Here is a 56,648-nt window from a genome sequence, read left to right as displayed (position 1 = left end):
CGTTTAGGCGATCGCATATCCCGTATGTTGCCGAACATGATATGGATGAAACCCTAAAACTATCTTGTCTTTAGGCACTCCTAATTCTACAAGTTCTGCGGTAATTCCCGTTTCTATACCATCTTGTTGAATCCAGATTTTGCCGTCGATAATTTCCACATGAACGATACAATCGTGAATTCTTTGAGGCCCTTGCCAGCCTTCGTGCATCAGTAAAAAATTGTTTTGTTCGCGGTCAACAATAACGCTGCTTTTAATTTCTCCGTATTGGTAGGGAATCTGGGCATAACTATCTAAGATTTTCTGAATAAATCCGCGATATTCATCTAGTCTATCCATCTGACAACTGTCTCCTTTAATGAATCAAAAACTATTAATTTAAATCTCTTTTTTTCTAACAAAACCTGCCCGATAGGTTCCGAAAAAATTTGTGCATAAACTTCTGCACGGATTGCCAGATATATTATCCGTTCAGGTTCCGAGCGCTCTAGAATATCTTCATAGACAATATACTGTCCAACAGCTTCTTCTAAGTCATGAACGGGTGAAGCACTTACGAAACTTTTTACTTCTACAGCAATTTTGCGACCTTGCTTTTCGGCAGCAAATAGTTTTTCTGCACCCAAATCGACGTTGAGAGTACGTTTGCCAATTTTTAAGGGTAGCGGATCGTTTGTTATCGTCCACCCGTCTTTTTCTAGAGCTGTTCTGACAGTATTGTGGTAGATGTCTTTTGCTGGCATATTTTAAGCTGAACCATCAAATCTCACCCTAATTATAGAATAACACAAGACTTTTGAAAGCTGATAGCTCATCAATTCAAACTATTTACTGCCGCGTGTATCTGTGCTTTACCCCAATCGGAAAATACTCCGCATCGCCCATCGCAGTTAATGTCACTACAGGTAACTGATATTCGGGCGGAACGTAATTAGCAAATTCGCTGTTTAGCCGCCGCAATTGCGCGAGAATTGAAGATGCGATCGCCTGCTTCATCTCCTCGTCGCCCTCCACCCCCGCTGCTAATTCCACAACCACCGATAAAAACCGATTTTGATCCGCATTTTCCTTGACTTGCAGCACAAATTTTCCCGTCACCCATTCCCGAATGGTGGGAACTTCTAAACCTACGGTGACATTTTCCGGGTAAATGTTGGCACCGAAGTAGGAAACGGTAAAGTGCGATCGCCCGAATACATAGACAAAGGGCAAGCAGCGAATTCCTCTGGGGAAATCAGAAACTTTCATACCTGCTGCTTGCTGCAAACGTGCCACAGGGTTAAATCCCCATTCAGCCAAAAAATTGAGCATTGCTTCGTAACAAATTAAACCGCCGTTATCCGAGATGTGATAGCGTATTAGCGGGATGCCATTGTCGCCCGAAAATAACAGCGTGCCGTCATTATTCACTTCAAAAAAGCGACTTTTCGGATCGTACTGCACCAGCGTTGGCAACCGCGATTCCCCGAATAAATTGCGTGCTGCTTCCGGCTTCTTTGCTAAAAAGCGACGGATGCAAATGCTCAGCGGTGTCTCGTTGCCCAAAACGCCTGCATCCGCAGTACCGTAAAGGCTCGCAGAGTTGTAATATAGATTGTCAGAATTAGTGCGATCGCTCACCAAACTCCGCCATTCTTCGCTAAACACTTCCCCGGCAAACACCATCTTAATTCGGTATTTTTGCCACTCCACACCCCCAGCAATTCCGCTATCAATCACATCCTTGATAAATGGCGGATATCCCAACAATACTACTTGCTCAAAATGCTCCCCAAGTTCCTGCACAACTCGGAATATTTCAGTCTTATTATTCCCGGGCGTCACAACTGTAACTGGATAGCCCTTACTCGCTAGATAGCGGCAGCAATTTGCCGTGTACATTCCGCCTACCCAAGTTCCCAACGCAAAGCAAATCACAGCTAAAGTTGAGCGATTGTCCGCGTAAAAACTGTCGTGAAATATTTGTTCAAAACGAGCAGCAATTTGCAACTCGTCACTGATAAAACGCGGCCAAAATGTCGGGTTTCCTGTCGAACCAGATGAAACAGCAATGAAATCGCAAGTTTCTAATTTCCCCTCGTAACACAACTGAGGTAGCGGGTGACAGCGTAAATAATTCTCTTTGGTAATTAGCGGCAATTTTTGAAAGTCTTCAAAGGTTTGAATTGAAGCGGGATTGATGTTAAGTGCAGCTAGGAAAGTCTGGTAAGCTGGTACTGTGGCCGCGACTTTTTGAAAAAGCGCGATCGCCCCGGATTCGGCAACTCGACTCTGCTGGTGTTGCAATCGTTCCTCAAGCGGCGCCCTCAAAAACTCTTCAAACCCCCCAATTGCTCGCTGACGCTGTTCTGGCTGCATGATTTGCTCCTTAAAATGCGTATTTTGCACCTCGATCGCTCAAGATTCAATTAGTAGCGCTAACGCCCGATCGCACATTGGGCTGGACACTAAAAATTTGAACACATTTTGAGATCCATCGAAAATATGGCGCAGTGGATAAACTTCAATAGCACGAAACCGCTGTTTTCACAATAACCACAGGGGATAGCCAAGCTGCCGATCGACTAATAAACACTGACACACTATGTCAAGATTAATTCAGCGATCGCCCAAAACTCCTAGTCTCAGTCAAGCGTGAAAATCCGACGCAGCAAGTTCCAATGAACAATCCCATCTACCCCGGCATAACTCTCAACAACCACTACCGCATCGTCCGCGAATTGGGACACGGAGGCTTCGGGCGCACCTACCTCGCTGAAGATGCCCACCGATTTAACGAACCCTGCGTTTTAAAAGAATTTGCGCCCCAAGTACATGGAAGTTACGCTTTACAAAAATCAGAGGAACTGTTCGAGCGGGAAGCAGGAGTGCTCTACAAGCTGCAACACAATCAAATCCCCCGCTTTCGCGAACTCTTCCGCGTCAGTATCAGCGATCGAGGCTACCTATTTCTCGTCCAAGACTACGTGCCCGGCCAAACCTACCGCTTTCTGCTCGACGCTCGCAAGCGTCAGGGTTTGCGGTTCATAGAAGCAGAAATCAATCAACTGCTGCTCCAGATTTTGCCAGTGCTCGAATACATTCACTCTTTGGGAGTGCTTCACCGCGACATCTCCCCCGACAACCTGATTCTGCGGCTGTCTGACGGAATGCCAGTGCTCATCGACTTCGGCGGAGTAAAACAAGTCGCCGCCACCGTAGAGTCTCTTTTCGCTGAGGCTAACGGCGCTCCCGGCCCCGCGACTCGCATCGGCAAGCTCGGCTATGCTCCCGTCGAACAGATGCAGATGGGAATCGTCTATCCCCACAGCGATTTGTACGCTCTGGCGGCCACGGTTTTGGTGTTGCTGACTGGGAAGGAACCGCATCAGTTGCTCGACAGCCAGACGCTGAATTGGAACTGGCGGGCGGAATGTTCTGTGTCTCCCAATTTGTCCCTGGTGCTCGATAAAATGCTTGCTCAACAGCCGAGCCAGCGTTACTCCTCAGCTCGCGAGGTAATGCTTGCTCTCTCCGGCAATCCGCCTTTACAGCCACCTTTGCCACCAGCCCCGGATTTTGGGATCACGCAGCCGCCGGATCTCTCGCCTATACCCGTGCCCGCCCCCACGCCAAAACTGCCGGGAACTCCGGTGCGAGTTGCTGCTATTGGCAATCAGCAAAAAATGCCTGCTTGGAAAATGGTTTTGTTCGTGGTGGCGGTGCTCTCAAGTATGGGGGGAGTTGGCTGGTTGGCGGGCAATTCTTTGTTAAATCTACAATCAAAAGTACAGAAAGTTCCCCAGCCTCCAAACCCGAAGCAGCAGCAAGAAGATGCTTTGCAAGATCGCTTTGTAAAGCTCAAAATTGACGATCGATTCTATAACGGTTACGTCAACCTTGTGGACGAGACTTTCTATGCCAAATACCCGGAATTGGGGGGACGATTGTTAAAAGAAGGCGAGGAAGATCGCCAGTGGCGCGAAAGGTGGCAGAAAATCGGCGACGAGTTGCTCGACAAGCTGGAAAATCTCAGCAGCGACGCTAGAGCGCGGTTGGGCAGTTACGACACCACAGATATAGATCGCTGGAAAACTGAGGTTAACAACCTGAATTTGAGCAGTCGGGCTCTCTACGATTTGGCTGATGCTAGGTTCTTTTATTGGTTTCCACAACAGCCGCGCGATCGCAATCTCATTGGTTTGCCGATCGGACAAATTTGGCAAGCAATTACCGCCGACGAACTCGAAGCCTTACAAGCTGGAGCAACTATCGAAAGCGTTGAATTTGACCGCCTCTCGAACAGCAAACGCCTCACAGGCAATCTCAAACCCGGAGAAGGGAAAGCTTACATTGCCAGGTTCGCTCAAAATCAAACTTTGCGCGTGAATTTGCAAGCACCGCGCAAATCTACTCTACTGTCAATTTATACTCCGGGGCGGACAAAGGGCGCGCGAGCTTTGCTGGAAGATGCAGAGGGGCTTAGTTGGTCTGGATTGCTGGATGATGCTGGTTATTATGAATTCGTGGTAGTTTCTCAAGCATCTGAGCCGATCGCTTACGAGTTGAACCTGACGGCGGAATAACTGCTATTGACGCTCTCTATCCACCCAGGCAATAATAAGGTAATACCAATCAGACAAGTTGTCGGGTTCAAACAAAGAATATGCTGAGATTCGCGATCGTAGCTTTAGTGACTTTTGGGTTAGTATTAGTGACTGCACTAGGTTTACATCCGGCCAATGCGACAGTCAGCACTCCCGAATTTTATGCTTGGAACTTTGCCTCTGTAGGCAGTAGCGAGCTGGTTTGTAAAAAGACCGTGGTAGTTCCGCAAGACCTGATAATTCCGTCATCATCCATGCACTCTGTCACTATCAATTCTGCAATTGTAGATGAAAAGTTTTGCGCGAATTCCACTAAGCCAGTGAATTAAGGTCGTGGATAATATGATTTCCGGTTATAGAACCATAATTAAGTTCTCCGTTAGTCGATTTGAGAGTTGAGATTTGAGATTCACTTCACAGATGAATCTGGCAGGTTGAACCTTAATCTAAAATTTTTATCTCTCCACGACTGTTGTCTGAAAGCAAGTATCCTTTTTTGGGCGCGCTCAGGACTCTGCCTCCTGATTCATCCATTGAGATAAGACTATACTTGTCAGTACAAATACAGACTAATTATGAACAATTAACCGGACATCATATAAGTGATTGCCGGAGTAATTTCCGGCATCCGCCCACTGAAACTGTTAGCTGAAAAATTTTTTATGAGAAATCTCGGCTATTTTGTAATAAAAGTTTATTCAAGGATTCGGGCGCAACAGTTTTCTGCTCTTAAAAAAGATCGAAATCTTCCCTATTTGGGCAGTTATTTGATTGTGACTTAAGAACCGAGGAGAAATATTCCGCCATTTGGCTAATCATTTATTGGCTAATTAGCTGAAGTATTAATTTGCTAGTTTGAGTATGCTAGAGTTAGTCAGGTTCAGATATATAGTGCCATCTGTTATCTAAGTATCATGCTCAAAATTTTGGTGATTGAAGACGACGAATTAATCCGGGAAACTCTTCTGCAACTCCTGGAATCTCACAGCTACCGGGTCATTGCGGCTGAAAACGGTCGAGCTGGGGTGCAGATGGCACTTTCGGAGATACCCGATTTAATTTTGTGCGATGTGCAGATGCCGGAACTCGACGGTTATGACGTGTTGCGGACTCTGCGGCAAAACTCGCTAGCTGCAACAATTCCATTTATTTTCCTCACGGCTCAAAGTGATAAAACCGATTTTCGTCGGGGGATGGATTTGGGGGCAGACGATTACCTGACAAAACCGTTTACCAAGGGTGAATTGCTGGGAGCCATTGCTTCTCGCGTCTTGAAACGGCAAACTATTACTCAACCGCTGACAGTCGCGCTTCACCAAGCAGAAGCCAGACTCAAAGATTTAGTTAACGACTCCACCAAGGTTACGACCCTCTCTCCTGAAAAGTTTGCTCTCGAAGCTTTGTTGCGCCACGCTTTGGCACAAGGTGAGTTTCAGGTATACTATCAGCCACAAGTGAATATTGCTACCGGCCAAGTTATCGGCGCCGAAGCTTTAGTGCGCTGGCAAAATCCCGATCGAGGTATAATTTCTCCGGTCGAATTTATTCCCTTAGCAGAAGAAACAGGTTTAATTATTCAGATTGGGGAGTGGGTACTGCTTTCAGCTTGCGCTCAAGCCGCTAGTTGGCTGGCAGCGGGGTTTTCGCCCTTTACAATATCAGTAAATTTGTCTGCGCGACAGTTGTCAGACCCGGAACTCAAGGCGCGAATCGTGCAAATATTGGAAACTACAGGTTTAGATCCTGTTAATTTAGAATTAGAAATGACCGAAAGCGCTTTGGTGGAAAATGCCACAGTAGCAGGCGCTACTTTAAACGAACTTAAAGCTCTAGGAATTCGGATTGCTATTGACGACTTCGGCACCGGTTACGCTACTTTAGGATATCTCAAGCAATTTGCTTTTGACAGTTTAAAGATCGATCGAATTTTCGTCCGTAATGCCAACGAAGATACTCAAAATGCTGCTATTACTACAGCGGTAATTTTACTGGGTCACAGTTTGAATATGACTGTAATTGCTGAGGGAGTGGAAACAGAAGCAGAACTAGATTTTTTGAAACAACATCAGTGTGATATCATGCAGGGCTATCTGTTCAGCCGCCCCGAACCAGCAGCGATAATTGAAAGTATGTTGGTTGCCGGCCCGAGTTTGTTGGCGCCGTCCCCAGCAGCAGGACCTGCTTGCGTTGTCCCTTTTGTACCTGTGTCCGAACCCGAAAAAGCTAAAAACCTTTCAATGTCGGGTCTAGGAATAGTGTAAGTGTCACCAAGATTTCTGTATAATAGGATAAAATTCTTTCTTTTACCTTCTATTTTCTGCATAAAAGTTGACGCTACCTCATAAAAAGTTGTAGCTTTTGATGATCGGCGAATCAAAGAAGGAGATTGTTCCCCATATTCCTCTACTGCTTCCCCTTTTATGCGCTCGGCGCCCCTAATTGGAATATTTGAGAAATTGTGGCGTCTTGAAATTGCGAGCCTTCATCAAGTGGCAGCAGGTAAACTCATTTAAGTTCCTACTTTGGGACTGGCAGTTTCAAGAACTGTCCAACTGGAATTGGTGCAAGCCTGTCATGGAAAGAATATTAGTGGTTGACGACGAAGCAGACTGTCAAACAGTCTTAGCAATGTACCTGGAAAGTCAAGGATATCGGGTGGAATGCGCTACTTCCGGGGTTGAGGCGCTCTCGATTTTTGAAAATGCCCCCCCAGATTTGGTAATTTCAGATGTCATGATGCCGGAAATGGACGGGTTTGAGTTTTGTCGCCGTTTGCGAACTACCCGTTTGGGACAGTTAGTCCCTTTTATATTTTTGTCGGGTCAAGGCGAGTTGGAGTCAAAAGTTGAAGGTCATTCGATCGGAGCTGACGATTATTTGGTAAAACCTTTTCAGTCTGAAGAAATCTTAGCTAAGGTAAAGGCGCAGTTAGAGCGCTCTCACCGCATTCACGCCGAGATTGTCCGACTGCTTCAAACTTCTAGCGGTAGGGCGGTGGAACCACAATTGGTGGCAGTATTGCCAGCACCTGCACCTTTGCCTTTAACACCAGCCGAGGAAAGAGTTTTTTGGGAGGTAATCCAGGGTTATACTAACAAACAAATTAGCGATCGGCTGTTTATTAGCCCCCGGACTGTGCAAGCTCATTTAGGCAGTATTTTCAGTAAATTACAGTTAGAAAATCGTGCCCAGCTTGTGAGATTTGCCCTAGAAAGAGGATACAAACCACCTCAAACTTAGCTCGAAGATCAACATAGGGTGCGCCAGCCAGTCAGTGGATTTTAGATTTTAGATTTTAGATTTTAGATTTACTCTAGAGATTCATCTGGGAGCTGGAACTTTAGTCTAAAATTTTGATTTTTCCACTACTTAAGTCGGGGGCTTCTATCCGTTTTTGGGCGGGATCAAAAAGCCCCCTAGCTGACAAAAAAATGGATGCTGGCGCACTCAGCAAGCAGATTATTGCACATTCAAAACACAATAAGGAAAATTATTTATAACGCAAACCCCTGGCCCCAAATTCGTACCTCGCAAGTTGGCACGTTCCAAATCAGCCTGCCGCACGTTATTCGCCGCATCAATATTTGTCCCGGTCAATTGAGCCCCAGGAAGCCTAGTATTTGACAAAATAGCATTCTGCAAATTAGTATCGCGCACATCCGCGAAAGACATATCCGCTCCGCTTAAATTTGCACGATGCAAATTCACTCTAAACAACAGCGAACGTCTCAAATCGGCATTCGACAAATTAGCTTGCAGCAGATAAGCTTCGCCCAGATTCGCATTAAAAAGTTTAGCACCGCGCAAATCCGCACTCGTCAGATTCGCTCGCCCCAAAAAAGCATTAGACAAATCTGCATTTCGCAGATTAGCCCCATTCAATTCAGCACCGTACATCTCGGCATTAACTAAGTTAGCATTTGCCAAATTAGCATCACTTAAATCCGCTTCTAGCAAATTAGCTTCATAGAGATTTGCTCCGCTTAAATCCGCTCCTCTTAAATTAGCTCTGTACAAGCTAGCCTTGAACAAATCAGCATTTCTCAAGTCACAGCCCTCGCACTCTTTACTTTCCAGCAATTGCCTAACATGATCTGGATTTTGAGCTTTAACGGGAGCTGGCAGCCCAAACAAAGCTAAACAGGCCGTTACAGTTGCCAAGAGTTTAAGTTTCACAAACAAACCTCACTGCTACTTCAAACAAATTATACTAGCAAACTGTAGACTTTAAACCGCTCTCCTTTATCCTTCTCTCTTTTCTCTTGCTCTGCATTCTCTGCGCCCTCTGCGGTAAATCTTCAAAAACATGATTCGCAGCCAAGGATTTATACCTGCTTCCAGCAAGGCGGGCTTTGCCCGCCCTACTTAACTTAATTAAGCTTCATCTAAAGCAGCAACACCAGGCAATTCCTTACCTTCGAGCAGCTCCAAACTAGCACCGCCACCAGTAGAAATGTGGCTCATTTGTTCACCTAAATTCAACTGCTCCACAGCCGCCACCGAGTCACCACCACCGATAATTGTGGTAGTACCAGTTTTAGTAAGTCCAGCCAAAGAATGAGCGATTCCTTCAGTTCCCACAGCAAACTTCTCCATCTCAAACACGCCCATCGGCCCGTTCCAGATTACAGTTTTGCAATCGGCCAAAGCATCTTGGAAAGTTTTCACAGAATCGGGGCCAATATCCAAACCCATCCAACCGTCGGGGATGCTTTCAACAGAGACAGTTTGAGTGTTAGCATCAGCAGCAAACTTGTCAGCAACTACCACATCAGTAGGTAACAGAAAAGTAACTCCCCGTTCCTTCGCCTTAGCTTCCAAAGACTTAGCCAATTCCAGCTTGTCCTCTTCCACCAAAGACTTGCCAACGCTCAAACCGCGAGCTTTGTAGAACGTGAAAACCATGCCACCGCCCAACAGCAGTTTGTCGCACTTTTCCAACAGTTTTTCAATGACTCCAATCTTGCTGGAAACCTTAGAACCGCCGATAATAGCCGCTAAAGGACGCTGAGGATTGTCGATCGCACTGCCGAGATATTGCAGTTCCTTCTCCATCAAAAACCCAGCCACAGAAGGACTCAGATACTTAGTAACGCCCTCTGTAGAAGCGTGAGCCCGGTGAGCCGTACCAAAAGCATCGTTGACATACAAATCGGCCACAGAAGCTAAATTCTTAGCAAATTCCGGGTCGTTTGCCTCTTCCTCTGGGTAGAAGCGCACATTTTCTAGCAAAACCACATCGCCATCTTGCATCGCGGCGACTGTAGCAGCGACTTCATCGCCGATGCAGTCATCAGTCTTTTTGACTTCTTTACCCAACAATTCCGACAGCCGTTTAGCAACCGGTGTCAAGCGCAACTTCTCCGTCACACCCTTGGGACGGCCGAAGTGGCTGCACAAAATGACCTTAGCACCCTTGGACGCTAAATCTTGAATTGTCGGCAGAGCCGCCCGGATGCGAGTATCATCGGTGATATTGCCGTTGTCGAGCGGCACGTTAAAGTCCGCCCGCACCAGTACCCGTTTGCCCGATAAGTCCGATGCCGATAAATTTGCTACAGTTTTTTTTGTCACAGGATTAACCTCCTAATATGTGTGTTTTTGTCGAATTCCGTTGAAATGGCGGCACTGGTCACTTGCACTTGGGCCTCGGACGCATTCAACCGCGTCCGTACAAAAAACGGAAGATGAAACAAACGGCACTGATTGGCTCAACGTAAACATTTTATCGGAGTCCGCGTCCCGGAGATGCGCAGTATGTTCAAGACTGTCTTATTTCCTGTAGATCAAAGCCGAGAAGCCCGCGAAGCTGCCGAAAAGGTGGTCAATATCGTGAAAACCTACGCCTCTCGCTTAGTTATTCTCTCGGTAGTCGAGCCCCCAGCCGAGGAGGCCGGCGCCCCGGCGCGAGAGGTGATGACTTCCCCCGAAGCCGTCGCCAAACTTCTTTCTGAGGCCCAATCGATGTTTTCCCAGCAGGGAATTGAAGCTGAAATCATCGAACGGGAAGGCAAACCTGCTTTCACGATTTGCGATGTGGCTGACGAAATTGGGGCCGATTTGATTGTGATGGGCTGTCGGGGGATGGGTTTAACCGATGAGGGGGCGTTTGACAGCGTTACCAATCGGGTGATCAATCTGTCTCCTTGTGCAGTTTTGATTGTGCCTTAAGGAAGGAAGAAGGAAGAAGGAAGAAGGAAGAAGGAAGACGGAAGAGGGAAGAAGGAAGAAGGAAGAGGGAAGAAGGAAGACGGAATAAGGAAGAAGCCAGAAAGAAAACTCTTTCTTTTTACTTAATTTCAGCAGTGTAAGTTAGATACCTAACAGCTTACTTTTTCATTTTCCCTTTTTCATTTTTTCTTTTCCCTCTTCCCTCTTGCCTCTTCCCTCTTCCCTCCTTACTTCTTGATTCCTTACTTCCTGATTGCCTCCCTAGTTCCTTCCTTTGTGATTCTCTCTTTCCTTAGACTCATCCTTCTTCCTTCTTCCTTCTTCCTTCTTCCTTCATATTATGAAAATTCACTGGTATCCCGGTCACATTGCCAAAGCTGAACGGGCATTAAAAGAACAGCTAAAGCGGGTAGATGTGGTGCTCGAAGTCCGAGATGCCCGCATTCCATTGGCTACTTATCACCCCCAAATGCCGAGCTGGGTGGGCGGCAAGGCGCGAGTCTTGGTCATCAACCGCATGGATATGATTACGCCTCGATCGCGCGAGGCGTGGGAAACATGGTTTGAGGCCCAGGGGGAAACTGCGTATTTTACCAATGCCGAGCACGGTCACGGAGTAGACGCTGTGGCGGATGCGGTGCAGAATGCTGGGGTGCAGCTAAATAAAAGAAGGTTCGATCGAGGTATGTTGCCCCGTCCAGTCCGCGCAGTGGTAATGGGATTTCCCAATGTGGGAAAATCTGCTTTAATTAATCGGCTGTTAGGGCGGAGAGTGGTAGATAGTGCCCGCAGAGCTGGAGTAACTAAATCGCTCCGATGGATTCGCATTTCTGACGAAATTGAATTATTAGACGCCCCCGGAGTGATCCCAACCCGAATTAACAATCAAGAAAATGCCCTAAAATTAGCTATTTGCGAAGATATTGGTGAAGCAGCTTACGACAATCAGGTAGTAGCAGCAGCGATGGTAGATTTGCTCCGGGGGCTGCAAGCGGCTGATGAGACTTTGATATCAATATCTGGTTTCAAATCCAGGTATAAATTAGATCCAGCTTCTAGTAATGGTGAAGATTATTTGCACGAGGTAGCAAAAGACAGGTATAAAGGAGATGTCGAACGAACGGCGCGGCAGATGTTAAACGATTTTAGAACTGGTGTTTTGGGTCAACTTACTTTGGAGTTGCCGCCGGCTTGATCGGATTCGTACCCTACAACTAATCAGAAACGGTATTCAATAGAGAGTTGCGGGCGCTGAGAATGTGAACTTCGTCTCCTATGTGTAATATTTTTTCTGCTGCGTGAGGTGCGACTCGCGTGTTAACTATCAGCCGACTAAAGTGATTTAAATGGCCTTTTCTTACCAAGTCAGGCATGATTTCCTTCTGCTTGGCTGTTAGTATATTTTTAAAATTGGGATCGCCTGGTTTCGCCCCATAATTTCGCGTAGATAGGATATATGGCTGACCCGGATTAATAGCTTCAAATATTACTGTCCCTATTTTAAACCTAACAATTTCATCGGCTTGTGAGAAAAGTTGGTCTTCCCAAAAAGCCGGGACATCTCCTATTTCAATATTAGCTCGCAAGCGATGGCGCATCTCGTTAACGCAAACTCTCGGAAACCAAGATGCAACTTCGGCAATTGTTTCGGTACTGATAATGCTTGGCCCTGGTGCAGCGGTATTGTCGGGAAAACCTGTCAGCAAGTTTTCAATTAACTTGACGGGGAAACCGAAGTAGTTGCTCAACCAAGATTCTATTCCCGGGCGTTCTCTATCTACATGAAAAAAAAATTCTTGTTCGGTGTCTTGTATTTTCAGGCCGGCAATTCTCTTTTTGATGTCAAAGGATAAGCGTAGAAAACAGACTCCGCTGTTGCGCTTAGTGTTAACAAATTCTCCGGCTGCATCGCAGATTGCAAAAGAGCGATCGCCTTCTAGAGCTCCGCTGGCTAGAATAGTTGCTTGACTGACTGCTATGCCGTCAAGGGACTTGACCGGATAGATATGAATGCTGGCGACGTAGGACATTTCGAGCCATTGATAAATAATTGTTGTTTTAGATACATTCTAGCATCCCCTGTCAGCAGAAGGATGACCGCAGTTGACTTTACTAAATAAAATATGAATAAAATAAAAATTTGTCACTTTTTTGAAGTTTAGATTGTGCCGGAGTGGCGTGTAAAGAAAAATCAAATAATTCGGGCCAAGCTTGCCGTAGATATTATGCTATAAAATAGAAAAAATTAAACAATTGAACCGAGTTATAAGCAATGACTGAAAGCGGAAATAGAGGCATGATTTCGAGACGTAATTTAATGTTGAAGGCGGGGGCAGGGATGCTGGCGGCAAGCTTGGCACCTGCGTTTTTACAAGCCAAAGCAGCCAAGGCAGAGACAATCTCTGAGTTTACTCCTAACAGTGCTCTTCAGAAATTGATGGAGGGGAATCAACGCTACATTGAGCAAAAACGGACATTTCCGGACCAAGCTCGATCGCGAATTGTAGAAGTAGCAGAGGGTCAACATCCGTTTGCAACCATCCTGGCTTGTTCTGATTCGCGCGTTGCTCCCGAAATTATTTTCGACCAAGGATTGGGGGATTTATTTGATATCCGAATAGCTGGCAATTTTCTCGACGATGTGGTTCTCGGAAATATAGAATATGCGGCCTTAGAATTAGGCGTACCACTATTAGTAATTCTGGGTCACGAACGCTGCGGTGCTGTCAAAGCAGCTTTAGATGGCAAAGCTGTTCCGGGTCACATTAGCACTTTGGTGGCGGCGATTAAACCGGCAGTTGATTCGACCAAGGGTCAAACAGGCGATGCGTGGGATAACGCAGTCAGAGCTAATGTGAAAATGAATGTAAATAAGTTACAATCCTCGTCGCCTCTTTTAGCTGAAGCAGTCAAAGCGGGCAAGCTTAAAGTTGTTGGGGGCCGCTACGATTTGGATAGCGGCAAAGTAGAGATAATTGCTTGATTTTGCTGGTTGCATCTCATATCAATTCCGGTTGCACCGGAATTATTGTTGACTGTTGACTGTTGACTGTTGACGGGCGGGTCGAAAAACTGAATGGTTGAGTGTTAACTGTTGACTCGATTTTATTATTCCGAGGCAACCGGAAACTCTATCATATCTTGGAATATTTTTAATGAACAGGCAAGATGACTGTTCCACACTCCGAGAATTTGATTGTGGGGTGGGCATCCTGCCCGCCCATAAAAGCCATAATTTCAGTTACATTAAACCCATTTCTTGTAGTCCCCGGCGCAGGCGTTCTGCTTCAAAAGGGCGGCGCTGTTCGTGAAGGGCGATCGCTCTTTTGAATTCTGCTAAACTCTCGGGCATTTTGCCAATTTTCAACAAGGCTACTGCCAAGTTTTGATGAGCTTCCGCGTGTTCGGGATCGATTTTTATCGCTTGTCGGTAATAGGCGATCGCATGTGTTAAATTTCCGGCTGCTTTCAGCGTCAGCCCTAAGTTGTAGTGACCTGCTGCAAAATTGGGGTCAATTTTTAAAGCTGCTTTGTAAGCTTTTTCAGCAGATTTCAAATCTCCTTCCTCTTTGAGCAAATTGCCCAAATTATTGTAAGCACCCAACTTGAGGGGCGGGAACACATTTGTATTAATTGCGGCTTGATAGTGTTCTTTTGCTTTGGCAAACTGCTGCTGCTGGCGATAAGCAATTCCCAAATGATAGTTTAGTTCGTAAAGAATAGAATCATCTATGACCTCGGCAGTCAAGCCTTTGGTTAATAAATTAATTCCCCGCCCGATTTGCCCGGTTTCTACATACAAAGCGCCTAATTTGCTACAAGCATAAGCATCGTTTGGATAATAAGCTATATAGCGTTCCATTGCTGCTTGAGCTTTTTGGAATTTACTTTTTGCGGCGATCGCATCTTTTTGATAACCAGAGTGCCAAATCGCCACATCGGGGAGAGAAGCTATTTTCCAATTTGGTTCCCTGTGCAAAATCTCAGCCACGCTGTCGTCTACCATTGCGTGGTAAGGGCGAGAAAAGCGGATATCGAGGCGATTGCGAAACAAGCGCGACACTAGGGAATAGGGAGATTGAGAGGCACCGATTTCTTGGCGGATGAGATTGATTAGCAGCAGCCGATCGCTCGCAATTGCCTGCTTAATTTGAGGTACAATCTCCGGTACCAAAACCTCATCGGCATCCAATACCAAAATCCAGTCGCCCTGGGCGTGCTTGAGACACTCATTGCGCGCCACTGCGAAGTCGTCGCACCATTCAAAGTCATAAACCCTCGCCCCGCATTCTCGGGCAATTTCACGGGTGCGATCGCCCGATCCCGTATCCACCACCACTATTTCGTCAACAACACCCTTAACGCTGTCCAAAGTCCGCGACAGTGTTGCCTCTTCATTCTTCACAATCATGCACAGAGTCAGATCCATCGGGCGCAAACTTTCCTCGTTTCACAAAATTATTGTAATTTTTTTACCAGTAAAACACAAAAAGTCCCAGAAAAAATTCTCCTATTTCCCTTTTGCTTTGAGCATAAGTACCTTTGTTCCCTAGAAAAAGTGGGTTAACTCTTTTGAGATATTAAAAAACCTCAAACTGGGACGATTGATGAGAAATCCTACCACTTTCGGTTCCTCCCTACGGTAGAGGTAAGGGCTCGATAGCGGTTGTTATTCTAAGAACATAAGACAAGGGACGAGAAAAGTTTAAGTATTCAGGAGAAAAAGACATGGGCAATATTATTGCTTGGATTGTTCTAGGGCTCATTGCTGGTGCGATCGCCAAAGCCATTTATCCGGGAACTCAAGGTGGCGGTTTTCTGGCAACAACAGGTTTAGGAATTTTGGGCGCCCTAGTGGGAGGTTATCTAGGTAACATGTTTTTGGGGGGGAGCGGCGGAGCTTCTGTCGGAGCATTGAGTATTCCCAGCATAGCTTTTGCAGTCATAGGTGCGCTCGTTCTACTTTTCGTCTGGGGATTGTTAACTCAGCGTGCTGCATAACAAATATTGCCAATCTCCAGTCGATCGACTTTTAGGGTATTCATAAACCCGGTTTCTTGAACAAACCGGGTTTTTCAGTTGTTGGTAGGATGCGTCAGCCTACTTTTACCAAATCCGCGTTAAAAACCCCATCAGACTCAGCGCTTGCAACGGTTCAAGAGCAAAACTTTCGTCCGAACAAAGGGGGACTGAAAAATAAAGGGGTAAAAATCCCGGAGTTGGTATTAATTAATCAATCCGCAAATTGAAAGGCAAGCGAACGTAAACCCCCTGCGGGTCGTTCATCGACTTGATCACAGCCAATTCATCTTGCATTTTCTTAAATTCGGCCGTTAGCGGGTCGAGTTTGGCGGCTGGTCTCAAAACGTGAACGCCTGAAATTCTTTCCAAAATTCGCTCCTCCAAAGTGCGGCGTTTTGGATATTCTTCCAACTTCCAATCGTCGCCGAGTTTAGCTTGGTTCGCCGCCTCTCTGACAGCATCTTCAAGACCGCCAATTTCATCGACTAAACCCAACTGTTTCGCGGCCGTACCAGACCACACCCTGCCTTGAGCAATTTCTTGTACCTTGTTTTTCGGCAGTTTGCGGGAGGTGGCGACTTTAGTAATAAACCGATCGTAAATGCGATCGACTATCCTCTGAATATTCGCCAATTCTTGAGGATTTTTGGGACGGGAAACCGTGTTAGTATCCGCAAAGCGGGCGGTTTTCACAACGTCCCAAGTCAGACCGTTGTTAGCAGCCAACTTTTCCGCGTTAAACAGCATTCCAAAAACGCCGATCGAACCGGTAATCGTATTGGGTTCGGCAAAAATGCGGCTGGAACCCATCGAAATCCAATAGCCGCCGGAAGCTGCTAAATTGCCCATCGAAACGATAACGGGTTTCTTTTTGCCCGTCAGCATAACTTCGCGCCCAATGACTTCGGCCGCCGTCGCGCTGCCTCCGGGACTGTTGACGCGCAAAACCACTGCTTTTACGTCGTTATCTTCTCTAATTTTCCGCATTTCTTGAGCGATGCGATCGCCTCCTACTTGAGTCGGGCCCCCTTCGCCGTCTACAATCTCTCCCTCCGCGTAAAGTATAGCAATTTGGTTTTTATTGTTAGCGCGAGTTGAGTTTTTATTCTCAGCAACTCTGGCGTAATTTTTCAAACTAATTTGTTTGAAAGATTTGTTTTCGCCATCGATTCCTGTGAGTTTTTTAAGTTCAGTCGATATTTCGTCAAAGTATACAACTTTATCAACTAACTTGCTTTTTAGAGCTTCGTCAGCCATCAAAGTTCCGCCATTATCTGCAAGCGCTTGCAGTTGCGGAACAGTCACTTTGCGACTCGGGGCGACAGTTTGCAGGTATTCTCCCCACATATCTCCGAGCAACTTTTGAGTTTGCTGGCGATTTTCGGGACTCATTTTTGTGAGCAAAAACGGCTCAACGGCTGACTTGTATTTCCCGACCCGAGTCACTTGCACTCCCACGCCGTATTTCTCCAAAGCACCGGTGAAAAACATTGCCTGACTGCTAAAACCGTTGATTTCCAAAGCGCCGTAAGGATTGACTGCTATTGTATTAGCAACGGAACCGAGGTAATAATCTCGCTCATTCCAGTCCATCTGGTAAGCAAAAATGGGTTTTTTGGCATCTCGAAAACGCTGCAAGGCCGATCGAACTTCTTTGAGATTGGCAAACCCGCTGCTGCTCGAATTTGAGCTACCTTGGAGATAAAGGCCAACTATTTTCGGGTCTTTTTTAGCCGATTCGATGGTGTCTAAAACAGTCCGCAGCGTCACTGTATCGCCGGAATCGTCCGAAAGCACTTCTTCAATCGCCGCGCCAGTGCTACGGCTCGGTTTGCTGTCGGTGATATTTAAAGAAAGGTCTAATACCAATACCGACTTATCTTTAACTTGCGGGCCCGAATCTTTGGACGACGATGCCGCCATAGCAATTAGCACTACCAGTCCTCCCAATCCGATGCTGCCCAGCAGCAGCAGTCCTAGGAAGGTTCCCAGTAAACTTGCACAGGTATATTTTAGGAAATCTTTCATTAGATAATTGGTAATTAGTGATTAGTTATTAGTCATTAGTCATTAGTTATTAGTGAGAGCAAATCGGGTGAAAGCGGAATGATACCGAGCGTGTGAGCGGGAGGCTCGCACTGCACTCGGAAAAATATTATTCCGATGAAGCGCGAAAACGATTTTATTGGTAATTCCTGCAACTAGGATTTAGCAATTATCGGCTGTCGTTAGTTATTAGCTAATGACTTTTGACTGCTGACTAATGACTTTTGACTGCTGACTCACTTTTATCTTAACCTTTCCAAAACCCCAGAATGTTTTAGCTCATCCAAATTAGCGCAGCCCGTACAGAACATCACGGTAGCGATTTCTGCAATTAAAACCTCAGCTAGGAGGGCTGCGGCTGATTCCGATTCCGCTGCCGCTTGCAGAAACGGCCGCGCCAGTCCCGCAATATCCGCGCCAAGAGCGAGAGCCTTCGCTGCATCCAATCCATTCTGCAAGCCTCCAGAGGCAATCAGAGGAACATCCGGCGCTACGGCGCGGGTGCTGACAATGCACTCGGCTGTCGGTATTCCCCAGTCGGCAAAGGTTGCGCCCAACCTGCGCTGCTTGCCATCTTTAGCTCGCTCTCCTTCTATTTTCGCCCAAGAAGTGCCTCCGGCCCCGGCAATGTCGATCGCACCTACCCCAGCGGCGAGCAATTTCTTTGCCATCTTTCCTGAAATACCGTTACCGACTTCTTTAGCAATAACTGGTACGGGTAATTTAGCGCACAATTTGGCAATTTTATCTAGCAGTCCTTTAAAGTTAGTATCACCTTCGGTTTGAACGCACTCTTGCAGCGGATTGAGGTGCAAAATTAGTGCGTCTGCTTCTAAAATATCAACAATTTTTTGGCACTCTTCCAAACCGTAATTGTAGTTTAATTGAACTGCTCCGATATTGGCAAATAGCAGAATATCTGGAGCGCGGCGACGGACGGCAAATGTAGGAGCTAGTTGAGGATTTTCTACGACGATTCGCTGGGAACCGACTCCCATTGCTAGTTTGTATTCTTGAGCGACATCGGCGAGGCGATAATTGATTGTTTGGGCTAATTGTGTGCCGCCGGTCATCGAGGAAATTAGCAGGGGAACGGCTAGTTTTTTGCCTAGAAATGTGGAGGTTAAATCAATTTCAGTGCGATCGAGTTCTGGCAAACAGCAGTGCTCAAAACGGTAGCGTTCGAGGCCGCTGGTAGTTTCGCGAAATTGTACGTCTTCTTCGAGGCAAATCCGCAGGTGGTCTGCTTTGCGGGTTTCGGTTTGCGAGGGGGAGGTTAGCGGCAAGTTCACAATGGCTATTTGGCGAAAGAGTTGTGATTTGGGAATATAGCAATTTTATTTCATTTTTGAATTTTTTAATGAACCGCAGAGAGCGCAGAGGGCGCAGAGGAGAAGAAAATAGAGAGGTGCGTAAATCCTGCCAGGGTTGCTGTATTATCCAGGAACAGTCAGCGGCATTCCGTTATCGGAAGGTTTTAACTTGAGTAAAAAAGGAACTGCTTTTTGCACCCATGCTTTGACTGATGTGTAACTTGCCGCATCTTCTCCGAAACAAATTTTGAGCATATCTGTGTGAATTATCCCCGGATTCAAAGGAACTGCTGCCATACCGGCAGGCAATTCTTGAGCGAGCGATCGCGTAAGTCCTTCTATTGCCCACTTGGAAGCGCAATAGGGCGCGACTTCCGGCGAAGTTGACCTTCCCCAACCCGAACTAAAGTTGACAATTATCCCGCTTTTCCGAGCAATCATTGCCGGGACAAAGTGACGAATTACATTAGCCGTACCTTTAATATTAACATCAATTACCTGGGAAAATTCTTCAGTGCTGACATTCCAAAGAGGCGCGAGATGATTAGCTACACCTGCATTATTAATTAGCAAATCTGGTGGCTCATTTTTTGCCAAACTTTCTGTTGCCCAAGCTTTTATTTGCTCGTCGTTCGTGACATCCAAACAAGTAAAATGATGGGGCGCACTATATTTTTTGTTGAGTTTTTCCACCGCTTCTGAAGAACGGGCGCATCCCACAACTGTATGTCCCAATTCAATAAACTTTTCGGTCATGGCAAGACCGAGACCGCGACTAGCTCCGGTAATTACAATTAATTTTGTCATAGAGTTGCTCCAAGTTTGACATTAAGTAATAGAATACATATTGACTGGTGAATTGACAAATCGATCGCAGGGGAAAAGCATGAAAGTTAAAGCAGCCGTTGCTCGCAGTGCCGGCAAACCTTTGAGCATTGAAACGGTGGATCTGGATGGGCCGCGGGCTGGAGAGGTGCTGGTGGAAATTAAAGCCACGGGTGTTTGTCACACTGACGCTTACACTCTTTCCGGTGCCGATCCTGAAGGCTTGTTTCCTGCTATCTTAGGCCACGAGGGAGCCGGGATTGTCGCAGAAGTTGGGGCGGGAGTCACGAGTGTCAAAGTGGGCGATCGGGTAATTCCTCTCTACATTCCCGAATGCCGCAACTGCGAATATTGTTTGAGCCGCAAAACTAATCTCTGTCAAGCAATTCGCGTGACTCAAGGCCAGGGAGTGATGCCCGACGGCACGAGTAGGTTTTCTATAGATGGGCAGAAACTTTACCATTACATGGGAACTTCTACCTTTGCTAATTATACAGTATTGCCGGAAATTGCAGTAGCAAAAATTCGCGAAGATGCTCCTTTTGATAAAGTTTGTTTGATCGGCTGCGGCGTAACAACTGGCATCGGCGCTGTCATAAATACTGCGAAAGTAGAGCCTGGTTCTAATGTGGTAGTTTTCGGTTTGGGCGGCGTGGGTTTGAATGTAATTCAAGCGGCTCGCCTGGTGGGAGCTAATATGATTGTCGGCGTAGACTTGAATCCCGACAAGCGAGAGATGGCGGAAAAATTCGGCATGACTCACTTTGTCAATCCCCGCGAAGTTGAAGGAGATTTAGTCCCTTATTTGGTAGATTTAACCAAAGGTGGAGCTGATTACAGTTTTGAATGTATCGGCAACATTAATGTGATGCGCCAAGCTTTAGAATGCTGCCACAAAGGTTGGGGCGTGAGCGTAATTGTTGGGGTAGCGGGAGCCGGTCAAGAAATTAGTACCCGCCCGTTTCAGCTAGTAACTGGCCGCGTTTGGAAAGGCACGGCTTTTGGCGGGGCAAAAGGCAGAACTGATGTTCCTAAGATTGTTGATTGGTACATGGACGGTAAAATTGATATTGATAGTTTGGTATCTCGGGTAATGCCGATCGACCAAATTAACGAAGCTTTTGATTTAATGCACAAAGGCGAAGTAATTCGCACAGTGTTGACATTTTGAGTTTTTGAACGAAGAAGGAAGAGAGAAGACGGAAGAAGGAAGACAGGACTTACGGAAAAAGTGGTTTTACGCGCTATCTATAGCCATAAGGTACACGGCTGCACCCTACATAACTTCTCTTTTCTCTCTGCCTCTGCGTCCTCTGCGCCCTCTGCGGTTAATAAAAAAATCTAATTCACAAAAGAAATAGAATTAATATGATATCAGAATCCCTAAAACTGCACAAAGAACAGAAAAGTTTCGGTGGCAAACTCGGCTTTTATAGCCATCAATCCTCTGCTTGCAACAGCGAGATGAAATTCGCTGTTTACCAGCCCCCGCAAGCTTTATCTCAACCCGTACCAGTTTTGTATTTTCTATCAGGTTTAACCTCCACGGAAGAAAACTTTATGGCAAAAGCGGGGGCGCAACAATTTGCGGCAAAATACGGGTTAATGCTGGTTGCGCCCGACACTAGCCCGCGCAATACTGGCATTCCTGGCGAAGATGAAGATTGGGATTTAGGAAGTGGTGCGGGTTTTTATGTTGATGCGACAGCCGCACCTTGGAATTCTCACTATCGGATGTACAGTTATGTGGTTGATGAATTGCCCAATTTAATCGCCGAAAATTTTCCAGCAATACCGGAAAAACAGGGAATTTTCGGTCATTCGATGGGCGGACACGGGGCTTTAATTTGCGCTTTGAAAAATGGATCTCGCTATCTTTCAGTTTCCGCTTTTGCGCCTATTTCCGCCCCAATGCGCTGCCATTGGGGACAAAAAGCTTTTGCAAACTACCTCGGCAGCGACCAACAGCTTTGGAGGGCTTGGGATGCTAGCGAATTGGTACTTGAGGCGCAATACAACCGCCCGATTCTGATTGACTGCGGCACTGCTGATTCGTATCTGGCTGACGGGCAGTTGTTGCCGGAAGTGTTCGCCGAGGCTTGTGCAACAGCGGGACAGCCACTAAGTTTAAGGATGCAGGAAGGTTACGATCATAGCTATTATTTTATAGCTACTTTTATGGAGGAGCACATTCGCCATCACGCGGCTGTTTTGTGCGGGTAGTTCCTAGCAGGAAGCAGGCACGATGCCTGCTCCACAACAACTGGTTCTTAGGCTCTGCCTGGGAACCGATATCCAGAGGCTCTGCCTCGCATGGTTGCCATCAAATGTCGAGGCAGAGCCTCCCGATTTGCGTTACCAGGTAGAGCCTGGTAACGAGTGAACTTGCTTCTAGTAGCACAGGTATTTTCGGTTAATTAAGATTAATCGGAAATACCCAGTCTTTGTACTTGCTGTCGCGATTTTCGATAATCCCGGTTAGTTTGTCCAAAATCTTTTCGGTGATGGGTCTATGTTGGGGCAATTGATAGTTTTCTACTCGGTTAATTGGCGTAATTTTGGCTGCGGTTCCGCACAGGAAAATCTCGTCTGCAATCAACAATTCTGATTTATCAACTGGTCTTTCTGTGATTTCAATTCCTAAGTCTCTAGCGATAGTTATAACGCTGTCTCTGGTAATTCCTTCGAGAATATCTTGCTCGAAACCTGGAGTAACTAATTTACCGTTTCTGGCGACAAATATGTTCATCCCTGAAGCTTCGCTGACTTTTCCCTGAGAATTCATCATAATAGCTTCGTCGAAGCCGGATTGTACTGCTTCTGTTTTAGCTAAAGCTGAGGTGATGTAAGCGCCGCTAATTTTACCTCTTAAGGGCAAACTGCGGTCTTCTTGGCGGTACCAAGAGCTAATTCTACAGTTGACTCCTTCTTTGGGCAAATAGTCTGAAAGTTCTAATCCGTAGACAAAAAAGTCTGTTTCTACGTTGTGCAGTCGCGGGGCAATTCCTAAACTTGATGTGTAGATAAAAGGGCGAATATAAAATGATTTTGTTGGTTGGTTTTTCTGGACAAAATCAATGATTATTTGTTGGATTTTGCTGGCGGGTAAATCGCAGTGAAGGAAGCTGGCACTTTGACTTAATCTTTGACAGTGGCGGTCTAATCTAAATAGCAATATTCGATCGGCATTTTGGGGGTCGGGAATTCCCCGCAACCCGCCTAAGACTCCGGTTCCGTAGTGCAGTGCGTGGGTGGCTATGGAAATTTTGGCGTCGGTAAAGGGGAGAAATTGGTTTTGAAAGTAGGCAATTGGTAGAAAACTATCCATGATTCAAGCTGGCGATGAGTTGGGCAGTCCGCTAGGAAAGCTGAATTTGGTTATATTACCATAAGTTATACCATTTGAGATTTGAGATTGAGAATGGCTGATTTGATAAGGGTTTGAAGCTTGCTTACAGTTGGATTTTTTTGAGACTGGTATTATTCTTTTGTTGTTAGAGCGATTGATAAAATAATATCAAAAGCCGTCTATTAGGTTGATAATTGTTTGGGGAAAGAGTGCGATCGACTACAAACAAAAATCAACCAAGGGGCAACTATGGCACGTAAATGTTTCATCATCGAAATGGGGATGGGGGTAGACCAGCACGGGCAGGAACCGACTGTAGCCTGTGCAAGGGCTGTACGGAATGCGATCGCCCACAATGCTTTGCTGGGGGTCTGGGAAGTGGCGGGTTTGACTGACCCCAATCAGATGGTTGTTGAGGTGAAGGTGGCTGTTCCTTACCCGGAACAAGTGCGGGAACAGGAGGTGTTGGCGGTGCTGCCTTTTGGCAGCAAAACTCTGATTGTGGAGCAAGGAGGCATGATTGTGGCAGGAAGGGCGATCGCCTCTCTGAATGATAAAAATGATGAAATGCTAATCGCTGTGGCGGCTGTGAGTGTTTTTGTGGAAACTGAGGACTAATTAATTTTGTGTTGTTTGAATAAATCTGCGGTGAAATACGATCGCCCGATCGCATTTGCTTGTTTGGGCGATCGGGCGATCGTACGCCTGTCTGTTAAAAAATGATTAATTTAGGGTAAGTTGTAGGGTGCCCCGGAGATAGGGCATGAAATATCGTTGAAAATCTGAGCCTCTGAGGCACGCTATAACTGCATCTGTTCAACGGTAAGGTTTATTTGCGCCTACCTAGTTAATTTTGAAGTTTTAATGGATAATTTTTAATTTCTCAGGCGACCGGGTATGTAAGCAATCCAGCAAAACCCTACGATTAATAACAGCCACGTCGCTGTAATATTGCTGCCCAACAAGCTGCGGAGAAAATATTCCATTGTTCTCAAAAATTATAGGGTTTAAAAGAATCTATTGCTGTTCCCTCTCGGATCGGCAAAGGTAGAGTGCGATTGGCTTTTAGGCAATCGTACTCTACTTCCTCTACCTCCTATTTGGGCTGGCTGGTATCTGCCAACATTTGGTTAACCATTTGCAAGTGCGCCTGAAGGTTCGGCAACTTCTGGGTGGCCCAAGCCTTCAAGTCGGGATCTTGTCCCTGTTGAGATTGAGCCTGAAACAGAGCAATAGCTTGATTGTGGCTCTCGATCATAGCCTGCTTGTAAGCAGCATCAAAACTTGTACCAGAGAGTCCCGAAAGTCGCTCCATCAAAGCTGTGTTCTGGCTGCTCATTTCGGTTGGCAGTTTTACGCCTTTTTGCATTGCTACCTGCATCAGTTCTTGATTAGCCTGGGTGTGTTCCTCAACCATTTCTTGCCCGTATTGTTTCACACCAGCACTAGCACCGCGCTGCACTGCCAATCTGCCGAGTTCCACTTCCAGCATACCAAGTTGACCTGCTTGCATGACAAAGTTTCTGTCTTGGCTGCTGAGAGAATTAGGCGAAGTTTCGCCACCTGTTGGAGTGTTGGGAGAACGGCTGGGAGTGTTGTTGATGGGGCTATTTGGAGAACGGCCGGGAGTGTTGTTGGTGGGGGTATTTGGACTGTTGGGAGAACGGCCGGGAGTGTTGTTGGTGGGGGTATTTGGACTGTCGGGAGAACGGCCGGGAGTGTTGTTGGCGGGGCTATTTGGAGATTTAGGAAGAGTAGCATCGTCGGCTTGGTTATCAGCAAGCTCGAGAACCCGATCGCCCGACTGGTTGAAGCCGTTAGTGTGGCGGTTTAATTCTGCGAATCCCGGCACAGCTACCAAGGAACTAACGCCGGCAATTCCGGCAACTGTTACCAATTTTTTGAACAAACTTTTGCGATTGAGTGAAGTCATGAATTTCTAAGCCTCTAAGTTGTTTTCAAAAGTACGTCAAGCGAAGCTATCCCGTAGGGAATCGCCCGAAACTACCGATGGGAGGGTGTACTGTTTTTCCGAAACAAGTTGATCAAACCAAACGCGCCCAAGGCACCCAGCCACCCCAAATTGTTGGGGCTATCGCGCCGAGCACTCAAAACTCCAGAATTAGTATCAGCCGGCGTCGATGTGGTACCGGTTGTACCCGTTGTACCCGTTGTGCCGGTGCCGGTTGTATCGGTTGTACCCGTTGTGCCGCTGCCGGTTGTACCCGTTGTGCCGGTTGTACCCGTTGTACCCGTGCCTGTCGTATCGGTTGTACCCGTTGTACCCGTGCCAGTGATACCGCTTGTACCAGTGCCAGTCGTACCGCTTGTACCGCTTGTGCCAGTGCCAGTCGTACCGCTTGTACCGCTTGTGCCAGTGCCAGTCGTACCGCTTGTACCGCTTGTACCAGTGTCACTCGTACCGCTTGTACCGCTTGTGCCAGTGCCAGTCGTACCGCTTGTACCAGTGTCACTCGTACCGCTTGTACCAGTGTCACTCGTACCGCTTGTACCGCTTGTACCAGTGTCACTCGTACCGCTTGTACCGCTTGTGCCAGTGCCAGTCGTACCGCTTGTACCGCTTGTACCAGTGCCAGTCGTACCGCTTGTACCGCTTGTACCGCTTGTGCCGGTACCAGTCGTACCGCTTGTACCGGTGCCTGTGGTATCAGTCGTACCGCTTGTGCCAGTCGTACCGCCCGTGCCAGTCGTACCGCTTGTGCCAGTCGTACCGCTTGTGCCACTGCCGACGCTACCGCCTGCACCGCCGCCTGCACCGCCACCTGCACCGCCCGACTGGGCAGAAGCAGGCACTGCGAAGGAAACCGTTGCTAAACCTAAAGTACAAGCGCTTGCTAAAACAGCTTTCAACAATTTAGAAGATTTCATGGTAATGCTTGCTTTTACGTAGAGTCTTGCGATCGCTTGTGATGCCAAAACCGCAGGGTCAAATTGACAGCGTAACGTGTAAATTTTCTAACCTTCGCTGCGGAATAATGAAGGTAAGGGAGCAAATTTAGTCCCGTTCCCTCTATAATTTTTCCCTGATTAATTACACCGTCGCGTTAACAGTTTATAAGCTATTACGTATGCTTCTAGTTCGCCATTCATCTTTAGGAATATTTGACAAAATGGCTTTTTATTTCAGGTGGTGGATGAAATTTGATTGAGCGGCCGACTAGCTCAATCAAAATTTGTGTACGGGGGATAGAAACCGGGCTGATATGAAAAATTTTGGTTGAGTAACGAGACATATACGAATCAACCGGGTTTCTGAGACAAGCGCGTGGCTCTTCCTATAAATTTTCCCCGGCAGCAGGTGCTTTGAGCAAGAAATTCTTGATTTTATCACCGTCAATTTTGGGTTAGTCCTATGCCAGAGGAGTTAGTTTTAAATTTTATTGAGCGCTATTTTTCCTTAACTTGCTGCTGGCAATTTTGCCCCTCGCAGCATACCGATCAAACTTTCTCAGGAAACTAAATTATCTCAAAACGCCCGATGGCTCGCTCTGAGTCGCCAGAACACCTGCACCCCCCCAACAGCAAGGCTTTTGACTGGGATTTGAGTTGCCTCAAACACGAAGGCGAACTGAGGGCTATCCGAGTCGTGCCCGCGCGACATGAAATTAACCAACGGTGGCGCAGTCGTCAGAATTGCTTGTGAGTGCGATCGGCTAAACTCTGATATAGTAAAGCCAAAACTATGCCAGATAGCGCTTATTCTCTAACACATTTCACAAGCAGACATCAAGTATGCTGTATCGAATTATTGCCAGAATGGGCTATGTAATGTTCATCGCTTTTTCTAAATTCGCAAGTGAAAAAGCCGAAATCAGATTAATGACTGTTTCAGAAAAGAAATTACCAAAATCCGGGCAAACCAGCAACGGCAAGTCAATTCCCTTCGCCATTCAGAAGAAATCTAATATTACATCTGTCTTGGGAATGAGAAAAATGCGGTTTAAAACTTGCTTTTAGAGAGAGGAAAGTAGTTGCTTCTTGTATATAAGATTAAAATTATGTTTAAAAATTAGAGGTCATTATGCCAGAACAACAATTTGACACCTTACCTTCGGAAGCACAAGAACTCCCCCAAGGGGCGAAACAAATTTTTCAGGCGGCTTTTAAGAGCGCTAGTGAAGATGGAATGAGCGCCGATGGTGCTACTAGCGTTGCTTGGAACAGCGTAAAATCTGAATACGTTCAAGGCGAAGGTGGCACGTGGCATCACAAGGGCGACGATACTAACCAAACCCGCAAATCTGTACAGTCTGGTGGCAATTAGTTATCAGCCATCAGTAATATCGTGTCCGCTAACATAACCCCTATCCGTTGTTTAGTGAGGGCTTCATTCCTCAAATTTTGATGAGAACGAAGACTCCTCACTACCAACCCATTGCAGTGACGTTATTCTAGCGGGCATGAGAGCGTCAGTCATTAGCAATGTACTCCTCACTTGTGGTTAATGCTTTACGTTGATACCTCTTGGAATCGCGGTGGTACAGAAGTTAATGCAGCCTGTTAATCGGTTGGCCCATATCCCATTGCAATTCGGCTAAAACGAGCAAGCTAAATACCATTACGGTTCCCGTAAAGAGGAAAGACCAACCGCCCGTGTAAGGCAAAATCAAAATCCCCAACAGGTGAAATAAACTTGCTGCTAAAAGCGCGCGCGATCGCACTGCAAATCCAGTCCCCAAATACCCTATTCCGCTCATTCCCAACCACAGGGGACAGAGATTCGCCAACACTTTTCCCCAACGCAGAAAAATTGCTAAATCGGTCAGCAGCAATCCTAATAACATTAGTATTACCCAACCGTAAAGCACCCAAGCCAGGCGTTCTATTTTGACCCAAGAGTATGTCATGCTTACCATGGCTGCTGTACCTACGAGGCTGAGCGCTGACCACAAACCTGCTTGCAGCATCCAACTCACAGAAAAAAATTGTGGTGTGCCGAAGATGGGTATTAACAGCAAACTCCACAGCAAGCAAGTTCGATCGAGACAAGTATAAAATTGTGAATAAAATCGATCTTTGCCAAGGGGAAACTGAACCTGCCAAAGCCCTTCTAAATCTTGAACCTCGATGTTAAGCTGTTTCCGGCGCAGAGGCGGAACTGAATAATTAAAAAAGGTCATATCTGACACTATTAAAATTTACAATTATTTGCTTAGGTACTATCTCACCAGCAATCGCTATATAATGGCAATCTGTCAATCGGATTAATCTAGTTAATTTGATAATCTGTCGGCAGTAATAGTTATTCGGTCGCACCCGAGAAAACAGGAAGACAGAGATTGCAGAATTTGATAAAATAGCTCTTGCGACAGATGGCTGGGATATTAGTTATTCGATACTTTTAAAATAGTCAACTTTGTTACAGAATTTATGCTCACTTCATCCCATCCTCTGAAACAGGTATTCCACTGCCCGGAAGAATCTGATTTTTACGCGCACTGCTTGGAAAGTTTAGTGTTAAATGCTAGTGACAATTCTCGACTTATCGTAGAGTTTGGTTCAGGAGAGGGAAGTCCAGTTATTAAGTCTTTGCTGAGAAGTGATTTTGATGGGACAATACAGGGATTTGAGCTAAATAATGTAGCTTGGAAAATTGCTCAGTCTCAAATTAAGGAATATCAACTGAGCGAAAAATACACCGTCAACAATTGCTCTTTTTTTGATTCGCCTTTATACGAGTCGGCGGATTGTGTCATCTCAAATCCGCCTTACTTGCCGGCGGTGGATGCTCAGATTTACCAGCCGCTGTTGCACGGCGGGAGTGATGGTTGTACAATTGCTAAAAAACTTTTATCTCTGGGCAGTGATGAAGTTTTGCTGATGGTTTCTAGCTATTCTAATCCTGTGGGTTTGATCGATTATGCCTTGGATCGAGGCTACTCGGTTGCGAATTTTGAGATTGCACCTTTAAATTTTGGCTATTATAGCTCGGAACCAAAGGTGAAAAGCGCGATCGCCACTCTCAGAGAACAGGGAATGGCTTTTTATTCGGAAAATATCTATCTGCTGGCGGGAGTTTTGTTTAAGAAGCAAGAAAAGTCGCAAAGAGATTTGTCGATCGAGCTAATTCAGTTAATGACAGCATTTTAAAATACAGGCCTGGTAGGGTGCATCTGAGATGTTGCACCGTTCTCAGCAACAGGCAAGATGCCTGTTCCACAAGAAATACACTCTTTGTGGAACAGGCATCTTGCCTGTTTCTCAAAGGCTTATTGAGAACGGTGCTATATCGTAGGGTGCATCCGTCTCTGACCCACCCTACGATATAGCTGTTAATTGTGCTCTGTGGCTTGGATCGATCGCACTACAGCAGCCGCAGCCCGATCGCCGATCGACTTCTCCTGATCGTAGCCCAACACCAGCTCCCAAGCCTCCTGGGGATATCTATCAACCAGCGGAGTCGCCACTTCATCCAACATCCAGCGACCGTGACGCTCGTCTTCTTTGATGTGGAGTTCCCAATAACCCATAGCAGCCTGCGAGAGGCCCAGACGCTGGGCGGCGGCTAGATAATTGCGGTAAGCGACGGGTCCCGCCACCTCAAAATAAGTGAGTCCGCCGTTGTAGCGCAGAAAATGGCGCTTGCGTTCCGTCAGCAGAAAGTTGTGATTAATGCTTGCGAGCACTTCCCAAGGCACTAAATCGAAGTACGCTTCTGGTTCTGTACTCATATCGAATTCAGCCAGCATTTGAGCAAAAAAGGTCGAGTGCTTGCGGGGGAGGCGACCGCCGCCGTATTCTTCCATCAGCACTCGGGTAAGGGTGCACTGAATTTCGTTGCCGGCACCGCCGAGGATGCGAGAAAGGCGGCTGGCTTCCACTAAACCGTCGAAAGAGGCGATCGCCAGCAGGTGTTTGTATCCCTCTTCAGTCATCTGTTCCCGCTGGTAGCGATCGAGCTCAGTTAGCGGAGGATCGACATCGGCGGCCGCGCGATCGCGCAGGGCTTGCTTGACATCCGGCAATTTTTGCAGCGCTGCAACGTCGATTTGCGCCAGTTCCCACTGCTGCCAAGGTTCCTCAATGCGATCGCGCACAGAACGCAAATAGTGCGATCGCTCGTTATTGTAGCGGCGCAAATCGTCGTACCAAAACAAGTTGAGGCGGTTGATGCGGTAAAGTACGCGCTGCAAGAAGCGGTGAGCGGCCTCATCGCCCGGTTCCTGTTGGTAAGCTGCTTGAATTGCATAGGCAATCGCGCTTTCAAAATCGCTGACAAGTAACGGTTTTGCCGCCACCGTCTTGTCTAAATCCTCGACTTCTAGCAAATTGACAAATTGCCGATCGGCTGCTTCGTAATTTGGGGGTGGGGGTTGCTTTTTGGGAAGACTCGGCGAGTCGGAAGAAGGAAGTATCTCTAGGGTGTTTTGCATGGAATAAAGTTATGCTAACTCTAATTATTGTGCTGCCTGCCCAAACAGCCAACCGTTGCAGATTGCTGAGGATAATGGCTACTTTTCTTGAAGATAGCTAATCTGTCAGCACGATACACCTTTCTATTGATAGAGATTTGACAGAAATCAATTTGGTCACAACTGCCCCGATTCATTCCGAAAGCAGGGTGACTGAGGGAGACTTTATGAAGGTGTGCAAAGTAATTGGGGCTAATATCTGGGCATCTTTTGCAGCCGGCACTGCTTGCCGCCACGCTTTGATACCGCCTGAAAGGACAACAACATTCAGGCTAATATCCTTAATCTTATTAGTCTCATTTCCTCCAGATTCTGGGGAATACCGAGCGATTTTTTCCAACTGTTTGTATGCTTTAACCGATCGCCCTCCTCTGGCACAATAAAGTACAATTACTGGCTGAGTTCGCTCGGATTTGACCCTAGCTTTTACAATGGATTGAATCTGCTTGACACCGAACCCCATCTCAATATCAATTATGGGAACCAGGGGACTTTCACCGATGCGATCTTCCGCGTATTCTTCGGGCGATCGCACATCAATCAAAATCACTGGTTTCAACTCACCCTGCTGCAATTGCTCAACAGTTACTTGTTTCGTATTTAAACTGGCGATAAAAGTTAGGATATCCATGTGATGAAATAGGGCAACTGCACCCACAGAAGCAACACTCATCAAGCCGAAACCCATAATTACTTGCAAAAGGCGAGAATAGCGATTAATACCTGGTTTTGCATTTTCATCTAGCATTTTTCATCATCCTTAAAAATGGAAAGAATATTTGTCCGACATATCCAGCAGGTATAGAATCAGAGATTCCATATTTATGAGGCATTTTTTTCGCTGGCATATACATAGTGCCAAATAGCCAATCTAACAGTGGCAACTGAACAGCAAAGTTTTTGGTGTTGATTGCGGGAATTTTACTGTGATGCCAGTGATGAAATTGTGGGGTTGCTACAAACCATTTTAGGATGCCAAATTTTAATTTAATATTAGAATGAATTAAGAAAGCGATCGCCGCCGAATAAAGAGCATAAACTACCAAACTCTCCTTGGTAAATCCCAACCAGTAAAGAGGCATAATTTTGCAAATCTGAGTAAAGAGTTGCTCGCAGGGATGCACCCGCACTGCTGCTAACCAATCCATGTGTTCAATGCTGTGATGGACTGCATGAAATTGCCAAAGCCAGGGTACTTCATGCAGCAGCCGGTGAGCGAAATAATATGCCATATCGGAAACGATAACTGCTTCTGCCAACTGCAACCAGACAGGTTGAGAGGCTACTTTGCTTTGCAATTCCGGGTTGACTAAATTAGTTATCAGCGACAAAATTACAGTCACAACAATAGCGCCTGATCTGCCAATAAAGTGACCTGTAAAAAAATAAGTGGCATCGGTTGCCCATCCGAGACGGAATATCTTTTGCTTGTGCAAGGATAAGATTCTTTCGAGGGGAATGAAGATGCCCGCTAAGACGATGAAGCCTTTGACAATTTCAGGTAACATGAGATTCGGATTAATGTCGATATTTACTTAAGCACGTCCCTACTACCAGCACCGCAGACAGGATTACCATTCTTAAGGATAGGAGCAGACGGTTGGGTATTTCCAGGAGAATTTGCTTCACACAGAATGGATACAGTAGTCTTCTCTTTGTTAGCTGCTTTGGAAACAGGTACTAAAAATACAGCCCCGACATAGCTAGTAATATCCTTAGTTTCCCTGATGGATACTCCATAACTAAACGCAGCATTTTTTGTAGCGATGATTGAATATTTATAGTTTGTTGTCTGAGTTTTAATGCCGAGACCCAGGCTATCCATGGACTTAGAAAATGTACCATCCTCGGCGTATATTGCTTGTTGAGCTCTGTTCATTGCGTTCACATATTGCTTAGCTTCTGATCGCTTCGTCTTGCCACCACAACCGCTAGAAAGAAGGAGGGTGTTCGCAGCAAATATCAGGACCACAGGAACATAAATAAAAGTGATCCTCAGTAAAGTTCCTACACAAGATTTACTTTTTTTGTTAGGGGGAATGTTTTTTGCTGAAGATGGCGCTTGTTTGTTAAGTGCATCGAGTTGAAGGTTTGTCTTAAGCTGCTTGGTTGTTCTCGATACTGCTTGTTTGTTGAGTGCATCGAGTTGAGGATTTTTTTTAAGCTGCATGGTAGTTGTCCAAATGTGTTAGCAGAGTAGTTTTCAAGTGATTGACATACTCCCCGGCGTAAACACATGGGGATTCTAGAGTCAAACAGCGAGTCTACGCGTAGTTTGTCTAACATCGCCTAATCTAACAGTCGAGGTTAAGAAAAACAAGCAAGTTATTGTTAGCGTCGTTTTCACCCAGTCCATTGAGTGCGGTGGGGTTTGCAAACCTCGCCTACTGCGCCTTGCTTCTACTCTATTTTTATTAAATCACGTGGCTATTTGAGAACTTGAGTGAGTTCTCATCGACTTCTCATCAACTTTTCATTACTCCCTTCCCCCCAGAACACGATCTACTTCTTCTCTCCCCCATTCCCTCCAAGGGGGCAGGGCGGTTTCATTTTTCGTAGGGGCGGTGCCTCCGTGTCCGTGCCCTATGGCTGCAATGCCCATGAATCGCGTCGCTGGGGAGGGGTAGGCACGGGGGCACTACCCCTACAAAATCCTGGTTTTTCTGATAATGAAACTGCCCTGGGGGGTGGGGGGGTTCTTCCTTCGTGTCCTTAGCATCTTCGCGGTTCAATAATTCGATATTATTTGCCATTTAGCCGATCGCGAAAATATTCCTCATACAAATTGCATCTCGCACTGCAATAATTGCCCTCCTGTTTCACCAACCCCATACTGTTTAATTTAAACGCTACTTCTAGCCTTAATCGGACTGGCTTTGACACACTCGAAACCTCTCTCATCGCCTCGATTAATTCTGGATATTTTTCTAAATTCCACAAATGTCGGCGCAAATGGTCGCTGTAAATTCCTGCCTCGGTTGCCGCCGATTTCAGCAATTGATTTAAAGTCACATCTTGACAGGCAATGCGATACATAGCCAGCCGCACTAAATAGGGATGTCCTCCCACTAGCGCCATCATTTCTGCCACTTCTGTAGCACTCCAATTGATTCCGTGTCGCGCTGCTAAGTCTTGCACTTGCTGCGAATTAAACTCAGGCAAATCAATGGGCAACCCCACATTAAACGGCGATTTATTCACATCCAGCGGGATGTAAACTTCGGTCGAATGCACCACAATCAAACGCAATTTTTTCCAAATATCTCGCCGTTTTGCTTCTTCGTGTAAAGCTCGCAATAACCCAAAAAAGTCGTCGGCAATTTCCGGCGATTCAAACAGGCGATCGCTCTCATCCAAGCCTAACGTCAGGGGTTTTGAGGATTCTGAAAGCAAATACTGTTCAAAATAAGCCTTGCAGCACTGATTGCTGCCAATCAAATCGGCCAATTCCCAACACTTGGGCAACTGCTCCAGCATTCCTAACTCTTGACCGATGCTAGCACAAAACCACTGCAAAAATGTATCTGAATTAGCGAATATTTTCCTATTGGCTAGCTGAAAACTCAGCGCTACCGTGCGAGAACCTTGCTGTTCTGCGTGATGCAAAATCCTCGCCATCAAGGAAGTTTTGCCCATTTGTCTGGGTGCTTTGATGCGGATCAGCGCTCCCGGTTGGGCGATCGTCTCGTAACAGCGGGATTCGATCGGAGGGCGATCGATATAAAAACGAGAAGCTATTTCAACTTGTCCTCCCGGCAATTCTGGCGGCGCTGCTGGCAGGGGTTGAATTATTGACTGTTTGGTGCTAGTAATTACTTTCCATTCTACAGCCAATTCATGGTCGGCAGTTAACGAGGTGCGACCTTCTTTGATAATGGTTAAAATTTGTGATAATAACTTAAATGAGTCGCCAACACCGCGCCACAGCCAGGGCTGAATTCCTGCTAAATAGCTCAGTAAATCAAAAGAAAGCGGTGTATTTAATTCAAGTAAAATCGGTAAAATTGCGGGTTTATGAGCAGTTAAATTGTGCAATTCTTTGGCTAGCTGCACTTGTTCCAATATCATTTCGCTAGCGGCCGATTCTTGGGAAATCAGCAACACCAAATAATCGCAACGCTTTAAATATGAGGCTGAGTCGCTGCTGTTGTTAATAAAAAAGACTTCGTGCCCTCCCGCACTCAAAGCTTGGTGTAACTGCTGAGAAAGGGTGGTGTTTGAGGTCGATCCTCTTCGAGGGCTTCGCCAACGGGCGTTGGCGTTAGCGAAGCGATCCGAAGGAAAGCCCTCGAAGACGATCGCCACTTTGGCCCTCACCAGCACTACCTCCTCTGGCTCTGAATTAGCCTCAAAATCGGCTATGTCGCGCCATTCCTGCCCCAATCCGCGACAAATTTCGATGAAATTGGCATAATCCACAGGTTTGCCATTCAGAAAATGGCTGACAGTAGATTGCGCCATCCCTAAATCCTCAGCCAGGATTTTCTGACTGGGAAAGCCATTTCTCAGGAGACAGGATTTAACTGCACGAATGCACTCTTCGCGCACCCTTAGCGATCGTGGCATTGCTTATCACAATCGAGACACTGAAACCATCATAAATGCCAACCGCCCCTAAAGTCGATGAAAAGTCGATGAAAAGTCGATGATTTTTCAAATAACTCAGTCGCCAACTCAAATAGCCGCCTGATTAGATTAGAAATAACAAGGTTGAATCCCATCAAAACGAGGTAAAAGCATTGTGTATTCTCTCCTAATTTGGTCGCTGGCCTCAGCCACTAATCAACCCGGTTTCGCCTTCACCCCGCCCCTATTCTGGCTGCTGCTCGGAGTTGTGCTTAGTGCGATGGAGCTATTAATCATCAAAACTCAGCCCCAAAAATACAGATTTTACCTGCTAATGATGGGAGCTTCGGCTTTAATTGAATCATTTATTTTGTGGAGAGGAGCTGTAGCATTTCAGTTTAGTTGGGCGAACATAATGTATGAAGATTTTGACTGGCAAATCTTCTACTGGATGGGGATAGCCCTGGCGCTGAGCATCTGGATTCGACCAATTTTTATTGTTCGCAAGAAGTTTGTGATTCCCGAAGCCACCGAAGCGACAACTATCTCCGAAATTTTCCCCGGAGAAACCGGAATGGTGATTTATGAAGGGGCTTCGTGGAAAGCTCGCAATGACGATTCCCAAGGGGCGATCGCACCCCGACAAAAAGTTTACGTTTTGCGCCGCGAAGGAAACACGCTGATTGTTATACCTCACAGATTAATTCACATCAGCGGCTAAATCTGAGTTGGCTCTTTTATGAATCGGCGATTGAAATCGCTTCTTGTCAAACAAAGTTCCTCTCTAAGAGACTCAGAAATCACTATCAACTATCAACTGTCAATTGTCAACTATTTACCAGGAGATTCATTATGTATCAGTATTTTTTGATGGTGTTGTTTGCAATCACCGGAGTATCCTTAGCCAGCAGCGTAAAAATTGTCCGTCAAGGAGATGAGGCTTTAGTTGAAATTTTCGGAAAGTACGATCGCAAAAAACTCGAACCTGGTTTGACATTTCTGATTCCCTTTGTCGAAACAGTCGCCTATAAACAAACTCTGCGCGAGCAAATTTTAAACTTGCCACCGCAACCATGCATGACGCGCGATCGCCTTGCCATCACCGTTGAGTTTATTGTTTACTGGCGAATAATTGACTTAGAAAAAGCTTCCTACAAAGTGCAGAATCTCAAGGAAGCAATGTTAAATATGCTGATTCTTTCAATTCGGACTCACATTGCGACATTATCTATGGAGGAACTTTACACGGCTCGCCATGAAATCAATAATGCTTTAGTAGAGGAATTGGATACAGCGACCGATCCTTGGGGTGTGAAGTTTACAAGAGTGGAATTGCGCGATTTTGCGATCGGCAGTAAAGTGGTTCAGCCAACATCCATTGACCGGAAAGAAGTACAAAAGCTGCGAGCTTAGAGATTAGTATTCCCTCCTTTTACTCGTTACCAGGAAGGATCTTCCTGGTAACGCAGATCCAGAGGCTCTGCCTCGCCGAATTTAATTCGCCTTGTATATACCATTTAAGGAGACAAAACCATGACTAAAAATCAAGAATCAATAGTTCGCAATGCAGCTTCTCGCGGTTGCGGATGCTTATTACTTATAACCGGTATTGGAGTAATTAATGGGATAGCTCTGCCATTTTATCTAAATAATACCAATAGCAGCAAGCAGTCGGAAGAACAACAGTATGTTAGATCAATGAACAAAGCTCAGCAAGAAGATTTTGCCGAAAAAAGTGTTTTTTCCAGTTCTGTTAATGCTTTGGAACTTGGGATAAAAACGGAGACAACAAATTACAAGTATTCAGTTCGCGCCACAAAGCAAACTGCTTTTAATTATGGAGTCTCCAAGCAACCACAACTTAAGAGTTATGTCGGCGGTGTCTTTCTAGTTCCTGTTAAAGAAGTTGAGCCAAATGCTGCTAAAGATGGAATAACAACAATATCCATATTCTGCCAAGCTGATTCTCCCGGTACAATTAAACCAGCGGAACCCACCTATGAAAATGGTAAAATTGCTTGTGGGAAAGGCACAACACAAGTGCCCAAATAATCTAACTATACGCAATATAATGACAGTCGATTACAAGATAAAATCGGTCTTCAATTGAGATTTACCGGACTAAAGTCTTTACTACAAACAGAGAAGATACAATACCATGAGTCAACAAAATTATAAATCAGCTAGCCTTGCATCGAATGTTGGTGGATGCTTAGTGAGTTTAATGGTGATTGGAGTATTGGCTTCGCTAGTTGTGCCATCCTTTCAGGTTAAGCTTAGGAACAACAAGCAATGGGAACCCAGAATGTATATTAGCTTAATCAACAAACGTCAGCAGGCCTATTTTGCCGAAAAAAGTGTTTTTAGCACTTCTGTTAAGGCTTTAAGAATTCGCATTATTAAAACCGAGACAGAAAATTACAAATATTCCCACCATACAACAAAAAAAGCAACATTTAATTATGGAGTCTCAAAGCATAAAGATCTTAAAAGCTTTGTCGGTGGAGTTTTTGTAATTCCTGCTACAAAAGTTGAGTTAAATCCTTCTAAAAATAAAATAACGACCACATCTATATTGTGCCGATCTGATTCTCCTGGTACAATTAAACCACCAGAACCCACCAATCAAAATGGTAAGATTGCTTGTGCTACAGGCACCATAGAACTGAGACAAACTTATGACTAGAGGCAATATAATGACAGTCGATTACCAATATCAAATCGGCGGCAGTCTCCCGCAAAATGCACCTACTTATGTAGTGCGACAAGCTGACTCAGAACTTTATCAAGCCCTCAAAGCCGGAGAGTTTTGTTACGTGCTCAATTCCCGACAAATGGGCAAATCCAGTTTGCTAGTGCGAACTGTACAAAAACTCTCGGCTGATGGCATTGCCTGTGCTACGATCGACCTTTCGGACATTGGCAACCAGCAAGTCTCTCTAGATAAGTGGTACGGCGGCGTCGCTTACAAGCTATTGTGCAGTTTCAACCTGTTTAACCCAGTCGAGTTTATGACTTGGTGGCGGGAGAGAGAGTTGATGCCGCCGGTGCAGCGCTTAGGAGAGTTAATTGAAGAGTTGCTGCTGGTCAAAATTTCTCAAAACCTGGTCATTTTTATTGATGAAATTGATAGCGTTCTGAGTTTCCAAGAACCGCTAGACGATTTTTTTGCATTAATTAGATGTTGCTACAATAAACGCGCTCACAATTCAGAATACCAGCGCATTACATTTGCTTTGCTGGGAGTAGCTACGCCATCGGATTTAATTAGCGATGCAACTCGCACGCCCTTTAATATCGGTTTAGCAATTGAATTGCACGGTTTTACATTACAGGAAGCTCTGCCTTTAGCAAAGGGGTTTGAGGGAAAAGTAGACAATCCTCAAGAGGTTTTAAAAGAGATTTTGGACTGGACTGGAGGGCAGCCATTTCTGACTCAAAAGCTTTGCAAGCTGATTCTGCACCATGTAAAAAGCTTAGCTTCGGCTTCTCTTATATCAGACTCAACGGATGAAAGCCAAACTGAAAATTTTACTACAAATCCATTATTAATTAGCGAGATAGTGCAATCTCATATTATTGATAATTGGGAATCGTCCGATGAACCAGTACACATCAAAACAATTCGCGATCGCCTTCTCAGAAGTCAGCACCACGCCAGTAGGTTATTAGGACTATATCAAAAAATATTGCCACCCTGCGATCCCCCCCCACCCCCCTTAATCAGGGGCGAGAAAATGCCAGCATTACCCTTGTTAAAGGGGGGTGGGGGAATCTGGGCGGATGATAGTCCCGAACAAACAGAATTGCGGCTGAGCGGATTAGTAGTAAAACGAGCCGGAAAATTAACCGTATCCAACCGCATTTACGCAGCTATATTCAACCATAACTGGGTAGAAAAAGCGCTCGGCGACTTGCGCCCCTATGCTGAATCCCTAACAGCATGGATAGCTACAAATTGTCAAGACGAATCTCGCTTGTTGCGCGGTCAAGCACTGGAAGATGCCCGACAGTGGGCGGCAAATAAAAGCTTGAGCACCCAAGATTATCAATTTTTAGGTGCGAGTCAAGAAGCGGAATTTACCAAATTGCGCGATCGCGAAAAACAAACTCAAACTGAAATTGAACAACTGCGCCGCGAAAAAAAGTTACTAGAGGAACTAAGCGAAGCACAAAAGCAGAAAAAAGCGATTGCAGTTAAACTTTGGCGCGAGCAACAACTGAGAGTGCAAACAGTTACAGGAGCCGCAGTCATATTAATATCAATCCTGATAGTAGCTTTTTGGGTTAAACCGTCAATCGAAGAAAGAAACAACAAAATTCTCACTCTCAGTTTGCTATCAGAAACGCTATTTGCCGCAGATAAAAAAGAAGAAGCTTTGCTAGAAAGCATCAGAGCTGTTACAGAAATGAAACGATCGCTCGGAGTGAGTTCAGATATTCAGATGCGAGTGGCGATCGCCCTCGAACAGGCAGTTTACAACTTTCGGGAACGCCGCCGCTTGCAGACTCAAGCCAGTACCCTTGCTTTCGCGAGTTTCAGTCCCGACAGTCAAACAATTGTGACTGCTACCGATGATAATTATATCAAACTTTGGCAAAATAATGGAAATTTGCAAGCAACATTGACAGGGCATACTGATAAAATTAGGATGGCAATTTTCAGTCCTAGCGGTCAGATGCTTGTCTCGGCAAGCGACGACCAAACTGTCAAAATTTGGCAAAAAAATGGCGAATTGCTTCATGATTTAAAAGGACACAGCGGTCAAATAACAAGCGTCTCTTTTAGTCCAGATAGCAAAATTATTGCTTCAGCAAGTACCAATGGAACAGTTAAACTATGGAAAATAAGCGGGGAAGAATTGTCAAGTTTAAAAGTGGAGCGAGGTTGGATAACCAGCGCCAGTTTTAGCCCAGATGGTCAGATAATTGCTGCGGCTGCCACTGATGGCACTGTTAAACTTTGGAGTTTGAGAAAGGTTGCGGAAAAAATGCAAAAACAGCAGTCACTCGAAGCCAGCACCGATATCAAATTGCTCCGAACTTTACAGATGGAAAGTGATAAAATTATGAGTGTAACTTTCAGTCCAGACGGAGGAATGCTGGCGGCTGCAAGTGCTGGGGGAACGGCGAGAATTTGGAGCAAAGACGGCACACCGCTAAGTATTTTAAAGCATACAAGTGGAGTGACAAATATCAGCTTTAGTCCCGACAGTCAAATGTTGCTATCTGCAAGCACAGACAAAATGGTGAGGCTGTGGAATATTAACGGTAGGTTGCTCCAAACCTTAAAAGGTAACAAAGATGCTGTTTGGAGTGCGAGTTTTAGTCCAGACGGCAAAGCGATCGCTAGTGCTAGCGCTGACGGTACGGTGATGCTGTGGAATTTTAATCTTGACGATTTGTTGCTGCAGGGTTGCGATGGAGCCCGCAATTATTTTCAGACAAATCCGATCGCAAATCACAACAATCGCCACCTCTGCGACGGGATTGGAACTAAGTCGGAACTCACGCAAAAAAAACCGGGTTAAGAGTCAAAATGTTGAGTTGGGCAGCAAACTATCTAGGCAGAAACTGGCTTTTTGACCAAAAATTTCTTGATGGTACAAGCCCCCGGATTTCTCCGTGGAATCAATCCCAAATCAAAATCGAAAATCCTCAAGCCCCCGCATTTATCCGTGGGGTCAATCTAAAATCTAAAATCGATTGACCGCCCCTGCGTCTAGGGCTGATATGGTTAAAATTGGTAGCAGCTAATAGGTAATAGGTCAGCCCGATCAGTGTATTCAACTCTAGAACAAAAGTACCAGCGCCTGCAAAAAGACTTAAGAAACGGAGTCATCGCCCTTGGGGGCATTGTATGCACGGGTACTCTCTGGTATTGCCTGGTGGAAAAATGGTCTTTGCTAGATGCCGTTTACATGACAGTATTTACCCTAGCAACTGTCGGTTACGGTGAACTTCACCCCCTCGGCAAACGCGGGCGAATGTTTACCATAGGCCTGATTTTGATGGGCGTGATTGTGATAGGTTTCATCGTCAACCGCTTTACAGAAGCGCTGATTGAAGGATATTTTCAAGAAGGAGCAAGAATTAGGCAGCAGCGACGATTGGTAGATTCTTTGAGCGGGCATTACATTCTCTGCGGTTTTGGGCGCACTGGCCGCCAAATTGCCTTGGAATTTCAGGCCGAATATATCTCTTTTGTGGTGATAGATTCGGCGGTACACTCGGTTGAGGCTGCTTTGGCGCTGGGGTACACGGCTGTCCAAGGAGACGCGACTCTGGACGAAACTTTGGTGAATGTGGGGATCGATCGCGCAATTTGCATAGTAGCAGCTTTGCCCTCGGATGCCGAGAATTTATATACTGTCATGTCAGCGAAAACTCTGAATCCGAAGGTACGGGCGATCGCCCGCGCCACCACAGAAGAAGCCGTAAAGAAGTTGCAGCGGGGCGGCGCCGATGCCGTCGTATCCCCCTACATTACCGGGGGAAAGCGCATGGCGGCGGCTGCTTTGCGGCCTCAAGTTATGGATTTTTTAGACGGTGTTTTGACGGGTACCGACAGTTCTTTTTACATGGAGGAATTTTTGGTCGATCCCAATAGTTGTGTCTACGTCGGGCAAACTTTGAGAAATGCCAAGTTGCGATCGCAATCGGGGGCCTTGGTTTTAGCGGTGCGGCGCGCTGGCGGGACTTTGATTGTCGGGCCTACTGGAGAAACTGCGATCGAAGGAGGAGATATGCTGATTTGTTTGGGTACTGCGGAACAACTGCGAACTCTCAATCAAATCCTCAGTCCCCTGAGTTTTCGCCTCCCCCGGCCCCCGAACTAATACGATGTCAAGTTTGTAGTCAGGAATGCAAGTCCTCTCTCGATCAATGCTTCCCATAACAATTGACACTCGATGGCGTAAACGCACGGGGATTCTTTAACCTGGACTTCCCCCCTACAAATGCACTGACAGTCCTCAAACTTTTACTCCACAAAAAATACAACTGTTGAGCTAAAAATTTCTACCCATTTATAAGCAATAGCTGAGGCAGGCGGTCGCGCTCCTCTGTTGTAGATTCAATAGACATCTCCAAAATAGTAACAGTATGTGGTCAAAGAACATAAGAGAAATTTTTTTACACAGAAACAGGAGCGACCTTCTGAATCATATTGAATAGAATCAGAAATAAACACAGCTATTAATTGGTTTGAAATATGAACGGTTACAACAATTGCTTCCAGAAGTAAGGCGGATTTTCACCCGTTACTGGAAAGAATAATCTTTAATGGCGATCGCCTTTAATTGAGCCAAGTGCGATCGCTCTTAAATTATCAAAAACATCAGGCTTAATTCTCCACCCTATCACTTAAAAACTCCCGACTAAGGATGCTAAATATCGAATCGAATTAACGCGGCGGTGTTTGCGAGACTTGGGGGTATTATAGATAGAATTTTAACGGTCTGTACTTACTGACTCAAGAATTGAGAGAATTGGTGGTATAATTCGCGATCGCGGGCTTCTCTAACCTCAGAGAGAAGCAAGACCGATGCAGAAATACGTCCTAAGAGTTTTGCAATCGCCCCTAGCGTCAGGTAAGATTCTTGTTAATTATTGCGCTCCGCTCAGGAGAAAAAATTTATGGCAGATATGTCCGGTCAAGACCCCTCGGAAATTAAAATGGCGACGGTTGATGAACAAGAAAAAGGCGCAACGTTTAGCGGTACGGTCATCCTTGGTATCGATGTCGAGGGTGCTGGGGAAGTCCTTTTCTTCAGAGACTTTTTGATTGAAGATTATAAAGGCGAACTTACCGCTTATCTGGCAACAGATGGCAATATAACGAAAAGCATTGATTTAGGCGAAGTTAAGCATAAGAGCAGCAGCTTTAAGCTGCCAATTCCGCTGGGGACGGATACATCACCCTACAATACCGTCGTGCTGCGCGACGAAAAAAGCAAGAAAAAAGTTGTGACGATCAAGCTGTAAAATTTGCAATTTAGCTCGTAGTTCAGCCAAATTCGTTAGCGCAGCCCTCGAAGAGGATCGCCCTTTTTTTCCTGAAGTGCGATCGCCCTTAAATTAAGGTGCGTCACTTGCGATCGAAGGGCGAAGTTTTGCGATCGCTCGTAAAGTGACGCACTCTACTTTTTAAAACGGAATCGGATCGTAATCGGGATTTTCCGGCTCGTTAGGCGAACTCGAAGATCGATCGGACTCAGAATTTGAAGACTGATGCGAGTTCCAATCCGAACTAGACGTGCGGTTAGCGCCACCTGGAGCGCTGTTAGAACTGCGGCCTCGCGAACTCATGGGAACCACATTGCTCGGCACATTAGCCGGCGCGCTGTCGCGAATTTGAGCCGGTTCCGGGGCGGTTCTAGTAGGGGGAGCCGAACTCATTGCATCAGCCCCGACACTGTAAATCCTTTGAGCTGTCAGCTCAGCGCGCTTTTCTTTAATACCATCTCTTTCGATCGTATTCATGCTCAGCCGTCCCTCAATAATCACGCGATCGCCCTCGTGATATTTCTCGTGAATTTCTTGAGCAAAATTTCCCCATCCTATCACTTTCAAATGTTCGGGCGGATCTTCGGGTTTTGGGCCGGGAAACTGCACCAACATCTCAGCGATTTGAAGTTGATTGTCAGGAGTATAACGGAGTTGCGGTTGTTGAATTATTTCCGCCATCAAAATGCAGCTATTCATCTGTTATCTGTGCGTAATTGGGAATTGGATGTTGAAGGAAGAAGGAAGAAGGAAGAAGGAAGAAGGAAGAAGGAAGAAGGAAGAAATAGCTATCCGTGTACCGATGACTTGTTCGTCTTGCTTTGGGGAATTGCCAATTGCCAATTGCCAATTGGTAATTGGTAATTACTGATTTTTCTGCGCCCGATCGCTATTATTTGTCGCCGATGACGGATTACACGTTGTTACCAAATTTATCTTGGAGAACCGCCGCCTCGGCTTGACTGACAAAATCGTGAACGAGGGTGCGGTACTCCTTCAACGTTTCAGATACCCAATCTCGATCCTCACTGTTGGCGAAGATATGAACCGTCGGTTCACTAGCATCGGGTAAAACTAATACCCAATTGTCGTCGCTGTAGTTAAAAATCTTCACTCCATCTAATAATTCTAAACGATCGGGCGAATGAGTTTCTACTAAATGTCGCATCAGCGAACCCTTGATAGTCCAAGGACAGCGGACGCTGTAACTGCGGTGGGTGATGCGGGGAAGTTCCGCCTTGATCTGTCCGAGCGATCGCTCCTGAATCGTCATCATTTCTATCACTTTAGCAATGCAGAACATTCCGTCAAATCCGGGATGCAACTGCGGGAAAATAAAACCCATAAGGCCGCTGCCGCCCAAAACTACATTCGGGTTCCTGTTAGCGGCTTCCATCAAAGCAGTTGGGTTCGCCTTCGTGCGGATTACCTTGCTTTGATAGCGTCGGGCGATCGCCTCCACCGCAGAAGACGCATGCACCGGCACTACTACTGTACCTGTGGGATGAGAAGTCAGCATCAAATTTACCATCAGCGCCGTCAGCATTTCCCCGCGAATCGCTATCCCAGACTCATCTACCAAAATGAGCTGTTCGCCGTTAGCCGATACCTGCACTCCAAAATTAGCGCTGAGTGCTTTCACCACCCGGCCGAGTTGGTCGAGCAAATATTCCCGTTCCCCGTTGCTTAGAGAAGTCTGCTTGAGACTGGCATTGAGGACCACCGCATCGCAGCCGAACTTGGCAAGCATTTGGGGCAAAATTGCTCCAGAAACCGCGTAAACGTAATCGATTACCACCTTAGTATTGCTGTAGCGTATTGCCTCAACATTCATCTGCCGCTCAAAAATGCGGTTGTAAACATCGAGAGCTTGGTTAAAGTACGTCATCTCTCCAATTTCCGGAATTAGAGCTCGCCGCAAATCTTCCTTAAAATAAGCCCCCTCAATTTTTTTCTCAGCTCCTTTAGTAATATTGATGCCTTTGATATCGAAGAATTCAATTAAAATGTGGTCGGAGCGATCGGGAGAAATGCGAACGTGAATGCCGCCGGCAATTGATATCGTAGACGAAACCGTGCGCGCGATCGGAATTGCCGTCGATTCCAAATTGATCACATTTATTCCCACCGACATCAAACCCGCAATCAAAGACCTCGAAACCATCCGCGAAATGCTCCGCTGGTCGCGAGAAACTGATACCGCAGTCCCGGGTTTCAAAGTCGAGCCGTAAGCCGCGCCCAATTTCACCGCAAATTCCGGAGTAATATCCACATTTGCCAGTCCTTGAACGCCACGCTGACCGAACAAATTCCGCTTAGCTTGTTCTCCCCAAATTAAATTTTGATTTAACAGAGCGCCGGATTCAATATTTTTGCTCGGCCAGACGCGCACGCTTGGCCCCACTTGTCCTTCTTCTCCCACGATGGACATTGAACCGACGACAGCACCTTCGAGGACGTGAGCGCGCCTGTCTACGCGGGTGCTCCGGCAAATCACGCAGGCCCTAAGATGAGCGTCTTCACCGACAATTGCTCCGTTCCAGACGATGGGACGTTTGAGGTTGGCGTCCGCCCCTACTGTCACGTTATCTCCGATCACTGTACCGGCATCGATTTTAACTCGGGCTCCAATCCGGCAATTGTTGCCGACCATGGCCGGTACTTCGACGATCGCGCTATCGTCAATAAAAGTATTCTGACCTACCCAAAGTCCAGATCGAACTTCGTTGTAGTAGCTCAAATCCAGTTTGACCTTTCCCCGCAGCGCGTCGTACTGAGATTCCCGGTAAACATCTAACTGGCCGACATCGCACCAGTAACCTTCGGCGATGTAGCCGTACATCGGCTCGTTTTTTTCCAGTAGCATGGGAAACAAGTCTTTCGAGAAGTCGCACTCCTGATTTGCCGGCAGGTAATCCAAGACCTCGGGTTCTAAAATGTAGGTACCCGTATTGACTGTATCGGAGAAAATTTCGCTGCTAGAAGGCTTTTCCAGAAAGCGACTGATGCGGTAATTTTCCTCGGTAATCACGACCCCGAATTCCATCGGGTTGGGAACGCGAGTTAAAATTAACGTGGCTTTGGATTGCTTGCTGCGGTGAAATTCGATCGCTGCCGTTAAGTCGAAGTCTGTGATGCTGTCGCCGCTGATGACCAGAAAAGTTCGATCGAGCAGTTCAGCAATATTTTTGACGCAACCAGCCGTACCCAGCGGTTGGTCTTCCTCCACAGCGTAAGTTATTTGAACGCCAAACTCTGCCCCGTCAGTAAAATATTCGCGCATGACATCGGGAAGGTAGTGCAGCGTCGCAATAATTTCCGTGATCTGATGCCTTTTTAGCAAATTAATAATGTGTTCTGCGATCGGGCGATTGAGAATTGGCACCATCGGTTTGGGCAAATCGCACGTCAGGGGTCTGAGCCTCGTTCCCGACCCACCAGCCATTAGCACTGCACGCATAAAATCCTCCTTGCTTAGAAAGCTCTCTACCGCCATTGTCCGCTAGAAAAAGTTTGCCTGCTGGAATTCGTCGGCCACCAGCAATCAGTTCTTACTTAAATATCTTCGAGTAGTGACACGTCTGGGAAATCCCGTTCGGCCTGGCCGTCCCCCAACAGCAACCGATTTCAACCGAATTAGAACTGGCGGCATCGCACCCATCCCCCAGTCGAGCTCGGATTTGTAGGGGATGTTGGGTAATACCAGTTAAAAAAAAGAATGCAACTGTAGGCCCGTGCTCGAAACCCTTCTGTCATGAGTCATTCCCAATTCTTTAATTCTTCAATTCTTCAATCGTATAAGTCCTCAGAATCCTCGACTTTTGGCAGAAGTCCCTTCTTGCTTGCTCGGTGAAAGCTATTTTGGGGGTGTTATTTTTAAGTTTGTCGCCAGCGGGGATTTTGAAGTCTCTTTCTAAAGGTGGAATTACTACCGCTATCGGTGCGCCTTGGCGTCTGATAAATGATAGATTAAGGGTAGCGCTTTGACTAGCTGACCCAAAATCCTATCCATTGCTTAGGGGTTTTTTAAATGAGTACGTTAATTAGCTTGGCATTGCTGATCGCTTACGGTGGCGGTATTTGGAAATTTTGGAATGGTTTCAATCGCACTAACTTCGACAGAAGTTTTACAAATCGCCTGAAGCTCTCGCTGCTCTGGCCCGCGTTAATTTTTAATAAGCCTTACCGCCAAAACTTTACAAAAGCTCTCAAAGCCTCTAAAAGGTAATTCAAGAATGTCTAAAAAGTCCGATCGCCCAGTCGCGGGTCAGGAGCAGACTTGGTTTGCTAAAGGAAAATCAGATAGCTGGCAAGTTTTACTGTCGCAAGTCGCTTCTCGATTCGATCGCGAATACCGGGGAGAAGCTTTCGCTTTACCCGAAGAAGTCGAAGCAATGCCGATTTTCCTAGAATCAGTTGCAGGAACTCTCCAAGCAAAAACAGTTTCTCCCTTCTGGAAAATTGCCAAACCTCAAAAAAATCAGCGCTGTTTAGACATTGGCTGCGGAGTCAGCTTTCTCATCTACCCTTGGCGGGATTGGGAGGCATATTTTTACGGTCAAGAAATCAGCAGCGCAGCGCGAGACGCCTTAAACGCTCGCGGCCCTCAGCTCAATTCTAAGCTGTTCAAAGGCGTAGAATGGGCTCCCGCTCACCAGTTAAATTACGAGGAGGCTCAGTTCGATTTATGCCTCGCTACAGGCTTTAGCTGTTACTATCCCATAGACTATTGGAGTATTGTCATGGGAGAAGTAAAGCGGGTACTAAAACCGGGCGGTCATTTTGTTTTTGATGTCCTCAACCCCGATGCTCCTCTAGCAGAAGATTGGGCAATTTTGGAAACTTATCGAGCCGGCGAAGTATTTTTAGAGACAATTGAAGATTGGGAAAAAATGATTAAAGCTGCGGGCGCTAAGGTAGTAAAAAAGCAAAGCGGCGACTTATTCCAAATGTATAAAGTTCAATACACTTGAGAGGTTAAGGGGAATAGGTAATTAGCTTTGCAGTCAAAAATTCAATCGTCCACAGCCTGGTCGGGGCGACGAAAAACAACTTCATTCTTAGTGGATAAAGTAGGGTGCGTCAGCAAGTAGAAATTAGTTTTAGAAGCAACAAATATTCAAGCTGACGCACCCTACTAACTACTAACTCACAAGAGTCAAGCAAGCAGATTGGATATTACCCATTCCCCTACCGGATTGCCAATTACCGATGCCCAATTAATTTTCGGTAGCCGCAGGAGATGGCGCTGCTTCAGGCGACGGCGACACTTCCGGGGCAGGAGATGGCGACACTTCCGGGGTAGGAGATGGCGACACTTCGGCGGCAGGAGATGGCGCAGCTTCCGGCGAGGGCGACACTTCCGGGGCAGGAGATGGTGCAGCTTGGGGCTGCGGGGACTCTTCGGCGGCAGGAGATGGTGCAGCTTGGGGCTGCGGGGACTCTTCGGCGGCAGGAGATGGCGCAGCTTCCGGCTGCGGGGACTCTTCGGCGGGTTGCCGTTGAGGAGAAGGCGACTGTTCCGCTGCTGGTTTCGGTTCAGGCGAGGGTGACGGTTGAGCCGCAGGCTTGGGTGCGGGCGACGACGGTTTGGCCCCTGGCTGCGGTTTGGTGGCCGGGGCCGGCGGCTTCTCAAACTGCGGTTTCACTTCAATAGGCGCTGGGGAGGGCGGCTGGCCTGTTGGTCTGCTGGGCACTGTCGGGGCGGGCGCTGGCTGCTGCTGGCCTGGTGGGTTGGGCCTGGTTGGTGTGACAGGAATGCCACTGCAAACTTTTTCGTCGTACTTAAACTCGACAGCCAGTTGGTAAAGCTTGTGCGTGCTGGCTGCTTCAAATGTTAGAGAAGGGCTAATAATCGCAATTTTAGCCGCATTATCGAGAATACCGTAACCCGTCGGGACGATCGGCTGAGGCTCGGCCTTGAGCAAGCCTTGAGGGCTGACAACTGCTCCAAAAACAGCTCTTCCTTGGAGTTTTTCCGAGCAAGCTGTTACGGGATAAGGGACAGGCACAGGAGTCGGGCCTGTCATTTCCAAGTCAGGATAAGCCTTTTTGAATTTCTCAAACAAAGCAACATAGGTATTTGCAGCCGCAAGCAGTGTCTCTCTGTCGGTGGGTAAGTTTGCACCGGGAACTCCCTGCTGTTCTAGCTGTTGCTGTCCCTGGTCAAATTGTGCCCTCCTGATTCTTTCTTCGGGAGTTTCTGCGATGAGATTCCTTTTATTGGGATCTTTTTGAGTCAATTTTGGTACTCCATCGGGTCCCACATTCCTGCTAATGGGGAATTCCGGGGTAAAGACTGGAGCTCCGTCTGGAAATAGTGGGAGTCCGCCTCTACTGGCTATGATCTTTTTGAGCGCCTCTGCTTCATCTTCGGAGCCGCCGCCGGGAAGCTGGGGTGCTTCTGGCAGCGATGGCGGCGGCGGGATATTGCGATCGAAATTACCCGGTAAGGGCGGGAAAAGAAAACCGCTGGGAGGTACGGGTGGGATGATAGTCGGTGTTGTTGGCTGGGAGGGGGTTCTGACTGTTGGGGATGATGGAGTTTGGGGAGGTGGCGGGGCTGTTGGGGCCGTTAACGGCGGGAGAGAGGGATAAGGCAGAGGGGAAAAGAATCCAGGAGGCGGCATTCCCGGCGGCATGGCGGGCAAGTTGATGGTATCAGGTGGGGGGGGCAAGGGCGGGGCTAACTTTGGCGCGGGTCGAAGGGGAACTGGTGCGATCGAAAATGGCGTAAATCGCGTATTAGACGCGCGCGGTGGTATGGTTTGTGGCAGCCGGCCGGCTTCTGCGGGAGTTAGTTCTACCAAGCCGACAGAACCGGGAATATTTTTTGAGGAATTTCCACCATAAAGTACGCTTGAGAGCGTCGGGGCACTTACTCCGAGCACTCCGTGAAGGCTGACAGAAGCTAGGGCTGCCCACCAATAAGGCTGGCGCAGCGGTTCGGAAAGGGTGTTGGCTAGGGAGGAAGAGTCAGTCATGACTATGGGGAATGGGGAATTGGTAATTGGTAATTGAGAATTGATAATTGGGAATTGGAAGTTAATAGTTATTAATTGATATTTTTTTTGAGTGATTTTAAAAGTTGCTGTTGGAGAATTCAAAGGTATAATTTTAGCACGGTCGGTATCGAAGTTGCCCGATCGACTTTTATTAAGATTTCGCGACCCTCACATCAAGCACTCAAGCGTAGAAACCCGGTTTTTTGCCTGCTTCCACGCTTGTATAGCAACCGCAAATAGGGTGAGGACGTTGTTAATTGCTCAAACCATTGTTTTTCTTGCCGAATGCCTTTGACCGAATCCTATACACGGTTTCTCAGGTATTGTTGAGAATCGTCAGCGGGCGTCAGGCGGGCAGGACTGGGGCGAGCAAAAAACAGACTGCACCGCTGCTATACCGTCTTTTTCCGGGATCTGGAGGGCCACTAATTCATTAAACACGATCGATCCGTTCGATCGACCCCTGTTTCCAATTCGGTTACACAACCGGATTCATCCGTGGAAGTAATTATTCACTCGAAAATCCAAAATCCAAAATCCAAAATCGATGGATTCACCAGCGATAGCGGTAATTTTTAAAAGGAGCTCCCTCGATGGTGAGCAAGTCGATGGGATAAATTGGAGCGCCGCTTGCCATATATTGAAACATTTCTCGAACTTCCTCTCCCCGCAACGACAACTGGTCTAATTCCTTGAGAGAATACCAGCCAGCGCACAAAGTATGCTCATCCGGCTTACTCTTGGGTGGCGTCTTATCTTGTGGACGAGCCACAAAAATGACTCGGAGGCGCACATTGCCCTTAGGCATCACTGTGTGCTCTACCCGGAGAATTCCCTCAATGATGATGGAAATGCCCGCTTCCTCAAGGGTATTACGCATAGCAGCTTCGAGCAAAGTCTCCCCTTTTTCCACTCGCCCTGCTGGGAGATACCACTGCTGCTCGTACTTGCGCTCTTGTACCAGTAGAAAACGGTCTTCTAAGTGAACGACAACTAGGGTAAAATACCATGTTTGAATCGGCTCGCGAGCCATAGAAGTAGATATTCCCTAAGCAAAAGGTTTAACGAGCGGCAGATGTTAGCAATCCAAAGGATGCTTCGGCAAGCGTCTTTGAACTTGAAAAACAGATCGTAGCACTCCGACCGCAAAATCTAAAATCTAAAATCTAAAATCTAAAATTGACAATGCCATTACCAACCGTGATTTTACCAGGATATTTTGCTGCTGCTTCCGACTATCGCGAATTAGAAAAGTCTCTGGTCGATCGAGGTTTCCCAACAGTAACAGTGCCTCTGGGCAAGGGAGATTGGTTGCCAACTTTTGGCGGGCGGTCGATGGTGCCAATTTTGCGACAGCTCGATCGCACGGTCAAACAAATGTTACAGCAATACGGCGTTCCCCAGATCAATCTCGTCGGTCATTCCGCCGGTGGCTGGATTTCTCGCATCTATTTGGGCGAAAAGCCTTACACGATTCACGGCGACGTGCTTGAGGACGCGGGTTTGTGGGAAGCTCACCCTTATGTGAATACTTTAATCACTTTAGGCACGCCACACGTCTCTCAAGAGCGCTGGACGCGCAAAAATCTAGATTTTGTCAAAATTCACTATCCGGGGGCTTTTCACCCGCAGGTGCGCTACGTGTGCGCTGCTGGGAAGGCTGTTTTTGGGAAGCGCGGTTTAGGGACTTGGCTGGCTTATAAAAGTTACGAATTAACTGTGGGGAAGGGCGAAACTTGGGGAGATGGAATTACGCCGGTGGAAGCTGCTGTGTTGGACGGGGCCGAAAATTTGGTGTTGGAGGGGGTTTGGCATTCGCCTCGTTCTCCGGGGAAGTGGTACGGTTCGCCGGAGGTTTTGCCGACTTGGATTGAATATTTGCGTTAGAAACGAACCGCGAAGACGCGAAGGACGCGAAGGAAGAAGCAGAAGGTTTAAGGGAAGGATTTAGTTAAATATTTATATTAGGAGCGAGTTTAGTGCGGCAAAACTCGCCCCCGCGATGCTATGTTTGCTTAAATTTTTATCGCTAACTGAATAGATTGAAAAATATTTTATGTGGCATTATCGGTAAGATTCCGAAGTCACGGCGAACCACACAATCAAATTAGAGGTTGGCTGGGGTGGAATTGGGCGACAATGCTACTTTGCGCTTGGACGCAGATAACGAATTTCAGCCGGATGCTTTGTGGAGAATTGGTGCGGAAGGTCGATCGCAAATTAGGGATGATGATTATGTGCGATCGCACTCCGTAGAATCATCGCCGTATGTGGTATTGGGTGCGAGGGGCGATCGCTCTTTTTTTACTCAGGCCTCGCTATCCGTACAATCATCGGATTGTTTGGTATTGGGTGTGAGGGGCGATCGCTCTTTATGGGTGATGGGGCGATCGCTATTAGGGCAATCATCGCATTGGAATGGTAGAAATGGGTAAGATTGTGAGTGGAAAAAGAGGTTGGGTTTCATTGAATCAACCCAACCTACCAGCTCATAAATCAATCCTGCCTCGGTGATTTGTTCTTCTCCAATGTTCTTTGCTGCTCTCTTGCTGCCTCATCTTCCGGTTGATATATGCTCGATTTACCTGATGCGGTTAATCCCAGAAGTCCACCCAGTACCAATGCTGCTATTTCAAAATACTTTGAGCAAACAGGATTGTCTCTAAAAATGATTTGGGGTTGAGTTCCAGCAGGTCTTGAAGTAGCTGGGGGGTATTCTACTTGCACTACACAAATTTTATCACTCTTGAGAGTGATCGCAAGAGCACCAATAATCACAACCAAAGCAATAATAGGACGCATCCCATTATGATCTAAGAACTTAATCAGCCCGTTCATATCTTTACACCATGCCCTAATACTCAATATGCGACTTAATACACTATTACAGGGGTTAAACGTAAACGACAAGCGTTTAATCCCTCAATTTACTTTTTAATGTTTCTCCTATGGTTCTTAGAAATCAGGATAGTTTTTATAAAAAAAAGTTCAATTTTCTTCACAATTTGCAAAATTTTTACTCGGTTTAAATTTATTTTGTACAGTGTTGTACAATTTTGTTAAAAAGTGCTTTAATATACAAAATTCTCACATCTTGCTAGCCAGATAAATCTTAAAGAAGTGTTAACCCTCCCCGGCCGCATAGTTTTCGAGAAAACAGGTCAGCACCTTGACGATTTACAAGCAGCGGTACTGCGGGGAACTCTACAACGCGAGACATACAAAGAAATAGCGAAAGACTTTGACTGTTCTGAAAGCCGCATCAGGGAAATCGACTCGGAATTATGGCAGATACTTTCAGAGGAGTTTGGGGAAAAAGTCAGTAAATCGAATTTTCGCTCCACAATGGAGAGGTTCCAAGTCTCTCATTCTTTAAACTTTGCACAAGACGTTGTAGCCATCGGTAATTTCAACATCTGTGGAGAAGCTAGACACCCGCTAAATATACCAAACTCACACCCACCCAATCAAGAAACATCTAACTCAAAACCAACTAAAACTCTATATCAAGATTTAAACGAAATGCCGGAGTTGGGCGATTTCTACTCGCGCACTCCCGAACTCCACACCCTCACCGGCATTAGCGGTATCGGAAAAACCACCCTAGCAGTACAACTCGTACAACAAATTAAAGACGAGTTTGAGTACGCAGTTTGGTAAACACTAGACCAATTCCCCACCATAGAAAAATTTCAATCTAACCTAATACAGCTTTTTTCCCATTCCGAAAAACAAGATTCATCCCACCAACCAAAATGCTTACCGCTGATTAAGTATTTACAAAACCATCGCTCTTTAATTGTCTTAGATGACGTTCACAACCTTTTCTGTAGTGGCGAATTGGCAGGAAAATATAAACCAGAATCCGAAGAATATCGCTCTTTATTTAAACAAATAGAAAAATTATCCCATCAAAGCTGCTTTCTGTTGATCGGTTGGGAACAACCCAGAGAAGTTACTCAAGTTAAAAGCCAAAATACTGCCATTCGTACCTTACAACTCAAAGGTTTAGACATCGCCGTCCCACGGGGAATACTCAGAGATTATGGGTTAGAATAAAGCGACAACAGTGAAACACTCATTCATCGCTACCAAGGCAACCCCCTATGGTTAAAAAGCGTGGCGACTCTGATTCAAGACTTGGGAGGCGGCGTGACAGAGTTATTACCAAATGATACTATATTGTTGCCAGAAGATTTAAAAGATGTTTTACAGAAGCACTTCGATCGCCTATCCGAACTAGAAAAACAAGTCATCTCCTTGTTGGCGAAAGAAATCCAGCCAATCAACCGGGCAAAATTGCTAGAAAGTGACCGAATTCCGGCTTCAGATTTGCTAAATGCGCTGCAATCTCTATCGCGACGTTGCTTGATAGAACAACAAGCAAATTTTTACACGATTTCACCTGTACTGAGGCAATATGCGATCGCCCATACAGTGTAATTTATACAACCATTGCTTACATTGTCGCGCTTCACCCAAATTACTAGAAGTGGCCATGGGCGATCGGGTAAATGAGGCGATCGGTTCGATAGAATGATCGGTAGTCGCAATTCCATTGTTTGTCATGACGCTGAAAGAATTAGAGCCTCAACTCCTGGCACTCTCTGACGACGAAAAAGCTCAAGTCGTTCAACTCCTCACTCAAGGCAAAATCACTCCTTGGCGCGGTATTGAAAAAACGCCTGATGTCTGTGGGGGGAGTGCTTGCATTGCTGGAACTCGCATCACCGTTTGGGGACTTGTAGAAGCTCGTCGTATGGGCTATAGCGAAGCAGATTTACTCACAAGCTATCGATTACTCTCTGCTACTGATATTGCTAACGCTTGGGCCTATGCTGAAGCTTTCTCCGATGAAATTGAAACAGAAATTCGGGAAAACGATGAAGTGATGGACGAGAATTTGTAGCCGATGGCACGTCTTTATGCCGATGAGCAATACCCCTATCCTGTTGTAGAATTACTGAGAGCTTTAGGACACGATGTTTTGACTGTCCAAGAAGCAGGTAGAGCGAATCAGAAAATTCCTGACCCGGATGTTTTAGCTTTTGCTAACCGAATCAACGCGGCTATTACAGCAGAAGAATCTTTGCAAGGTAAACTGATTCGTGTTGTGCGTCCTTCACCGTAACTTAGACGCCAGTAATACCTTGCCCTAAATGCTTCAAGACTTGAAAAGCCGATCGCAATTCACTTCGCACAGTATAAATCGAAAATGCCCGCGATAACCCGTATTCGGGTGTAGGTTGAGCCCTGAGTTTCACAAACAACACATCATCGCCATTCGTCAACATACCAAATCTCGGTTTATCCAAATCAGGATTTGCCATCATGTATGCTAATGCTTGGGGTAATGCCGATCGCGTCGATATCGTAGTCTTCTTACACTCCAAAACCATTACCCAAAGCTGATTCTGCAAAATCAAGATATCAATTCGTCCCCGCAGGGTTTCTTCCCCATCATCGATCGTAATTTCGATCGCAGCTTCAGCCTTCATCCTAAACGGTGGATCGTAGAATCCCGCCAATTCTAACAAAGGTGATGCCACCAGCAATGTCACTGCCCCTTCTAACAACTCTCCATCGGCTCTATGATACAGCAATCTACGTCGTAGCGTATCCAAAGCAGTCTGTTCAGAATCGCTGGGACTTGGCAATTGGGCTTGCCACTCTGTAAAAAAAGCCTCATCCTCAGTTCGGCTCAAATTCAACCTTGATTCAGCCTCAGCAAGGCTTTTAATAGCTTCTGTAACTGCAATAACCTTTGCCATTCGTTCACCTTTGATTCAAACGGTTGAATTTCCAAGGAAAATTAGCTTCATTGTAATCAAAAATAGGGAAACTGCTATAGCGCTCGCAGTTTTCAATATCACTTCTATTGGTTTGTGTCCAGAAACAAAAACCGGGCAACTTCAAAGCTACCCGGCAATCCTAACTTTAGACTTCAGACAAATCTAAAATCTAAAACCTAAAATTCTTAAACAGCGACAGTCTTCTTAGCAGAAGAGCTCAATTCGCCCTTAGCATACTTAGCTGCAAAATCGTCCAAAGACACTTGCTTAATCTTTGTACCGTGACCAGCGCAACCGAAAGAGTTATAACGATCGCTACAAACCTTCTGCATATACTTGATCGACGGCTTCAAGAAGTGGCGGGGGTCAAACTCATCGGGCTTGGCAAACAAAGCTTCGCGCACTGCAGCAGTAATCGCCAAACGGTTGTCAGTATCGATATTGATCTTACGAACGCCGCACTTGATGCCCTTTTGGATTTCTTCCACAGGTACGCCGTAGGTTTCGCGGATTTTACCGCCGTTGCTGTTGATA

At 46.3% G+C, this 56,648-nt stretch carries 54 protein-coding genes and 1 pseudogene (1 of these 55 only partly in view); 29 read left to right on the top strand and 26 right to left on the bottom strand.

The annotated features are described in order from the left end of the window. Window positions 1-3: 3 nt before the first annotated feature. The 3 genes from QUA62_RS02005 to QUA62_RS01995 form a co-directional block, all read right to left on the bottom strand. The gene (locus tag QUA62_RS02005; protein WP_333402149.1) at window positions 4-339 is read right to left on the bottom strand and encodes a XisI protein; all 336 of its coding nucleotides are present in this window, start codon (window positions 337-339) and stop codon (window positions 4-6) included. After that, entirely contained in the window at window positions 327-743 is a 417-nt protein-coding gene (locus QUA62_RS02000) for an element excision factor XisH family protein (RefSeq protein WP_333402148.1), read from the bottom strand. Before QUA62_RS02000 ends, QUA62_RS02005 begins: the two co-directional genes overlap by 13 nt. Window positions 744-828: 85 nt before the next feature. Further along, entirely contained in the window at window positions 829-2,358 is a 1,530-nt protein-coding gene (locus QUA62_RS01995) for a phenylacetate--CoA ligase family protein (RefSeq protein ID WP_333402147.1), read from the bottom strand. Between the two features lie 302 nt (window positions 2,359-2,660). Between QUA62_RS01995 and QUA62_RS01990 the strand changes: the two genes are divergently transcribed. The 3 genes from QUA62_RS01990 to QUA62_RS01980 all read left to right on the top strand — a co-directional run bounded on the left by QUA62_RS01990 (window position 2,661) and on the right by QUA62_RS01980 (window position 7,826). After that, on the top strand, window positions 2,661-4,565 hold the full coding sequence (locus QUA62_RS01990) for a serine/threonine-protein kinase (protein ID WP_333402146.1): 1,905 nt from the start codon (window positions 2,661-2,663) through the stop codon (window positions 4,563-4,565). Between the two features lie 935 nt (window positions 4,566-5,500). After that, a complete protein-coding gene (locus tag QUA62_RS01985) occupies window positions 5,501-6,847 on the top strand; it encodes an EAL domain-containing response regulator (RefSeq protein ID WP_333402145.1) in 1,347 nt (448 codons plus the stop codon). Between the two features lie 205 nt (window positions 6,848-7,052). Next, the gene (locus QUA62_RS01980; RefSeq protein ID WP_445301628.1) at window positions 7,053-7,826 is read left to right on the top strand and encodes a response regulator; all 774 of its coding nucleotides are present in this window, start codon (window positions 7,053-7,055) and stop codon (window positions 7,824-7,826) included. A 219-nt stretch (window positions 7,827-8,045) separates the two neighbouring features. Here the strand turns inward: QUA62_RS01980 and QUA62_RS01975 are convergent, their stop codons facing one another. Further along, window positions 8,046-8,762 carry a pentapeptide repeat-containing protein gene (locus QUA62_RS01975; RefSeq protein ID WP_333402144.1) on the bottom strand — a complete coding sequence of 239 codons (717 nt, stop codon included), beginning with the start codon at window positions 8,760-8,762 and terminating at the stop codon, window positions 8,046-8,048. Window positions 8,763-8,960: 198 nt separating this feature from the next. Then, complete coding sequence (locus QUA62_RS01970; protein ID WP_333216594.1) at window positions 8,961-10,160, bottom strand: phosphoglycerate kinase; 1,200 nt, start codon at window positions 10,158-10,160, stop codon at window positions 8,961-8,963. Between the two features lie 183 nt (window positions 10,161-10,343). Between QUA62_RS01970 and QUA62_RS01965 the strand changes: the two genes are divergently transcribed. Beyond that, entirely contained in the window at window positions 10,344-10,757 is a 414-nt protein-coding gene (locus QUA62_RS01965; protein ID WP_333216596.1) for a universal stress protein, read from the top strand. A 340-nt stretch (window positions 10,758-11,097) separates the two neighbouring features. Further along, entirely contained in the window at window positions 11,098-11,952 is an 855-nt protein-coding gene (ylqF, locus tag QUA62_RS01960; protein ID WP_333402143.1) for a ribosome biogenesis GTPase YlqF, read from the top strand. Window positions 11,953-11,971: 19 nt separating this feature from the next. Here the strand turns inward: ylqF and QUA62_RS01955 are convergent, their stop codons facing one another. After that, window positions 11,972-12,787: an MOSC N-terminal beta barrel domain-containing protein gene (locus QUA62_RS01955; protein WP_333402142.1), complete on the bottom strand. Its 816-nt coding sequence runs from the start codon at window positions 12,785-12,787 to the stop codon at window positions 11,972-11,974. 242 nt (window positions 12,788-13,029) lie between these two features. Between QUA62_RS01955 and QUA62_RS01950 the strand changes: the two genes are divergently transcribed. Further along, window positions 13,030-13,740 (top strand): carbonic anhydrase, encoded by a 711-nt coding sequence (locus QUA62_RS01950; protein ID WP_333402141.1) that lies wholly within the window; start codon window positions 13,030-13,032, stop codon window positions 13,738-13,740. A gap of 258 nt (window positions 13,741-13,998) precedes the next feature. Here the strand turns inward: QUA62_RS01950 and QUA62_RS01945 are convergent, their stop codons facing one another. After that, a complete protein-coding gene (locus QUA62_RS01945) occupies window positions 13,999-15,186 on the bottom strand; it encodes a tetratricopeptide repeat protein (RefSeq protein ID WP_333402140.1) in 1,188 nt (395 codons plus the stop codon). 299 nt (window positions 15,187-15,485) lie between these two features. Here QUA62_RS01945 and QUA62_RS01940 point away from each other — a divergent pair, with 299 nt between their 5' ends. Then, window positions 15,486-15,758, top strand: coding sequence for a GlsB/YeaQ/YmgE family stress response membrane protein (locus QUA62_RS01940; protein ID WP_333319804.1), 273 nt, complete (start codon window positions 15,486-15,488; stop codon window positions 15,756-15,758). Between the two features lie 228 nt (window positions 15,759-15,986). Here QUA62_RS01940 and sppA read toward each other — a convergent pair whose 3' ends face one another. From sppA to QUA62_RS01925, 3 genes are all read right to left on the bottom strand, one after another. Continuing rightward, window positions 15,987-17,807: a signal peptide peptidase SppA gene (gene sppA / locus QUA62_RS01935; protein ID WP_333402139.1), complete on the bottom strand. Its 1,821-nt coding sequence runs from the start codon at window positions 17,805-17,807 to the stop codon at window positions 15,987-15,989. 260 nt (window positions 17,808-18,067) lie between these two features. Then, a complete protein-coding gene (gene fni / locus QUA62_RS01930) occupies window positions 18,068-19,117 on the bottom strand; it encodes a type 2 isopentenyl-diphosphate Delta-isomerase (protein ID WP_333402138.1) in 1,050 nt (349 codons plus the stop codon). Window positions 19,118-19,261: 144 nt separating this feature from the next. Next, the gene (locus QUA62_RS01925) at window positions 19,262-19,945 is read right to left on the bottom strand and encodes an SDR family NAD(P)-dependent oxidoreductase (protein ID WP_333402137.1); all 684 of its coding nucleotides are present in this window, start codon (window positions 19,943-19,945) and stop codon (window positions 19,262-19,264) included. Window positions 19,946-20,024: 79 nt separating this feature from the next. Here QUA62_RS01925 and QUA62_RS01920 point away from each other — a divergent pair, with 79 nt between their 5' ends. Together QUA62_RS01920 and fghA are read left to right on the top strand one after the other, a co-directional pair. Then, the gene (locus QUA62_RS01920; RefSeq protein WP_333217965.1) at window positions 20,025-21,134 is read left to right on the top strand and encodes an S-(hydroxymethyl)glutathione dehydrogenase/class III alcohol dehydrogenase; all 1,110 of its coding nucleotides are present in this window, start codon (window positions 20,025-20,027) and stop codon (window positions 21,132-21,134) included. A 197-nt stretch (window positions 21,135-21,331) separates the two neighbouring features. Then, on the top strand, window positions 21,332-22,186 hold the full coding sequence (gene fghA, locus QUA62_RS01915) for an S-formylglutathione hydrolase (RefSeq protein ID WP_333284049.1): 855 nt from the start codon (window positions 21,332-21,334) through the stop codon (window positions 22,184-22,186). Window positions 22,187-22,376: 190 nt separating this feature from the next. Here fghA and QUA62_RS01910 read toward each other — a convergent pair whose 3' ends face one another. Further along, window positions 22,377-23,291 carry a branched-chain amino acid transaminase gene (locus tag QUA62_RS01910; RefSeq protein ID WP_333284047.1) on the bottom strand — a complete coding sequence of 305 codons (915 nt, stop codon included), beginning with the start codon at window positions 23,289-23,291 and terminating at the stop codon, window positions 22,377-22,379. 270 nt (window positions 23,292-23,561) lie between these two features. Here QUA62_RS01910 and QUA62_RS01905 point away from each other — a divergent pair, with 270 nt between their 5' ends. Beyond that, window positions 23,562-23,930 carry a Lin0512 family protein gene (locus tag QUA62_RS01905; protein ID WP_333402136.1) on the top strand — a complete coding sequence of 123 codons (369 nt, stop codon included), beginning with the start codon at window positions 23,562-23,564 and terminating at the stop codon, window positions 23,928-23,930. 478 nt (window positions 23,931-24,408) lie between these two features. On the opposite strand, the gene QUA62_RS01900 is transcribed toward QUA62_RS01905, so the two are convergent. Together QUA62_RS01900 and QUA62_RS01895 are read right to left on the bottom strand one after the other, a co-directional pair. Next, window positions 24,409-25,245, bottom strand: a complete 837-nt coding sequence (locus QUA62_RS01900; RefSeq protein ID WP_333402135.1) for a DUF4142 domain-containing protein — start codon at window positions 25,243-25,245, stop codon at window positions 24,409-24,411. A 71-nt stretch (window positions 25,246-25,316) separates the two neighbouring features. Beyond that, window positions 25,317-26,201, bottom strand: coding sequence for a hypothetical protein (locus tag QUA62_RS01895; protein WP_333402134.1), 885 nt, complete (start codon window positions 26,199-26,201; stop codon window positions 25,317-25,319). Between the two features lie 610 nt (window positions 26,202-26,811). On the opposite strand from QUA62_RS01895, the gene QUA62_RS01890 reads away from it, so the two are divergent. From QUA62_RS01890 to QUA62_RS01880, 3 genes are all read left to right on the top strand, one after another. Next, on the top strand, window positions 26,812-26,976 hold the full coding sequence (locus tag QUA62_RS01890; RefSeq protein WP_333402133.1) for a hypothetical protein: 165 nt from the start codon (window positions 26,812-26,814) through the stop codon (window positions 26,974-26,976). A 176-nt stretch (window positions 26,977-27,152) separates the two neighbouring features. After that, window positions 27,153-27,290 (top strand): hypothetical protein, encoded by a 138-nt coding sequence (locus tag QUA62_RS01885; protein WP_333402132.1) that lies wholly within the window; start codon window positions 27,153-27,155, stop codon window positions 27,288-27,290. Window positions 27,291-27,354: 64 nt separating this feature from the next. Further along, entirely contained in the window at window positions 27,355-27,597 is a 243-nt protein-coding gene (locus tag QUA62_RS01880) for a ChaB family protein (protein WP_190662935.1), read from the top strand. 223 nt (window positions 27,598-27,820) lie between these two features. Here QUA62_RS01880 and QUA62_RS01875 read toward each other — a convergent pair whose 3' ends face one another. Beyond that, on the bottom strand, window positions 27,821-28,453 hold the full coding sequence (locus tag QUA62_RS01875) for a hypothetical protein (RefSeq protein ID WP_333402131.1): 633 nt from the start codon (window positions 28,451-28,453) through the stop codon (window positions 27,821-27,823). 250 nt (window positions 28,454-28,703) lie between these two features. Here QUA62_RS01875 and QUA62_RS01870 point away from each other — a divergent pair, with 250 nt between their 5' ends. Beyond that, window positions 28,704-29,423, top strand: a complete 720-nt coding sequence (locus QUA62_RS01870) for an SAM-dependent methyltransferase (RefSeq protein ID WP_333402130.1) — start codon at window positions 28,704-28,706, stop codon at window positions 29,421-29,423. 182 nt (window positions 29,424-29,605) lie between these two features. On the opposite strand, the gene QUA62_RS01865 is transcribed toward QUA62_RS01870, so the two are convergent. The 5 genes from QUA62_RS01865 to QUA62_RS01845 all read right to left on the bottom strand — a co-directional run bounded on the left by QUA62_RS01865 (window position 29,606) and on the right by QUA62_RS01845 (window position 35,311). After that, window positions 29,606-30,706 (bottom strand): iron-containing redox enzyme family protein, encoded by a 1,101-nt coding sequence (locus QUA62_RS01865; protein WP_333402129.1) that lies wholly within the window; start codon window positions 30,704-30,706, stop codon window positions 29,606-29,608. A gap of 172 nt (window positions 30,707-30,878) precedes the next feature. Then, window positions 30,879-31,493 carry a rhodanese-like domain-containing protein gene (locus QUA62_RS01860; RefSeq protein ID WP_333402128.1) on the bottom strand — a complete coding sequence of 205 codons (615 nt, stop codon included), beginning with the start codon at window positions 31,491-31,493 and terminating at the stop codon, window positions 30,879-30,881. Further along, entirely contained in the window at window positions 31,483-32,253 is a 771-nt protein-coding gene (locus QUA62_RS01855) for a sterol desaturase family protein (protein WP_333402127.1), read from the bottom strand. Before QUA62_RS01855 ends, QUA62_RS01860 begins: the two co-directional genes overlap by 11 nt. A 23-nt stretch (window positions 32,254-32,276) precedes the next feature. Then, the gene (locus QUA62_RS01850) at window positions 32,277-32,915 is read right to left on the bottom strand and encodes a type IV pilin-like G/H family protein (RefSeq protein ID WP_333402126.1); all 639 of its coding nucleotides are present in this window, start codon (window positions 32,913-32,915) and stop codon (window positions 32,277-32,279) included. Between the two features lie 572 nt (window positions 32,916-33,487). After that, window positions 33,488-35,311: an AAA-like domain-containing protein gene (locus QUA62_RS01845; RefSeq protein ID WP_333402125.1), complete on the bottom strand. Its 1,824-nt coding sequence runs from the start codon at window positions 35,309-35,311 to the stop codon at window positions 33,488-33,490. Window positions 35,312-35,486: 175 nt separating this feature from the next. Between QUA62_RS01845 and QUA62_RS01840 the strand changes: the two genes are divergently transcribed. From QUA62_RS01840 to QUA62_RS01810, 7 genes are all read left to right on the top strand, one after another. Continuing rightward, window positions 35,487-36,032, top strand: coding sequence for an NfeD family protein (locus tag QUA62_RS01840; protein WP_333402124.1), 546 nt, complete (start codon window positions 35,487-35,489; stop codon window positions 36,030-36,032). A gap of 131 nt (window positions 36,033-36,163) precedes the next feature. After that, the gene (locus QUA62_RS01835) at window positions 36,164-36,724 is read left to right on the top strand and encodes a paraslipin (protein ID WP_006633489.1); all 561 of its coding nucleotides are present in this window, start codon (window positions 36,164-36,166) and stop codon (window positions 36,722-36,724) included. A gap of 120 nt (window positions 36,725-36,844) precedes the next feature. Next, on the top strand, window positions 36,845-37,363 hold the full coding sequence (locus QUA62_RS01830; protein ID WP_333402123.1) for a type IV pilin-like G/H family protein: 519 nt from the start codon (window positions 36,845-36,847) through the stop codon (window positions 37,361-37,363). Window positions 37,364-37,469: 106 nt separating this feature from the next. Further along, entirely contained in the window at window positions 37,470-37,997 is a 528-nt protein-coding gene (locus QUA62_RS01825; protein ID WP_333402122.1) for a type IV pilin-like G/H family protein, read from the top strand. Between the two features lie 10 nt (window positions 37,998-38,007). Further along, a complete protein-coding gene (locus tag QUA62_RS01820; protein WP_333402121.1) occupies window positions 38,008-40,842 on the top strand; it encodes an AAA-like domain-containing protein in 2,835 nt (944 codons plus the stop codon). Between the two features lie 249 nt (window positions 40,843-41,091). After that, window positions 41,092-42,150, top strand: a complete 1,059-nt coding sequence (locus QUA62_RS01815) for a potassium channel protein (RefSeq protein ID WP_333284012.1) — start codon at window positions 41,092-41,094, stop codon at window positions 42,148-42,150. Window positions 42,151-42,949: 799 nt separating this feature from the next. Then, window positions 42,950-43,297 (top strand): hypothetical protein, encoded by a 348-nt coding sequence (locus tag QUA62_RS01810; RefSeq protein ID WP_333402120.1) that lies wholly within the window; start codon window positions 42,950-42,952, stop codon window positions 43,295-43,297. 162 nt (window positions 43,298-43,459) lie between these two features. On the opposite strand, the gene QUA62_RS01805 is transcribed toward QUA62_RS01810, so the two are convergent. Beyond that, complete coding sequence (locus QUA62_RS01805) at window positions 43,460-44,017, bottom strand: single-stranded DNA-binding protein (RefSeq protein WP_333284010.1); 558 nt, start codon at window positions 44,015-44,017, stop codon at window positions 43,460-43,462. 9 nt (window positions 44,018-44,026) lie between these two features. Between QUA62_RS01805 and QUA62_RS01800 the strand changes: the two genes are divergently transcribed. Then, the gene (locus QUA62_RS01800; RefSeq protein WP_333402119.1) at window positions 44,027-44,182 is read left to right on the top strand and encodes a hypothetical protein; all 156 of its coding nucleotides are present in this window, start codon (window positions 44,027-44,029) and stop codon (window positions 44,180-44,182) included. Window positions 44,183-44,231: 49 nt separating this feature from the next. Here the strand turns inward: QUA62_RS01800 and QUA62_RS01795 are convergent, their stop codons facing one another. Further along, window positions 44,232-46,778, bottom strand: a complete 2,547-nt coding sequence (locus tag QUA62_RS01795; RefSeq protein WP_333284008.1) for a mannose-1-phosphate guanyltransferase — start codon at window positions 46,776-46,778, stop codon at window positions 44,232-44,234. Window positions 46,779-47,348: 570 nt separating this feature from the next. Between QUA62_RS01795 and QUA62_RS01790 the strand changes: the two genes are divergently transcribed. Next, a complete protein-coding gene (locus tag QUA62_RS01790; RefSeq protein WP_333143062.1) occupies window positions 47,349-47,546 on the top strand; it encodes a hypothetical protein in 198 nt (65 codons plus the stop codon). 7 nt (window positions 47,547-47,553) lie between these two features. After that, window positions 47,554-48,291: a class I SAM-dependent methyltransferase gene (locus QUA62_RS01785; RefSeq protein ID WP_333402118.1), complete on the top strand. Its 738-nt coding sequence runs from the start codon at window positions 47,554-47,556 to the stop codon at window positions 48,289-48,291. A 246-nt stretch (window positions 48,292-48,537) separates the two neighbouring features. On the opposite strand, the gene QUA62_RS01780 is transcribed toward QUA62_RS01785, so the two are convergent. Continuing rightward, window positions 48,538-50,301 carry a hypothetical protein gene (locus QUA62_RS01780; protein WP_333402117.1) on the bottom strand — a complete coding sequence of 588 codons (1,764 nt, stop codon included), beginning with the start codon at window positions 50,299-50,301 and terminating at the stop codon, window positions 48,538-48,540. Between the two features lie 574 nt (window positions 50,302-50,875). Beyond that, window positions 50,876-51,355, bottom strand: coding sequence for an NUDIX domain-containing protein (locus tag QUA62_RS01775; protein ID WP_190662957.1), 480 nt, complete (start codon window positions 51,353-51,355; stop codon window positions 50,876-50,878). A 152-nt stretch (window positions 51,356-51,507) separates the two neighbouring features. Between QUA62_RS01775 and QUA62_RS01770 the strand changes: the two genes are divergently transcribed. Together QUA62_RS01770 and QUA62_RS01765 are read left to right on the top strand one after the other, a co-directional pair. Then, window positions 51,508-52,209 carry an alpha/beta fold hydrolase gene (locus QUA62_RS01770; RefSeq protein WP_333284003.1) on the top strand — a complete coding sequence of 234 codons (702 nt, stop codon included), beginning with the start codon at window positions 51,508-51,510 and terminating at the stop codon, window positions 52,207-52,209. Between the two features lie 227 nt (window positions 52,210-52,436). After that, entirely contained in the window at window positions 52,437-52,757 is a 321-nt protein-coding gene (locus QUA62_RS01765) for a hypothetical protein (protein WP_333402116.1), read from the top strand. A 61-nt stretch (window positions 52,758-52,818) separates the two neighbouring features. Here QUA62_RS01765 and QUA62_RS01760 read toward each other — a convergent pair whose 3' ends face one another. Continuing rightward, the gene (locus QUA62_RS01760; RefSeq protein WP_333402115.1) at window positions 52,819-53,160 is read right to left on the bottom strand and encodes a hypothetical protein; all 342 of its coding nucleotides are present in this window, start codon (window positions 53,158-53,160) and stop codon (window positions 52,819-52,821) included. A 267-nt stretch (window positions 53,161-53,427) separates the two neighbouring features. Between QUA62_RS01760 and QUA62_RS01755 the strand changes: the two are divergent. From QUA62_RS01755 to QUA62_RS01745, 3 genes and pseudogenes are all read left to right on the top strand, one after another. Further along, window positions 53,428-54,765 (top strand): annotated as a pseudogene (locus QUA62_RS01755) (NB-ARC domain-containing protein). A 124-nt stretch (window positions 54,766-54,889) separates the two neighbouring features. After that, window positions 54,890-55,231: a DUF433 domain-containing protein gene (locus QUA62_RS01750; RefSeq protein WP_333218011.1), complete on the top strand. Its 342-nt coding sequence runs from the start codon at window positions 54,890-54,892 to the stop codon at window positions 55,229-55,231. Window positions 55,232-55,234: 3 nt separating this feature from the next. Further along, on the top strand, window positions 55,235-55,453 hold the full coding sequence (locus QUA62_RS01745) for a DUF5615 family PIN-like protein (RefSeq protein WP_333402114.1): 219 nt from the start codon (window positions 55,235-55,237) through the stop codon (window positions 55,451-55,453). Between the two features lies 1 nt (window position 55,454). Here QUA62_RS01745 and QUA62_RS01740 read toward each other — a convergent pair whose 3' ends face one another. After that, window positions 55,455-56,093: a type I restriction enzyme HsdR N-terminal domain-containing protein gene (locus QUA62_RS01740; protein ID WP_333402113.1), complete on the bottom strand. Its 639-nt coding sequence runs from the start codon at window positions 56,091-56,093 to the stop codon at window positions 55,455-55,457. A gap of 206 nt (window positions 56,094-56,299) precedes the next feature. Continuing rightward, window positions 56,300-56,648: the end of a class II fructose-bisphosphate aldolase gene (gene fba / locus QUA62_RS01735; protein WP_006633469.1), read on the bottom strand. 731 nt of this gene lie beyond the right edge of the window; 349 of the gene's 1,080 nt are visible here — the last part of the coding sequence; its start codon lies off the right edge, out of view — the gene reads right to left on this strand; the stop codon is at window positions 56,300-56,302.

The organism is Microcoleus sp. MON1_C1 (assembly GCF_036701945.1).
Lineage (GTDB): Bacteria > Cyanobacteriota > Cyanobacteriia > Cyanobacteriales > Microcoleaceae > Microcoleus.
The sequence above is the reverse complement of the archived record's forward strand: the minus strand, read 5'-3'. Positions and strand labels throughout refer to the sequence as shown.

What these genes read in the sequence shown, in the direction of transcription:
- QUA62_RS01820 (WP_333402121.1), top strand. Translation starts at nt 38,008, where the DNA reads ATGACAGTCGATTACCAATATCAAATCGGCGGCAGTCTCCCGCAAAAT.
- QUA62_RS01875 (WP_333402131.1), bottom strand. Translation starts at nt 28,453, where the DNA reads ATGACCTTTTTTAATTATTCAGTTCCGCCTCTGCGCCGGAAACAGCTT.
- ylqF (WP_333402143.1), top strand. Translation starts at nt 11,098, where the DNA reads ATGAAAATTCACTGGTATCCCGGTCACATTGCCAAAGCTGAACGGGCA.
- QUA62_RS02005 (WP_333402149.1), bottom strand. Translation starts at nt 339, where the DNA reads ATGGATAGACTAGATGAATATCGCGGATTTATTCAGAAAATCTTAGAT.
- QUA62_RS01810 (WP_333402120.1), top strand. Translation starts at nt 42,950, where the DNA reads ATGGCAGATATGTCCGGTCAAGACCCCTCGGAAATTAAAATGGCGACG.
- QUA62_RS01925 (WP_333402137.1), bottom strand. Translation starts at nt 19,945, where the DNA reads ATGACAAAATTAATTGTAATTACCGGAGCTAGTCGCGGTCTCGGTCTT.
- QUA62_RS01775 (WP_190662957.1), bottom strand. Translation starts at nt 51,355, where the DNA reads ATGGCTCGCGAGCCGATTCAAACATGGTATTTTACCCTAGTTGTCGTT.
- QUA62_RS01825 (WP_333402122.1), top strand. Translation starts at nt 37,470, where the DNA reads ATGAGTCAACAAAATTATAAATCAGCTAGCCTTGCATCGAATGTTGGT.
- QUA62_RS01780 (WP_333402117.1), bottom strand. Translation starts at nt 50,301, where the DNA reads ATGACTGACTCTTCCTCCCTAGCCAACACCCTTTCCGAACCGCTGCGC.
- QUA62_RS01830 (WP_333402123.1), top strand. Translation starts at nt 36,845, where the DNA reads ATGACTAAAAATCAAGAATCAATAGTTCGCAATGCAGCTTCTCGCGGT.
- QUA62_RS01940 (WP_333319804.1), top strand. Translation starts at nt 15,486, where the DNA reads ATGGGCAATATTATTGCTTGGATTGTTCTAGGGCTCATTGCTGGTGCG.
- QUA62_RS02000 (WP_333402148.1), bottom strand. Translation starts at nt 743, where the DNA reads ATGCCAGCAAAAGACATCTACCACAATACTGTCAGAACAGCTCTAGAA.
- QUA62_RS01860 (WP_333402128.1), bottom strand. Translation starts at nt 31,493, where the DNA reads ATGCTAGATGAAAATGCAAAACCAGGTATTAATCGCTATTCTCGCCTT.
- QUA62_RS01835 (WP_006633489.1), top strand. Translation starts at nt 36,164, where the DNA reads ATGTATCAGTATTTTTTGATGGTGTTGTTTGCAATCACCGGAGTATCC.
- QUA62_RS01845 (WP_333402125.1), bottom strand. Translation starts at nt 35,311, where the DNA reads ATGCCACGATCGCTAAGGGTGCGCGAAGAGTGCATTCGTGCAGTTAAA.
- QUA62_RS01855 (WP_333402127.1), bottom strand. Translation starts at nt 32,253, where the DNA reads ATGTTACCTGAAATTGTCAAAGGCTTCATCGTCTTAGCGGGCATCTTC.
- QUA62_RS01985 (WP_333402145.1), top strand. Translation starts at nt 5,501, where the DNA reads ATGCTCAAAATTTTGGTGATTGAAGACGACGAATTAATCCGGGAAACT.
- QUA62_RS01795 (WP_333284008.1), bottom strand. Translation starts at nt 46,778, where the DNA reads ATGCGTGCAGTGCTAATGGCTGGTGGGTCGGGAACGAGGCTCAGACCC.
- QUA62_RS01760 (WP_333402115.1), bottom strand. Translation starts at nt 53,160, where the DNA reads ATGAACGGGCTGATTAAGTTCTTAGATCATAATGGGATGCGTCCTATT.
- QUA62_RS01945 (WP_333402140.1), bottom strand. Translation starts at nt 15,186, where the DNA reads ATGGATCTGACTCTGTGCATGATTGTGAAGAATGAAGAGGCAACACTG.
- QUA62_RS01900 (WP_333402135.1), bottom strand. Translation starts at nt 25,245, where the DNA reads ATGACTTCACTCAATCGCAAAAGTTTGTTCAAAAAATTGGTAACAGTT.
- QUA62_RS01990 (WP_333402146.1), top strand. Translation starts at nt 2,661, where the DNA reads ATGAACAATCCCATCTACCCCGGCATAACTCTCAACAACCACTACCGC.
- QUA62_RS01950 (WP_333402141.1), top strand. Translation starts at nt 13,030, where the DNA reads ATGACTGAAAGCGGAAATAGAGGCATGATTTCGAGACGTAATTTAATG.
- QUA62_RS01745 (WP_333402114.1), top strand. Translation starts at nt 55,235, where the DNA reads ATGGCACGTCTTTATGCCGATGAGCAATACCCCTATCCTGTTGTAGAA.
- QUA62_RS01885 (WP_333402132.1), top strand. Translation starts at nt 27,153, where the DNA reads ATGACTGTTTCAGAAAAGAAATTACCAAAATCCGGGCAAACCAGCAAC.
- QUA62_RS01910 (WP_333284047.1), bottom strand. Translation starts at nt 23,291, where the DNA reads ATGGATAGTTTTCTACCAATTGCCTACTTTCAAAACCAATTTCTCCCC.
- QUA62_RS01805 (WP_333284010.1), bottom strand. Translation starts at nt 44,017, where the DNA reads ATGAATAGCTGCATTTTGATGGCGGAAATAATTCAACAACCGCAACTC.
- QUA62_RS01785 (WP_333402118.1), top strand. Translation starts at nt 47,554, where the DNA reads ATGTCTAAAAAGTCCGATCGCCCAGTCGCGGGTCAGGAGCAGACTTGG.
- QUA62_RS01895 (WP_333402134.1), bottom strand. Translation starts at nt 26,201, where the DNA reads ATGAAATCTTCTAAATTGTTGAAAGCTGTTTTAGCAAGCGCTTGTACT.
- QUA62_RS01995 (WP_333402147.1), bottom strand. Translation starts at nt 2,358, where the DNA reads ATGCAGCCAGAACAGCGTCAGCGAGCAATTGGGGGGTTTGAAGAGTTT.
- QUA62_RS01880 (WP_190662935.1), top strand. Translation starts at nt 27,355, where the DNA reads ATGCCAGAACAACAATTTGACACCTTACCTTCGGAAGCACAAGAACTC.
- QUA62_RS01865 (WP_333402129.1), bottom strand. Translation starts at nt 30,706, where the DNA reads ATGCAAAACACCCTAGAGATACTTCCTTCTTCCGACTCGCCGAGTCTT.
- QUA62_RS01890 (WP_333402133.1), top strand. Translation starts at nt 26,812, where the DNA reads ATGGCTCGCTCTGAGTCGCCAGAACACCTGCACCCCCCCAACAGCAAG.
- QUA62_RS01770 (WP_333284003.1), top strand. Translation starts at nt 51,508, where the DNA reads ATGCCATTACCAACCGTGATTTTACCAGGATATTTTGCTGCTGCTTCC.
- sppA (WP_333402139.1), bottom strand. Translation starts at nt 17,807, where the DNA reads ATGAAAGATTTCCTAAAATATACCTGTGCAAGTTTACTGGGAACCTTC.
- QUA62_RS01740 (WP_333402113.1), bottom strand. Translation starts at nt 56,093, where the DNA reads ATGGCAAAGGTTATTGCAGTTACAGAAGCTATTAAAAGCCTTGCTGAG.
- QUA62_RS01850 (WP_333402126.1), bottom strand. Translation starts at nt 32,915, where the DNA reads ATGCAGCTTAAAAAAAATCCTCAACTCGATGCACTCAACAAACAAGCA.
- QUA62_RS01790 (WP_333143062.1), top strand. Translation starts at nt 47,349, where the DNA reads ATGAGTACGTTAATTAGCTTGGCATTGCTGATCGCTTACGGTGGCGGT.
- QUA62_RS01905 (WP_333402136.1), top strand. Translation starts at nt 23,562, where the DNA reads ATGGCACGTAAATGTTTCATCATCGAAATGGGGATGGGGGTAGACCAG.
- QUA62_RS01965 (WP_333216596.1), top strand. Translation starts at nt 10,344, where the DNA reads ATGTTCAAGACTGTCTTATTTCCTGTAGATCAAAGCCGAGAAGCCCGC.
- fghA (WP_333284049.1), top strand. Translation starts at nt 21,332, where the DNA reads ATGATATCAGAATCCCTAAAACTGCACAAAGAACAGAAAAGTTTCGGT.
- QUA62_RS01750 (WP_333218011.1), top strand. Translation starts at nt 54,890, where the DNA reads ATGACGCTGAAAGAATTAGAGCCTCAACTCCTGGCACTCTCTGACGAC.
- QUA62_RS01920 (WP_333217965.1), top strand. Translation starts at nt 20,025, where the DNA reads ATGAAAGTTAAAGCAGCCGTTGCTCGCAGTGCCGGCAAACCTTTGAGC.
- QUA62_RS01955 (WP_333402142.1), bottom strand. Translation starts at nt 12,787, where the DNA reads ATGTCCTACGTCGCCAGCATTCATATCTATCCGGTCAAGTCCCTTGAC.
- QUA62_RS01870 (WP_333402130.1), top strand. Translation starts at nt 28,704, where the DNA reads ATGCTCACTTCATCCCATCCTCTGAAACAGGTATTCCACTGCCCGGAA.